Here is a 57,273-nt window from a genome sequence, read left to right as displayed (position 1 = left end):
TGATGGCTGCGCTGAACCTTGGCTTGCTCGATGTCGTGCTCGGCATCTTCGGCAAGGATTCGACGCTGACCGGCCGCACCTATCTCTGGGAACAGGGCTGGGCCGCCGCGCAGCAGCGTCCGGTGCTCGGTTATGGCTATGCCGCCTACTGGATCCAGGGTTTTGCCGATCCGGAACGGCTCTGGGCCGAGTTCTACATCTCCACCCGCACCGGCTTCCATTTCCACAACACCTATATCGAGACGCTGGTCGAGCTCGGCTTCATCGGCGTGACGATGCTGGCGCTGATCATCCTGCGCTCCTTCTGGGGCCATGTTTCGAAGGTGGTGTTCGGTGACTGGAGCGCCGATTCGGTGGTGCTCGCCGGCGCGGTCGGCATGATGCTGATCCGCTCCTTCTTCGAGGTCGAGATCCTCGGCCCCTATTTCATGGCCTCGTTCATCGTCTATTACGGCCTGTTCAAGCTGCGCCCGGTGCCGCTCGCCAGGGCAAGGCGGGCCTATGTTCCGGTGCCGGACGAGAACACCGCCAACGGCCGCATGCCGGCGCGCGTCTGACTTGCTTATCTCAGGCGACGGCGCGCTTGCGCAGCATCAGCCGCTGCAGGAAGCGGCGCAACGGCTCGTCATAGACGCGCGTGGCGATGTCGGCGATGACGATGACCGAAACCGCCATGACGATGCCGAACCAGGGATGATGCGCGAACGGGTCGATCGCTGCGGCCTTGCCCGCCCCGGCGATGATCATCAGCAGCGGCGTGTGGATGATGTAGATCGGGTAGGAAATCCGCCCCAGCCAGCCATAGAGGCCTGACAGGCGCGGCGCCGTCGGCGCAATAGTGCCGACCACCACCAGCGCCGGGAAAACAAAGACGACGCAGGCGAGATCGTAGGCGACGCGCGCGCCGCCGACCGGCGCGATGGCAAAGACAACGAGCGTCAGTGCGATCGCGGCCTCTATCCACCAGCCGCGCCGCAGAAAGCCGAGCCCGCTTTGATAGCGTGTCATGGACCGGCAAAGCAGCACGCCCAGGAAGAACGAGAAACAGACGCGTGGCAGGCCGCTGATGATAGTCGATCCGGTCATGCCGAAGTCGAGGGTGCCGGCAATGATAGAGACGACCACCAGCAACACCAGACTGACGGCGATGAGCGTGCTCAGCACGCGTTTCGTCAGCAGGAAGAAGACGGCGACATAGGCTATGTTGACGATCAGCTCGAAGAACAGCGACCACGACGCGGGGTTGAGCGGAAAGATCGTGTGATAGGCATCGCTGACCAGCGGGATGAAGAACATGCCGGTCGTCAGCATGGTGCCGATCTCGGAGATCGGCATGTATTCCGCCGGAATCAGCCGGTTCTTGACGACGAGATAGAAGAAACCGAGCAGCGTGCCGGCGAGGTAGAGCGGGTAGAGGCGTATCAGGCGGATCGCCACGAAGGTGCCGACGCCCATGCCGTTTTCGATCTTGCGGTCATAGGCATGCGCGATGACGAAGCCGCTGAGCAGGAAGAACAGGTCGACGGCCAAATAGCTCGACGGCAGCACCTTGCCGGCGGCCAGGAACGGCGAGAAGTGGTAGAGCATGACGCTGATCGCCGCGACGCCGCGGATGGCATCGAGATTGAGGTAGACGTGGCGCGGTGCGGCGGGCTGCATGGAATGCCTTCAAGCGGTCGAAAAACGGAAGTTCCCGCCCGCACCCTGGCGCGAACGAGCCGAACTGGTTCCTCCCGCCTCCATCGCGCGGGCCTCGCCGAGCGAGCCCGAGCGCTAGAGCAATTCCGGGAAAAGTGGGAAACGGTTTTCCGTCCGGAATTGCTCCAAACAAACAGGTTACTGGCTGGCCGTCGGCGCCAGCTTCACCTTGATGACGTCGCCCGGCAGCACCGGCGTATCTTCCTTGGCGTCGATCTCGCTGGTCTTGCCGTCCGTCACGCGCACCAGCGAATAGATGAGCGCCGGCTCTTCATTGTGGTTTGTGATGGCGGCGGTCGTGGCCGGGTCCGATGCCTGGGCCATCAGGCCCTGTTGCATGTTGACCCTGAGTGCGGCTTCGTTGAGGTCTGCTTCGACCTGCTGCCGGTCGGCGGCAAGTCTCGAGTTCAACGTGTTCTGGGCATCGATGGCATCCTGCGTCGCCTTGCTGACCGACTGCTTGGCGGTGAGGATCGCCGTCTCATAGTCCAGGATCTTGCCCTGCAGATCGGTGACCGACTGTTGCGAGGAAAGCAGGCGTGCGTTGGCGACCAAGCCCTTTTGCGCCAGCGGACCGATACTGTCCGCCTGCTGCTGCGCCAGGTCGACCTGCTTTTGCTGGTTGACGATCTTTTTCTGCAGCGCCTCGATTTCGGACTGCAGGACCCCTTTCAGATCGTCAAGCGCCTGCAGCTTCAGCTTCAACGCTTTCTGGTCGGAGATCAGGATCTGCATTTCGTCGGCGACGATTGTCGCCAGGCGCGGGTCGCCCTCGACTTCCTTAGGCGCCTCGAAACTCTCCTTGCCGGCGAGATCGGCATCGATGCGGGCACGCTTGACGATCAACCGCACGCGCTGGTCGTCATAAATGTCGAAATTGCCCTTGGCGGTGATCAGATCCTTGCCGAGCTGGGTGCCGAAATCGGCGTTGCGCCGGATGCCGCCGGCGATGCTGATCGCCTTGAGCACGGTCAGCTCCGGCACATAGGGAAACTGGCCCGACGTCTGGATCTCGCCCGAGATGTAGAACGGCCGGAACTGCACCATTTCCACCGAGGCTTCCGGCTTGTCCGACAAGGCAAGCTTGCGCTGCAGGGCGACGCTGATCGCGGTCGCAACCTCCGACGTGGTCTTGCCGGCGGCCGGCAGTTCGCCGACGAACGGCACCGACAAATTGCCGGCTGGACCGACCGAATATTCGCCGTTTACCGCCGACCAGTCACGGAACGTGCCTTCCACCGTCTGCCACTCGGCGACGCGGATGTTGAGCTTGTCCTGCGAGCCGAGCCGGTACTCGTCGGCCATGGCCGGAACCGCGAGCGACAGAGCGAGGCACGTGGCGACGAGCCGTGCCGGCCGCATCGGGCCGGCAAGGCGAAAATACGCTGATATGTCTGTTTTCAACTGAACGTTTCCGATCCGTTTTGGCCCCATCCGCCCGATAGGCCTGCTGCCGAGTGCCTCCTTCGGAACCTGGCAGAATACTATGGCTGCAATGCGAGACCGGCCCATCGCCGAATAGCTTTGGACCGGATTGGCTTCGGGCCGTACCGGCCGATTGCTGACCAGTTGCGGTCGGTCAGTAGGAACCGCGCGACATCCACACCGCAGGCACGGTCTTGAGGATGATGCGAACGTCTTCGAACAGCGACCAGTTCTCGACATAGTGACGGTCGAACGCGACGCGACTGTCATAGGAGACATCGTTGCGTCCGCTCACCTGCCAGAGCCCGGTCAGGCCCGGCCGCGACTTCAAATAATAGACCGCGGCGCTGCCGTAGATCTCAAGCTCGTCACGCACCACCGGGCGAGGCCCGACAAGGCTCATGTCGCCCTGCAGGATGTTGATGATCTGCGGCAGCTCGTCGAGGCTGAGCTTGCGCAGAACGGCGCCGACGCGGGTGACGCGCGGATCGTTCTTCAGCTTGCGGGTCGCGATCCATTCGGCGTTGGCTTCCGGGTTGGCCGCGAGATAGGCGGCCAGCACACGTTCGCCGTCTTCGACCATGGTGCGGAACTTGAGGCAGGGGAAAATCCGCCCACCGCGTCCGATGCGCTTGTGGCCGTAGAAGATCGAGCCGCCGTCGGAAAGCTTGACCAGAAGGGCCACCATCAGGAACAGCGGGCTCAGCGCCACCAGGCCGACAAGTGAACCGAAAATATCGAAACTGCGCTTCAGCAGCCCGCCGATGGGTGGCGGAAAATCTACGCCGACATGCGAAAATGCCGCATTGGCCGACTTGGCAACGTCCCTCATGCAAAAGCTCCATACGTTGAACGGATGGTTTATGCCACGATACCAAAAAAATGCTGCAGCGCAACACACAATTTCCCATATGGCTGAAATAGTCACGTCAGGAATTGACTAAATAATAAACCCTCCTTGCCCAAATTTTGCCCTTTATGGCGGGTTTGTGACGAATAATTAGCAACCGTAGGAAATGTAATGCCTTTTTTCGGCGGGTTTTGGGCAAATCGTCCTTTGCCGCAGAGGGAACGGCTTTAACTGATTTTCGAATCACTGGCTTTGCTAAATTAATCAAGTAAAATACTAATCAACATTGTAGATTCTACTGTAGTATAAAGCGCATGACGAGTTAGGCCACCACCCCTGCGTGTGCATCGCAGCATGGCGGAGTCCAAGCCGCCGCCAAGCCGAAAATTATTGCTGGTTGCCCTTGCCGTCAGTTTCGCGCCTTAATAGAGTCGCAAATTATTCCTGATAGAGTCTGGATGGGTTGGGAAGGCCGGAAGCAACCGGCCGAAAAAGAGCAGCTAAATAAGCTCGCATGGCGAATGGGGAGATACTCGGGTGGGTAAGTCATCGCTTTTGCATGCTCGGGCCGGTTGACGGGCCGCCGAACATGTCATTACCAAAATTCGTCATTGGAATGGTTTTCGCCCTCGCGATCGTGGTCGCGTGGTCCTATGTCGACGGCGCGACGGTCACCACAACGGTGCTTCGCGTCATCGGCTGCGCTGTCCTCATCCAAATCGGTTATTTCCTGCTGGTGTATGTTATGATCGCCAGGAGCGCGCCGACATCGGCCGACAGGGCTCGCGACGCCGAAAGAAGCCTCGGCGCCGACAAGGCGGTTGAAGGCGAGAAGCTCTCGGCGAGGCGCAGCGTGCATTGAGCAGTCTGAAGCCGCAAGGTCGGCCTCGGATCATCTTGCAGCCGGACTCAGCCTGCTTCGGCCGGCTCGGGTTCCGATTGCTCGCCTGAAAGCATTTTCGACAGGCGGCTGCCGGCCTTCGCTTTCAACCTCTGATATTGCCCCACTTCGACGATTCGTCCGTTTTCGACTGCAACCACCCAGTCGGCGAAGGCGATCATCGATGGCCTGTGCGCAATGGTCAGGATCGTCATCGATCCGCGCAAGCCGTCGATCGACTTGGCGATCAGGGATTGGTTCTGCCAGTCGAGCGCGCTGGTCGCCTCGTCGAGAATGAGCAGCGAAGGTTTGCGCAGCAGCGCGCGCGCCAGCGCGATGCGCTGGCGTTCGCCGCCCGAGAGCCGGACGCCGCGGTCGCCGACCACCGTGTCGAGCCGCAACTCCAGCCGCTCGACGAAGTCGGCGCCATGCGCAGCGCGCAGTGCAGTCCACAGCTCCGCGTCACTGGCTTGCGGCGCGGCAAGGCGCAGATTGGCGGCGATCGTATCGTGCAGCAGGAACACGTCTTGCGGCACATACGCCACCTGGTCGCGCCAGCGCCGGCGATTGGCCGCGCCGATCTCGACGCCATCGGCCAGGATCTTGCCCTCGCTCGGTTCGAGCAGGCCAAGCAGCATGTCGGCAAGCGTGCTCTTGCCCGATCCTGACGGACCGATCAGCGCCGTTACCTTGCCGGCGGGAAGGCCAAAGGTCACATCGCTCACCACCGGCTTGCCGCCGGCCTCATAGGCAAAGGAGACATTGCGGATGTTGAGCCCGACATCGAGCGACAGCTTGGCATCCGATTCGAGGTTTGCCGGCTCGCGTTCGGCATCGAAACGCGCCTGCATGTCGCGCATCGAGGCATAGGCCGGCAGATTGATCAGCACCTGCTGCGCCTGCATCTGCATGTCCATGAAACGCGGCGCGATGCGCATGAACACCAGAAGCAAGACTACGATCTCGGCCAGTGAGAGGTTGAAGCGGACCAGGGCGACATAGATGAACAGGCTCAGACCAATGACGCTGGCGACCTGGAACAGCGCGGTGCCGATGGTGCTGTTGCGCACATAGTTGATGTTGTCGGCCTTCATCTTCTCCAGCGTCGCCCGAAGCTGCGCGTAATAGGTCGCCTCGACATTCAGGCTCTTGGCCACCTTGATGCCGCCGAGGAACTCCGAGACCGTTCGGTACTGCTCCTGGCGATTGCTGGTCAAAACCCGGCCGAAGGCGCTGGCTCGTGCCCGAAACGGCTGCAGTGCCAGGAAGGTGACGATGCCGACGACAATGGCAAACGCCGTCATCACTGTCGAAATGAACAGCGAGACAACGAGATAACCCGCCAGAAGCACGGCGATCTGCACCAGCATCAGCAGCGAGAACGCCGCCGACTGCACGCGGTCGATATCGCCGGTCAGCGCATGGTCGAGATCGGAGCTGCGCATGCGCGCGAATATCCCCCACCGCGCCTTGCCGATGCTCTCGAACAGGTTCATGCGCAGGCGATTGATGAAGTCGAGCAGCAGCCGCGCCATGTAGACGGATTTATAGCGGTTGAACGCTGCCTGCAGCGCGACAAGCCCGACCAGCAGGCAAAGCACCGTGGTCAATTGCAGCGTTCCGTCCGGAGCCAGCCAGCGCACCCAGTCGCGGTCAGGCAACCTGACCGCGAAATTCTGCTCGGGTCGCCCGACCAGATGCAGCAGCGGCACCAGAAGCAGGATCGAGATGCCTTCGGTCAGGCTTCCCAGGATCAGGAACAGCAATGCCGTGAAGGTCCTGCGCCCGCCGATCCGGGCCATGGCGGCGCCGAAGCCGGCGACATCGCGGTAAAACGAAAAGCGCAGGATCTGCGATGCGGACATGTCAGTCACCGCGGCCCTTTGTCGGCCGCCAGATCGTTTTCGATCAGGGCGACGGCTTCGCCGATACGGTCGAGCCCGGTGGGCACTTCGAGGCGACAGACGCCGATCTGGCTGGCCAGGGCGGCGCATTGGCGAAGATGTGTCGTGGCAAAATCGCCGACCAGGGCTGGACGGCCGAAACGCGTCACATAGGAAAACTTGATGATTGCCGGCAGGGCGCCGATGCCTGGCAGCGGCGTGATCGCTGCCTTGTCGCTGCGCTCGAGGATATAGATCCGGGTCGCCGGCACCGCGTCTGCCGCAAATCCGGCGTGCAGGCGGTGCTGCATCTTGTCGATCGCCGCATGCACCTGCGGGCGTATCTCTGCCTGGCGGATGGGAAACGCGGCGGCGGCATCGGCGGCGAGCTTCAACTGCGGAAAACCCGGAACGATCATCGGCCGGTCCCTGAGATCGAGCGCCACGACATCGTCGGTCAGCAATCGATGCCCGGCACGGATCATCGCGCTCGCCGTCGTCGATTTGCCGGCGCCCTTGTCGCCCATGAAGACCGCGCTCTTGCCGCCGACCGCAATGGCGCTGGCGTGCAGGATGAGCAGGCCGCGCTGGTGCAGGAGCAGTGCCATGACCGGACCGAGCAGCGGAAACGCCAGCAGCGCGTCGTCGACATCAGGCGCCGGCTCCACCTCGATGCGGCAGGCATCGGTAATCAGGAAGGCGCCGACCGTCTGCCATGCCAGATATTGCTGCCGCGCCTCGAAGCGGAAAGCAGTTCCGGTCTCGGGCGAGGGTTTTGGCAAGTCGATCGGGCCGACTGCAATCACCACATCGACCGCCGCCGGCGCGCTCGGCTCCAGCTCGGGCAATTCGACCTGCGAACCGATCGTCAGGCCATAAGCCCTGTAGAAGCGTTGCGCGCGAGCCTTGGGATGGCCGGCATCGCGGATCGCATCGGCGGTGAGTGGCATGTTGGCCAGTGTCATGCTTGGCTCCCGCGCTGTTGCACCTGCCTTAGCCACAGCGACAACGCGATCGAACGCCAGACATACTGGACATCGGGCAGGGTGGCTTCGTCCGGTTGCCGCGAGATGCGGCCATAGGCGGCTGTCACTTCGGGCAAATTGACATAGGGCGCGATCAGCGCCGCATCCGCTACCAGCACCTTGTCGAGGAGATCACGGTGATTGCCGAGCATGCCTTTGACCAGGTTCGAGGTGAAATCGATCTTGTCGCGCCGCCACTGCACCGCCGGCGGCAGGATACCTTCCATGGCGCGGCGCAGCACCGAGCGGCCAAAGCCCTGGTTCAGCTTTTCCGCGCCGGGCAGCGCCAGGCAGAACTCGACCAGCGGCTTGTCCCAGAAGGGGTAGCGCGGCTCGACGCCGAAATTGGCGGCGGCCTTGTCGAGAACCTCGAAGGCGTGCGGCACCATGCCGTTCGACAGCAGCCAGCGATGGGTCAAGGTCTCGCTGGCGCTGACCGCGGGCGGCATATAGCCGGCCCTGCGGAACCGTTCGACGAGGTCGGTACGCATCGCCAGGTCCGGATTGATCAGGGCGCGCCAGCTCGTCGCCGGCCGCCCAGTGGGATGGCGCCGCAATTTGCCAAGCACGCGGTTCGCGAACCGCTTGATTCTCGCGATGCGCCAGGCCGGCCCGTAAAGGGTAAGGAACTGGTAGTAGAGGCCGAGCATGCCATCGCCATAGGTGTTGGAGGCGCTGCGCAGCTCGCGCCACAGCTCCATCCATTTGCCGGCGTCGGCGAGTTCGTGCAGATGGCCGTGGCCTTGCGAAACCACCTCGTCGCCGCCATGGCCGTCCAGCAGCACCTTCATGCCCTTGGCGCCGGCCGTCCTGTAGATGTCGCGGGTCAGCGACAGGCCGGGGGCCAGGAACGTTTCTTCCTGCTCTTCCAGAATGCGTTCGAATTCCGCGAAGGGCGCGTAGTTGCCGACGGAAATCAAAGTGCCGTCGACCTTCTCCTGTCCAAGCACTGCCTCGATGAAAGGCCGCTCGTCCATCGGCGAACCCCTTTCGAACACCAGCGAGAAGGTCGGCAGCCTCGGCTTGCGCTGCGCGGCATTCTGAAGGCCCGCCACGCAGGCGATCGAGGAGGAATCGAGGCCTCCGCTCAGCATCGCCCCGACCGCCCGCGTGCCGCGCATGCGGTTGCGGACCGATTGCGAAAACAAATGCCGGAATTCCTCGGCCGTATCCGATCGCATCGGCCTTGGCGAGGGTTCGATCTGCCAGTAGCGGCGCAACACCACCTGGTTCCCGGTCACGGTCAGACTGTGGCGCGCGGGCAGACGGAAGATATCGGCATAGGCAGTCGATTGCGGATCGTCGGGCAGCCCGGCGAGGAAGCCGGAAATCTGGTGTTCGCTGATGCGCATGTCGACGCCGCCGACATCGAGGATCGGCCCGATCTCCGAGGCAAAGACGAAACGCCGGTCGCTCGAATGGTAGTAGAAGGGTTTGACGCCGAAATGATCGCGCACGCAAAACAGCTTCTGGCGCTCGGCGTCCCAGATGGCAAAGGCGAAGTCGCCCTGGAGATATTCGGGACAGGCTTCGCCCCAGCGCAGATAGGCGCGCATCACAAGCACGGCGTCGGCAACCGAATTGTCCCGGATGCCGAGCCTGGCCAGCAATTCGTCGCGATTGTCCAGCCGGCAGTCCGCGGTGATTGCGAGCTTGCCGCCGGCCATGGTCAGCGGGCCGGGGCCGGCTTCATCGGTGGTGTTGAGCCAGGCGTGGCCAAGAACGACGCCCTCGTCGATCCACCACGAACTGCCGTCAGGCGCGCGATGCTGCATGCGGGCAAGCATGCGCTGGATGTCGGCCGCGGCGGCCTGCCTGCCTTCCTGCCTCAGCAGAATTCCGGCGACGCCGCTCATCGCTCACTGGCCGTGGTCGACGAGATGGTTAAACCTGCCAAGCGAGCCGCCGAGCACGATGTGGTCGCCGCTGACCAGCCAGGCATGCGCCTTCAACTCGGTGCCGGTGTCGCGCTCGATGCCGATGCGGATTTTTGAGGCGTTGCCCTGGCGGGCAAGCAAATACTGGCCGGAAAGCGCTTGGGTCAGACAGCTTGCGCCAGGCACCAGGCGGGCAGCCGCAGCCACGCCCCAGGCGACACGCCTGAGATCGCCGATGTCGGCTGGTTCGCGCGCGTCGAGCCGGGTCACCACGCGGCGCACTTTGTTGTAGGAAAGCAGCGTCAGCCCCAGCCGCACCGCCACGACCACCGCAAGGCAGTGGGCGAGAAAGAGCATCTCCGGCCCGCTCAGTGAGAAAGCTCTAGACAAGTTCCTCATCATGGAGCCTCGCAAGCCCGGCGTCCGCCAAGCCCTTCAACAATCCATCGACATCGGCCTTGCAGCGTTCCGGATCGACATTGTAGCGATCCAGCACGGCGCTGCGGATTTCGGAAATCGGCCGCGGCTCCTGGATCAGCTCCCAGATATAGGCGCCGACGCTGTTCAGGCTGTAATAGATGTTGGACCTCATATCGAGCAGCGCCAGGCCGTTGCCGAATTCGCAGGCCACGGCATCCTTGCTCGCGCTCATCCGATCATGGTCCGTGGGGTTCCAGTCCATTCCTAAACCTCGCTCACAACACCAACGCTTCGGCAATTCCGGACAAAGACGCGAGAGCCGGGGTTTGACCCCCGACTCTCCTTAGTGCGCTCTGTTTGCAGAGTCCGGACTTTGTCACCCCAACGAGAGAAGACTCAGGAGAAGGTGAGTTCGCCGACCGGCGTATGTGCCGGAAACGAGGCGTCGAGTGCCGTAGTACCGCTACCGCCTTGCGTGATGGTCTCGATCGAGCCGTGGACCGTCAGGCTAGGGGTTTCGTACTCATGCTTTTCAACATTCTGTTCCAATTTACTCTCCACTTGTGGACTGGAAGCGGCCTGTCGATTGCCGGCAGCGAGCTATTGCTGCACCGCAATAGCTGCATGGCAGCATTTATGAGTCAAGCCTGATTTACCCGCCGTTAATCAATTCTCGGTTGCGGTAGCCTTCAATGGTGATCAAAACCGCTTGCATTTTCACAGCCTAGGTGATTTCAGCGGAGTGACCGTGGTTCTTAGTTACGTAGCTGATTTTATTATATTAAATTTTCTAGTCGAACGCTCGTCATTTGGGCGCTAGCGCGTGTTCCCACAAGATTGTTGCTGACGTGTCGGGCATAGGCTCCGATCAGGCGACGCCTTGCATCGTTGTACGACTGTGTCGTTAGACGCAGAGGTTGCAGGAAAATTGTCTCCAAGGAAAAAACTGGACGCGGCGCATGAATTTGGCGATGCTTTGCTTCGCACTTGCAATATAACGCGCCTGGCGAATTTTTTGCGGAGATGCTGCAGCAGATGGCCTTGCAGGAAGGGACCTTCGAAAGGTTGCGCGCCGCTGGCTGCGCCGACGAAGTGGCCTATGTGCAGGCGTGCCTGCGGCTGTTCTTCGCCTCCGGGGCGAGCCCCAGCACCGCGCCTGCACCGGCCATCTCCGTTGCCGATGTTTGCGACATCGCCAGGCTCAACAAGGTCGCCACCTTCATGCTGAAGGCGCTGTCGCGCCCACCGGCGGGCGAGACGCCGCCGGGATTGCTCGAGTGGCTCGACACTTATCGCCGGCGCACGATTGCGATGAACTCGTCCGGCATCATGGATTCGATGGCCATCGACAAGGCGCTGCGCGGCAGCGGCATCGATTTCGTATTCCTGAAGGGGCCCCTCCAGCAGCAACTGCTCTATGGCGACCATTTCATGAAGCCGTCCGGAGATGTCGACATATTGGTGTCGCCGGCCGGCTTCTTTAGAGCTCGCGATGCGTTGCGCTCGATCGGCTACGAGGTCGCCGGCAAGTCCCGCTCCGTCTGGTGGGTGCGCTTTCTGGGCGAGCAGCACATGGTTCGCAGCCAAGGTCGGAAATTGTCCACCGTCGATCTCCATTACCGGCTCCAGCAGCCGGGATCGCCCAGCCCGCGCGATACGGAAGGGTTCCTGCGCCGCAAGCGCGCGCTTGCGATCGCCGGCTCCAGCGTGCCGTTCATCTCGGCCTCCGACACTTTGCTTCTGTCCTGCATCAGTGTCGCAAAGGCGCTGTTCAACCGCGAGCCATGCGCGGGCTATGTCTGCGATATCCGGGCCGCTGCCAGTCGGCTGAGCGAGGCCGAGCAGCAGACTGTGCTCGACTACGCGGCCGAGCAGGGGCTGGCCGACACCCTGCTGCTGGGCCTGCGCGCCGCCGATGTGCTGCTTGGTGGCGCCGGCACGCTGCTGTCGGATCGGGCCACCAGGATCCTGTCACGCATCGGCAATGAAGACCTGTTCCACATGGTCATCGCGCCGTGGCTGTCGTCGCTCAGATGGCCGCAACGGCGCACCGTTTTGTGGGAATTGTGCGGCCGCGAACCTGTCCGCTACCTGACCGAGGCCGGCTGGGCCGCGTCAGCCGACCTCAGCCGGCGGATTTTCGAGCGGGAAAGCCGGTGACGATGAGGGTCGTCATGCAGCAGGCAGAAAACGTTCCGTCCCGATCCGCTGGGGATGGATCATGGGAGGATGGATCGGGGTCCGGCGCCGCGCGCCGGGAGGGCGAGGGGCCTCGCGACACTTTACGCAATCGAAAGGCCATCCTATGTCCATGACAGAATCCCGGGTCTGCGTGATCATCGCGGCGCGCAACGCGGCCCGGACCATTCCCGCAGCCATCGCCTCGGCGCTGCGCGAGCCGGAGGTGGCGGAAGTCGTCGTCGTCGACGACGCCTCCACCGATGACACCGCAAAGGTGGCCAGCGCTGCCGATGATGGCAGCGGCCGGCTTTCGGTCATCCGGCTCGACGCCAATCGCGGCCCGTCCTTCGCCCGCAATACCGCCATTGCCGGGTCGAAATCACCTTTCATCAGCATTCTCGACGCCGACGATTTCTTCCTTCAGGGACGGTTTCGCCAGCTGTTTGCCAGCGCCGACTGGGATTTCGCCGCCGACAACATCATGCTGATCCGTGACGATACGGCGACCGATGTCTCGAAGATCGTCGCCCCGTCCTTTTCGGCGGACCCGGAATTCCTCGACTTCGAGCGATTCATCGAGGGCAACATCTCCAGACGGCGTGTCCAGCGCGGCGAACTCGGCTTTCTCAAGCCGGTGATATCAAGAGCTTTCCTCGACAGGCATGGGCTGCGTTACGACGAGAACCTGCGTCTCGGCGAAGATTACGAACTCTACGCTCGCGCCTTTGCCCTTGGCGCACGCTTCAAGGTCATCCGTTCCTGCGGCTATGGCGCGATCGTGCGCGCCGATTCGTTGAGCGGGCGCCACAAGACACAGGATCTGAAGCGCCTCGCCGATGCGGATCTGGCACTGCTCGAGATCGACAGCCTGCCGGAAGGCTCCAAGGCCCTGCTGCGCAAGCACGAGCGGCATGTGCGTGACAAATACCGGCTGCGCAATTTTCTCGATGTGAAGGCCGAGCGCGGCATGGCGTCTGCCGCCGCCTACGCGCTGGCCAGCCAGTCGAACTTCATTCCCATCGTTGTCGGCGTGGCCGCCGACAAGCTCGATGCGTTGTTTCGCCACGCCGGTCTGCCCCCGCGGCAGCAGCCGGTGCCGCCCTTGCGCTTCCTCATGGCCGCTACCAGCACGGCGGCGCAAAAGTAGGCTCCGCCAAGTCCGGGACGGCGGCCGCAAGGCTGAAAAAATTGCCTTTCTGAAACTCGGAGGTTGCCTACACGCCCCGACGATGGCACTGTATGTTGCGGTGCAGCAATTTTGGAAGGCCAACCGGATGGCTTCAATTTTCGGCTTCAGGTCCAGGGACCCAGCGCGCGACAAGCAGACCGATCTGGCGCGTTTCGACCGTCTGGCAAAGCTGTTGGATCAGATCACGGCCGAGATTGCGGCCGAGAAGACCGGGTTGGAGGCCCGCTACCGGTCGAAGTCCACCAACGCGGCCTTCCTGGTCGAGTCGATGGAGAACGGCTCGGCGTCGGCAAGCAAGCTGTCGGAAGTCGGCGAGCTGACGAAGTCCATCCTGAACTGCGAACAGCGCATCGCCGAGCTGGTGCGTCAGACGAGCCGGATGAAGGAACTGCGTCATTCACTCGACGCGATCGTCGGCGAGGATGGCCAGGGTTCTGATTCGCACGGGGAATATGTCAAACCCGCAGGTCGCTTCGGCTGAACACGGTCACACGAGACACAGAAGAGAAAGTTCGGGGACGGAGGATCGGGATCGGCCCGTTAGCAATGTGGGCCAATCGGTGACTTTGGGTTGGGGCGGAACAGCACAAAGGTGAATTGATATGCACGCAGATCCGAAGACGACGCCCATGGCGGCAATCGATGCCATGATTTCGACGCGGCCAAATCGGCCAATGCGTCTTGTAAACCCAACGCGTCTTCTATCCGTTGGTGCGCTTCTGTTGGCGGCAGCCGCAGCTCTGCTCGGCGCCGCCCACCCCTCCCGCGCCCAGGACGCCTCCCCGGAGATGCAAAGCGCACCGTCCTTCGTCGACGATTTCAAGAGTTTCGATCGTTCGCGCTGGTATGTCTCCGACGGTTGGTCGAACGGCAATCACCAGAACTGCACCTGGTCGAAAAGCCTGGTAAAAGTTTCCGACAACATGCTGACGCTCGGCTTCGAAAAGCGCAAACTGAAGGACCGCGAGTTCGCCTGCGCCGAGATCCAGACCAAGCAGCGCTTCGGCTATGGGACCTATGAAGCACGCATGAAGACCGACACCGGATCCGGTCTCAACGCCGCTTTCTTCACCTATATCGGCCCTGCCGACAAACAGCCCTGGTATGAGATCGACTTCGAGGTGCTGACCAAGGATACATCCAAGGTGCAGGTCAACAGCTACATCGCCGGCAAGCCCAAGAACGAGAAGCTGGCCGAGGTCGAAGGCGGCGCCGACAAGGGCTTCAACGACTATGCCTTCATCTGGGAAAAGGACCGGCTGCGCTGGTACGTCAACGGCAAGCTGGTCCAGGAAGTGACCAATCCCGAGCAATTGCCGACCCACTCGCAGAAGATATTCTTCAGCCTCTGGGGCAGCGACACGCTGAAAAACTGGATGGGCGCCTTTTCCGACCCCGGCCGCCAGGTGACGATGCAGGTGCAGCGCGTCGCCTTCACCGCGCTCGGCCAGCCGTGCCAGTTTCCGGAATCGCTGGCATGCAGTGTAAGCAGCATAAAGTAGATCTGAACCGGCCCGGCTATATAAGGCCAAAGGGCGTGAACAGGAATTAACCCGAATGAATTTGACGGTCTTTGGAATTGGCTATGTCGGTCTCGTGCAGGCCGCGGTGCTGGCGGAGGTCGGGCACCAGGTGGTGTGCGTCGATGTCGATGAAAAGAAGGTCGAGCGGCTCAACCAGGGCCTGGTGCCGATTTTCGAACCGGGACTGGAGGCCCTGGTCAAGGAGAACCACGCCGCCGGCCGCATCAAGTTCACCACCGATGCCGCCGCCGGCGTCAAGCATGGCGAGATCCAGATGATTGCGGTCGGCACGCCACCCGGCGAAGATGGTTCGGCCGACCTCAAATATGTGCTGGCGGTGGCCGAGACCATCGGCCGCGAGATGGACGGTCCCAAGATCGTCGTCGGCAAGTCGACCGTGCCGGTCGGCACCTGCGAAAAGGTGAAGGCCAAAATCGCCGCGACGCTGAAGGCGCGCGGGCGCCAGGACCTGGCTTTCGACGTCGCTTCCAATCCTGAGTTCCTCAAGGAGGGTTCCGCCGTCGCCGACTGCATGAAGCCTGACCGCATCATCGTCGGCACCAACAGCGAGGACACCGAGGCGGTGATGCGCGAGCTCTACGCGCCGTTCAACCGCAACCACGAGAAGATGATCGTGATGGACGTGCGCAGCGCCGAATTCACGAAATACGCCGCCAACTGCATGCTGGCGACCAAGATCTCCTTCATGAACGAGATGGCCAATCTGGCCGAGCAACTCGGCGCCGACATCGAGGAGGTGCGCAAGGGCATCGGCTCGGATCCACGCATCGGCTATCACTTCATCTATCCCGGCCTCGGCTATGGCGGTTCGTGCTTTCCCAAGGATGTCCGCGCGCTGATCAAGACCGCCGAAGGCGTCAAGTTCGACGCCAAGCTGCTGCGCGCCGTGGAGGAGCGCAACAATGCCCAGAAGTCGGTGCTGTTCGACAAGGTGCACCGTTATTTCAAGGGCAGTCTCAAGGGCAAGACCTTCGCGCTCTGGGGCCTCGCCTTCAAGCCCAACACCGACGACATGCGCGAGGCGCCGGCGCGCGTCCTGATGGAGGCGCTGTGGCAGGCCGGCGCCAATGTGCAGGCCTACGACCCCGAGGCGATGCAGGAATGCCAGGCCATCTACGGCCTGCGCGACGACCTTTTGTTGTGCGGCACCAAGGAGGCGGCGTTGCGCGGCGCCGACGCGTTGCTGATCGCCACCGAGTGGAAGAGTTTCCGCGCCCCGTCCTTCGACGCGGTGAAGGATGCCCTGACCACGCCGGTCATCTTCGATGGCCGCAACCTCTATGATCCCAAGGTCATCGCCCGTCACGGCATCGAGTATTTCTCGATCGGCAGGATGGCGGCGTGAAGGCAGGGCGGCACAACGCGGAGCCAGGTTCATGAAAGTTCTGTTTGCAGGCGGCACCGGCTACACGCCGCAATTCAGCGGGGGCGTCCAGTCGAGCACCCACCACCTGGTCGAGCAATTGCGCGAAAACGGTCACGAGGCATCCGTTCTGGCAGCGCTGTTCGGCGACGGCATGTTCGGCTTCAGGGCGCGCGCCAAGATGAAGCTCCTTCGTCAGCGCGCGGTCATCGACAATTTCCCGGGCTATCCGGTTGTACGGGCGTGGTTTCCCTGGGAAGCGGCCGGCTTCGCCGTCAAAAAGTTGAGGCCGGATGTCGCGGTCGTGCAGTGCCACAATTCGGTGCCGATCGGCAGAGAGTTGCAGAGGCTTGGCGTGCCGCTGACCGTCTATCTGAGGAATGTCGAATTCGACGAATTGGCCGGCGATCTGCGTGAGCTCCATTCGGCGGTCTATATCGCCAACTCCGAGTTCACCGCGCGCGCCTATAAGGCAAAATTCGATATCGATTCGACGGTTATTCCGCCGACCATCAATCCCGCGTTCTACAGCACACCGACGACCGGTGAATTTGTCACGCTCATCAATCCATATGAGGAAAAAGGCTTCGATCTTGCGGTGCGCATTGCCGCCGCCTGTCCCGAGATCCCGTTCCTGTTCGTCGAAAGCTGGAAGCTCGACGACGATCATCGAGCCCGGATCGAAGCAACAATCTCTCCCCTTCAGAACGTCAAGCTGGAAAGCCGCACCAGCGACATGAAGACGGTCTACGGCCGCACGAAAATCCTGCTTGCGCCCAGCAAATGGGAAGAAGCCTGGGGCCGGGTGGCCTCGGAAGCGCATTGTAGTGGCATTCCCGTGGTCGGCTCGCGGCGCGGCGGTCTGCCGGAAGCGATCGGCGCCGGCGGCGTGGTACTGGACTACGACGCCCCGCTCGCCGACTGGGTCGCAACGATCAGGCGGCTGTGGAGCGATGAGGCCGAGTACAAGCGGCTGTCAGCGACAGCACGTCAGTTTTCGGAGCGGCGGCAAATGAACCCCGACAGCCAGTTCGCAACGTTCATGGGCGTTCTCGACCGCGCAAGACGTGTCGGTTTGGAGCGCGCAGCCTAAACGCGTCGTGTTGCAGTTCAGCTGAGACGCTGCACGACCGTGGTCGCGCAAAGTTCCCGTTAGCCAGGTCCAGGCGTCGTGCGCCCGTCCGGATCACTTTTAATTGCTGCAGTGCAATATCTTGTGGCACTGCAGCAATCAACGTGTATTCTGCCTGTCTACATTAGGGCTTGTGCGATATGGACCGCTTGGTCCGAGCAAGCCCCAACCTTATGGGCGGGTCATGCGCGTGGGCTTTGTCGTCGGCGAATTCCCTCTGCTTTCGGAAACCTTCGTCGTGGACCAGATGGCTGGGCTGCTGGCGCGGGGCTTTCAGGTCGAAGTGGTCTGCGAAAAGATGCAAGGTGACCACCGAATTGACCGGCAAAGCGAGCCGATGGCGACGCTGCTCGCCAGAACCCGACATTGGTGGCGATGGGCCGCTGTAATCAGCAAATTTGTACAGCGTCTGCCGCCGCGTCTGCGATACAAGGCCTCGACCGTTCTCGACATCGCCTTTGCACGCCGCCTGAACCGCTGCGACGTGATTGTCGCCCACTTCGGACAGAACGGCGAGAGAGCAGCCGCACTGAAGAAATGGAAGGTGCTCAAACCACCGATCATAACCATCTTTCACGGCGCGGACGTGGCGATCCCGGCGCGGCAGGCAGTGCTCGCGACACAATATGCCGGGCTGACCAAGCATGGGACCCTGAACCTGCCCGTCAACGATTACTTCCGCACGATGCTGCTGGAAGCCGGCCTGTCCCAGGCGAGCACGACGGTCCACCATATGGGAATTGACACCCGCGAAATCGGCTATCGCTGGGAATCGTGGGAAGGCACCCAACTGGTCGTGACGACGGTTTGCCGCCTGGTCGAAAAGAAAGGCGTCGAGTTCGCCTTGCGAGCCCTGGCCTCCCTCAAGGCCTCCCAGCCGCAGCTAGACTGGCGTTACGACATTGTTGGCGACGGTCCTCTGCGGATGAATCTGGAGAGGCTGGCCGTAGAGCTGGGCTTGGCTGGTCGCGTAACATTCCTCGGCAGCCTCCCTCACGCAGAGGTGAAAAGACGGCTTCGCATGGCGCATCTCTTTTTGCTGCCAAGTATCACTGCCAGCGACGGGGATATGGAAGGCATTCCGGTCGCGCTCATGGAGGCCATGGCCGCCGGATTGATTGCGGTCAGCACGTATCATTCGGGAATCCCGGAGCTCATCAAGGATGGGGAGACGGGGTTGCTTACGCCCGAGCGAGATATTTCAGCGCTTGCCGGCAAGCTTGCCTGGGCCGGGGAGCACCCGACCGAATGCGAGCGTATCGCGCTTGCCGCACGCCGCAAAGTCGAGGACGACTTCAACGCAGATGTTCTGAATGAACGTTTTGCGCAGATCGTTACCCAACTGGCCACATCGAGCCCTGCGCATGAACCTGCCGGTCATGTCGGGGTTTCCGAGGGCCTGGCGGATCCTTCATCTGCCGGCTGACACTGCTGCTCTGCGTTTGATCGGCAGACACGCCAAGCCGAGGGAAATCTTGCTACAGTGCACCAAAAATGTTGCAGTGCAGCAAGACCTATACTAACGTCCCTGCGGGTGGGCCAACAGCGGTAGAGTTCCATGCTGCATGTCTTGTGCCTCCGGCACCCTGTTTTCGGCCCGGCTTTTGTCAAGGGCACACCGGCTCTCCGCACGAGCGCATCCTGCCGATGAAGATTTGCTTCGTAGTCGACAAGTTCCCCTCATTGTCCGAAACCTTTGTTCTCGACCAGATAGCCGGATGCCTGGAGCGCGGCATGGAAGTCGGCGTCGTCTGCAACGAGACGTCCTTCGGCAGGGACAGCAACATCGATGATCCGCGCTGGCAGGCGCTGCCAGGAAAGGTCATATGCTGGTGGGGTGGCCTGGGTCGCTATCGCCCGCTGCTCAGGAAGTGGTCCGGCAGGTTCTGGGACAAGCTCTCGACCGCCATCGACATTGCTCATGCCCGAAAACTGCAGGGCGCCGACGTCATCGTTGCCCATTTCGGCAACAACGGCATGCGCGTGGCCCGCGCCATCAAGCGCGGGAGGATTTCCGCTCCCCTGGTGACGATATTTCACGGCCGTGATGTCGGCGAACCGCTGCATGACAATACGCTCGCGCGCTACAAGATTGTGTTCGAAAAGGGCGTTCTTCAACTGCCGGTGAATGCGTTTTTCCGCGATGCCTTGATTGAGGTCGGTGCATCGCCGGAGCAGGTTGTGGTTCACCATATGGGGGTGCGGCCGAGTGACATCGACTATCGGTGGCGTTCATGGGAGCAGGCTACGCTCTCTTTCATCTCGGTCTGCCGCCTGACTGAAAAGAAGGGCATCGAATATGCGCTTCGCGCGCTTGCTGGCCTGCCGCGGCGAGACTGGATCTACTCGGTGATCGGCGGCGGAGAACTTCTCGAGCAGCTGAAGGGGATCGCCGCAGAGCTCGGCATTGCCGACAGGGTGAATTTTCTTGGGCCCCGGCCGCACAGCGAAGTCAAACAGCGTCTGCGCGATGCGCATGTATTCCTGCTGCCCAGCGTCGGCGCCCGCGATGGCGATCTGGAAGGCATTCCGGTTTCGCTGATGGAAGCGATGGCCGCCGGCCTGACGGTGGTCAGCACATATCATTCCGGGATCCCTGAACTGATCGACGATCACAAGACGGGTTTTCTCGTGGCTGAGCGGGACGTTGCGGCGCTGACCGGAAAGCTTGCCTGGATCGCCGAGAATCCGAAGCCGTGTGAAGAGATCGCTCTCGCGGCGCGCAAGAAGATCGAGGCCGAGTTCAACTCCGATCTGCTGAACCAACATTTCGTGGAAATCGCCATGCGGCTTGGCGAAACGAGGTCGCTTGCATGAACGCCAATCCGCCCCCCCAGTTCGGTCGTGTCGCCCTGCGCGGCGGGCTGGTAACCATCGGCGCCCAGGGCTTCAAGATGGCGATCCAGTTTCTCTCCGTCATCGTGCTGGCCCGTCTGCTCGTCCCCGAGGATTTCGGTCTGGTGGCTTCCGTCGGGCCGATCGTCGCCTTCGTCGGGCTGCTTCAGAATCTGGGCCTGCAGCAGGCTGTGGTTCAGCGCAAGGACATCAGCAACCAGCAGCTCAACCAGGTGTTCTGGATCAGCGCGCTCGTCGGGCTGGGTAGTGCCGTGGTAGTGGCCGGCCTGGCGCCTGCCATCGCCGCGTTCTATGGCGATCAACGTATGTCCGGCATCACCCTTGGCTCTGCCCTGCCGCTGCTTCTCGGCAGTCTGGCCGCAGTGCCGCTGGCGTTGATGAACCGGCACCTGCAGTTCGGCCAGCTCGCACTGAACGACGTGATAAGCGCCGCCGCCGGACTTCTGGCCGCCGCGATCGCGGCCTATGCGGGGTTGGGCTACTGGTCGCTGGTCATCGGCCCGGCGGTTTCGGCAGCTATCGCCCTGGCTGCCGCCTGGCTGGTGGCGCGTTGGACGCCTTTGCGGCCGGACCTGAAGGTCGATGCCGATATATTGTCGTTCGGCGCCAACCTGACCGGCTTCAACCTCGCCAACTTCTTCTCGCGCAATCTCGACAACATTCTCATCGGAAAATATTCCGGTGCGATCGAACTCGGCTATTACGACCGCGCCTACAAGCTCCTGTTGTTCCCGCTGCAGAACATCAACCAGCCGCTGACACGGGTCATGGTGCCGCTGCTCAGCCGCATTCACGATGACAAGGCCCGCTTTCGCGATATCTATGTGCGCACCAACTGGATGCTGGCGGCCGTTACCATGCCGGGCATCGCGGCGCTGACGCTGACCTCTAATCAGATCGTCGGACTTCTCTTCGGCGCGGGCTGGGCACCGGTCGCACCGATCTTTGCCTGGCTGGGCATCGCCAGCCTGGTCCAGTCCGTTTCAAGCACGACGGGATGGATATTCATCTGTCAGGGCAAGACGAAGACCATGTTCCATTGGGGCATCTATTCGTCGCTGACGACCGTCGCTGCCTTCGTCGTCGGCCTGCACTGGGGCGCCGTCGGCGTTGCCGCGGCCTATGCCATCAGCGGTTACGTGCTGCGCGTTCCCGTGCTGGCGCTACTGGTCCATCGCGTCGGTCCGGTGACCGCCGCCGACTTCCTGCTCATGCAGGGGCTTTTCATCGCCTCGTCCCTGCTTGCCTGGTTCCTGTACCTGTGGTTGCCGGCGTCTCTAACGGGCCAGTCAGACCTGCTCGCGGTCTTTTTGGCGCTTGCCCTCAACTACGGCATCGGTCTCGTTTTCATGCTTGCCGTCCCGCAGTCGCGACGCGCCTTGTTCACCACCCTGTCCAACGCCGCGCGCAATATCCGCTGAGCGGCCGGCGATCAGCGGCGCCAGCAGGTTTGTGGCCGACATTGCCGAAGCATGTTCTTCGAGCACGGCCTGAAGGCTTGTCTTGCGATAGCGGTCGAGATTTCCCGCAAACCGGCCGAGCTTTTCGCGCGCCTCTTCGGGCGTCACGGTGTCGATGTCGAGCAGCACATCGTCGACACCGATTCGCTTGGCCACTTCCTTGGTTTTGAACTCGTAGGCGATCGGCAGCACCGGCGTGCCGACGCAAAGCGACATGATCATCATATGCATGCGCGTCGCGACGACGAAGTCGAAGCCCTTCACCAGCCCCATCAACTGGTCCGGCGTGTGGAACGAAGCGTCCACTGTCACGTGGCTGGCGATCTCAGGATCGAGCTCGGCAACGATGGCCTGTGCGGTCTTGGAATCGTCATGGGCATATTCCGGCACGCCCTGACACGTGGAGACGAAGGTCACCTCCTTGCCAAGGTCCCTGACAAGAATTGTGGCGATCTCGCGGATCGAATCCAGATAGCGGCGCATGCCGCCCTCACCGTCGCTGACGTAGTTCCAGTGGCGGACCGAAATAGCGACGCGGCCCGTCGACGCCGGCGGCTGGCTGGAAGCGAGACGCTTGCCGATCCTGTCGGTATCGGCCAAGGCGAATACGGCATCGGCCACCACGTGGCACTTTCCGAGATCCTTCACCAAGTCCCGGATATGGGTCCGCGACCGTTCGTCGCGCAACAGGATGAGCGGACTGCGGTCAAAGATCGGGCCGAGCTCCTGGCGGTTGTAACTTTTGTCGAACGGACCGAGGGATTGCGTGAAGAAGACCGGATCTTTGCCAAATACGGCATCGAGCCTGAACTGATTGAGGCGTCGTTCGAGATTGTAGTTCTCGACGAGATAGGTTCCCCCTGTGGTGACCACCATGTCCGCGTCGGCGTAGATATCGAGACCGCGCCGGTCGCGATGGCTGAAAAAATTGCCTAGCGCGCTGCTGCCAAACCAGCGCAGGGCCTGGAGAACGAGCCGATTGTAGATCGGCTTGAACCGGTCCCTCAGCCCGCTGCCATTCTTGTATCGGAACAGGGATTCCGACAGCAGCTTATGAAATTCGAGGTCGGGATAATCCGTCTTCGGATAGAGTCGTTCCGCAACCTCGGGCTGGCTGTCGAAGACGGCAAACCGCACGTCGCCTTGCACGATCGTCCTGAGAATGTGGCGGATCGCCAGCAGAATCGCCGCATCCCCGGTATTCAGGCAGACTGTGTTTTCAACGACGATCTTCATGGATACCTCATTTCGTCAGCAGATTCCGCGGCGGGGCCTGCGGTGCCTAGGACGGGCATGGTGACCGAAAATACCCACGCCAGGACGATCCCGATGCGGCTCGCGTCACAATTCATCGCTGCATCGGGCTGGGTGACCAGTCAGAGCGGCGCTCAAGCCCGACGGAGGGTAACGCATCAATTTTGCAGTGCAACAAAAAACGTGCACTTATGCTACGGCGCACCAAAAATGTTGCGATGCAGCAAAAGCTGGGTTAGCATTCCCGTGGGTGGGCCAACAGCGGTCGAGTTTTCATGCTGCATGTCTTGTACCTTGTGCACGATGTTTCCGACCCGGCGGTGCGCCGGCGGATCATAATGCTCAAGGCAGGCGGCGCGCGGGTCACGTTGGCCGGCTTCCGTCGGACCACAAATGCTGTTCCCGACGTCGAGGGGCTGCAGCCGGTCGACCTCGGCGCGACGCGTGACGGCCGATTCGGCCAGCGTCTGGCGGCGGTCGCCAAGGCGGCGCTGTCGATAGGCTCGAAGCTTGCGGCGATGCCGAAGCCCGACCTCATCATCGCGCGCAATCTGGAAATGCTGGCGCTGGCCAGGCGCGCCAAGGCCGCCTTTCGCGGCGGCGTGCCGATCGTCTACGAATGCCTCGACATTCATCGCCTGGTGCTGCGCAATGACATGCTGGGCAAAGCGCTGCGCACAGCGGAGCGTTATCTCGCCCGCGACGTGAAGCTTCTGGTGACGAGCTCACCGGCCTTCATCGCCAATTATTTCAAGCCGTTCGGGCAGGTCGCCGCACCGGTGGAACTGGTCGAAAACAAATACTTCGAAACCGCGCCGATCGCCTTGGATGACAGGTCAACGGCCGAAAACCCTGCAGCACCCCCGTGGCGCATCGGCTGGTTCGGCGCGCTGCGCTGCCGCCGCTCGCTGGAGCTGCTGGCCGACTTCACGCGCCGTCAGGGCGGGCGCTTCGAGGTCGTCCTCCGGGGCCGTCCGGCACTCTCGGAATTCCCGGATTTCCACGCTTTTGTCGAGGCCGAACCCTATCTCTCCTTTCGTGGCCCCTACCGCAACCCGGAAGACATGGCCGCGATCTACGGCGAAGTGCATTTTTCCTGGGCGATCGATTTCTTCGAGGAAGGGCAGAATTCGGAATGGCTGCTGCCCAACCGCCTCTATGAGGGCTGCCGCTTCGGCGCCGTACCGATCTCGATGGGCAATACCGAGACCGGGCGCTTTCTCAACCAGCAGGACGTTGGCGTCCTGCTTTCCGATGCCACGCCCGAAATCCTGGAAACCGCGCTCGGCCGCATGGACCAGGAGCACTTCGGCAAGGCCAAGGCGCGTGTGCTGGCCCGCAACCCACGAACCTGGAGTTACGACCGCAGCGACTGCCGCGCCTTTGTCGACAGGCTGCGCGGCCTTGCGGTTGCCCCTGGTTCGTTCGCCACCGAGGCACTGGCCTGAAGGATGACCAATAACAAAAGTGCAGTTCATGGAAAGGCGCCGATGACGCAAACCGAAGCGCTGCCGCCAAGCCTGATCGTCATTCCGTGCCTGAATGAGGCAGCCCATATCGGCGCGTTGCTCGAGCAGCTCAGGCCGGCAGCGCTAAGGCTCGGCGCCCGCATCGTCGTTGCCGATGGCGGCAGCACCGATGGTACTTTGGCCATTGCCGAAGCGGTTGCGGCCAAGGACCCTCAGGTCGTCCTCCTGAACAACCCAAAACGTATCCAGAGCGCGGCGATCAATCTCGCCGTCGCCAGCCTCGGTGACGGCGCCGAATACCTGATCCGCATCGATGCCCATGGCGGCTATCCCGCCGATTATTGCGACCGGCTGGTCGAGGAGGCGCTCGCCACTTCAGCCGATTCGGTCGTCGTCTCGATGCTGACCAGCGGCAGCGGCGCGGTGCAGAAAGCGGTCGCGGCGGCGCAGAATTCCAAGCTCGGCACCGGCGGCTCCAAGCACCGGCACCTTTCCGCCGGCGAATGGGTGGACCATGGCCATCACGCGCTGATCCGGATCTCGGCCTTCACCGCGGTCGGCGGCTATGACGAGACCTTCAGCCACAATGAGGATGCCGAACTCGACTACCGCCTGCGCCGGGCAGGCTACCGCATCTGGATGAGCGGCAAGACGCAGATGGTCTACTATCCGCGTTCGTCGCTGAAGGGCCTGTATTTCCAATATCTCGGCTATGGCCGCGGCCGCGCCAAGAATGTGCTCAAGCACCGCATGATCCCGAAAGTTCGGCAGATGATCCCGCTGCTGGTGGCGCCGGTCGTCCTTCTCGCGGTATTTTCCTTTATCCACTGGCTGGCGGCGGTGCCGCTGCTGGTCTGGGCTTCGGTCTGTCTGGGCTACGGCGCTGTGACCGCCATCAGCCAGCGCAATCCCAACAATGTGCTGGCGGGCATTTCGGCGATGGTCATGCATTTCGGCTGGTCGCTCGGGTTTTGGCTGCAACTGCTCGGCTCGCGATCGCAGCGCGGGGTGGCATGATGGTCGCCGACAGCCGCCGAATCGACATCTGCGTCTGCACGTTCCTGCGGCCGGAACTGGCCGACACGCTGCGGTCGCTCGCTGCCATGGATATGCCTGCCGGTTTCGGCATCGGCGTCATCGTCGCCGACAATGACGACGAGCCGACCGCCGAGCCGCTGGTGACCGCGCTGGCGAGCGAATTGAAGCTCGTGGCCCGCTACCGGCACGCCCCGGCGCGCAACATCTCGGTTGCCCGCAACGCCTGTCTTGATGCCAGCACGGCCGATTTTGTCGCCTTCATCGACGACGATGAAACCGCTTCCCGGCAATGGCTGGCCGAACTGATTGCTATCGCGGAGACAAGCGGCGCCGAGGCCGTGCTCGGTCCGGTGCGGGCGCTCTACCGCTCGGATGCGCCGGACTGGATGCGCAAGGGCGATTTCCATTCGACCTTGCCGGTCTGGGTGCAGGGCGAAATCCGCACCGGCTACACCTGCAACGTCCTTTTGAGGATGAGCGCCGACAGCTTGCGCGACCGTCGTTTCAGCCTGGCGCGCGGCCAGAGCGGCGGCGAGGACACCGAATTCTTCGACCGCATGGTCAAGGCAGGCGGTCGCATCGCCTTTGCGCCGGAGGCGTGGGTCGAGGAAGTCGTGCCGCGTTCGCGAGCCGCTTTCGACTGGCTGCGCCGCCGCCGCTTCCGCTTCGGCCAGACGCACGGCCACCTCATCGGCCATGACGCAGGCGTGATACAGCGTGCGAAGGCTGTCGGCCTTGCCTCGGCCAAGGCCGCCTATTGCTTCGGCATGGCGGCGTTGACTGCGATTAGCCCGGTCCGCCGCAACCGCAGCGTGCTGCGCGGCATCATGCATGTCGGCGTCGTCAGCGGCCTGGTCGGTATCAGCGAAATTCGCCAATACGGACTGTCTTCCCCGCAGCAAGGAGGCAAGCGTGCAGCCTGACGTCTCCTTTGTCATCGCAGCCCACAATGCCGCGGCCACGCTCGACCGGGCGATCGCAAGCGCCATGGCCCAGCGCGATGTCAGCGTCGAAATCATCGTCGCCGATGACCAGTCGCGCGACAACACGCTCGACGTCGCAAGAGCCTATCCAAAAGATGTCGTCAAAGTGGTTGCGCTGCCGGCAAATCGTGGCCCTGGCGGCGCCAGGAATGCCGGCCTCGACCTCGCCACAGGCCGCTGGGTCGCGGTGCTCGATTCCGACGATGCCGTCCTGCCCGGGCGGCTCGCCGCCATGATCGCGCGAGCCGAAAGTGCGGGCGCTGTAATCGCCGTCGACAACCTCCAGGTGGTGCGCGAGGACGGCATTGCCGAAGCGACGATGTTTCCCGCCAAATATCTGGAGGGCCTGCGTGAAATCACGCTCGCCGACTACATCGCTGGCAACATCGTTTTCGAATCCACGTTCAACCTTGGCTATCTCAAGCCGATCTTCCAGCGCCGTTTCCTGATCGAAAACGGGCTTCGCTATGATGAAAGTCTGAGCATAGGCGAGGATTACATCCTGCTCGCCAACGCGCTGGCCAAGAGCGGAAAATGCGTCGTCGAGCCGACGACCGGCTATATCTACCACATCCGCACGGGCTCGATCTCGCGCGTGCTCGAGCTTCACCATATCGAGGCGATGCGCAAGGCCGACGCGGTCTTCGCCGAGACCAATTCCATGGACGCTGCTGCTGCGGCCGCCTTCGCCAAACGCGCCCGCAGCCTGCGCAAGGCGGCATCGTTCCTGTCGCTGGTCCAGCACATCAAGGCGCGTTCGCCGTTGAAAGCGATACGCACCGCGCTAAGTGATCCGGCGGCTGTCAGGCACATGTCGATGCCGATCGCCGTCCGCCTCAAAAGGGTGGCGGCGCAGTTTGCCGTCGGCGCGGAGAGGTAAGGAGGGCGAGTACATGAAGACGTTTGTTCGTGGCCTGCAACAGGCTTGAAATCGATCTGCTCAGAAGGAATTTGCGATGAAGAAAATCAGGAAGGCAGTCATCCCTGTGGCGGGGCTTGGAACACGGTTCCTGCCGGCAACCAAGTCGATTCCGAAGGAGATGCTGCCCGTGGTCGACCGGCCGGTCGTCCAATATGCGGTGGACGAGGCCTTCGAAGCCGGCATCGAGCACATCGTGTTCGTCACCGGCCGCAACAAGGCTGTCATCGAGGACTACTTCGACCTGCACCCCGAACTGATTGGAACGCTCGAACAAACCGGCAAGAAGACCCAGCTGGAGGCGCTCGAAAGCATGCTGCCCGTGGCCGGCGCCACCAGCTTCATCCGCCAGCAGTCGCCACATGGTCTCGGCCATGCGGTGTGGTGCGCACGCGAAGTCATCGGCGACGAACCCTTCGCCCTGCTGCTCCCCGATATGGTGTCGTTCGGTCGCCGAGGTTGCCTGGCTGAAACAGTCGATCTCTATCAGCAGACCGGCGGCAATGTGATCGCCGTCGAGCGCTGTGATCCCAGCGAGACCAGCAAATACGGCATCGTCGGGCGCGGCGCCGAGACAGGCAGCGGCTTCGAGGTGACGGCCATGGTCGAAAAGCCGGCGCCGGCCAATGCGCCGTCGAACTATTACATCAACGGCCGCTACATCCTGCAGCCCGAGATCTTCTCGCTGCTGGGCAACCAGCAGCGCGGCGCCGGCAACGAAATCCAGCTTACCGATGCCATGGTGCGGCTGGCGAAAAGCCAGTCTTTCTTTGCCCAGCCTTTCAATGGCCGCATGTTCGACTGCGGCTCCAAGGAAGGCTTCATAGAGGCGACCATCGCCTTCGCGCTGGCGCGCGACGACATGAAGGGACCTGTGCTGGAAATGCTGCAGGCGTTCGTGCGGTCGCATGAGCGTCAGGAAGTGGCCGCATAATGCCCATCTTTCGAGGGCATATGCGTTTGGACGATGGCGCGGCTCATGCCTGCACGCCTGGCCGCTCAGGCCCGGCGCCGGATGGCATGAAGCTTGCGTTGCATATCTTGCCCCCGATCTCCGCAGCTTCGGACGAGGTGGGACCTGACCCGTCTCGCTCCGGCGCCTGTAACCTAGAATTGGATCGAAGATGAATTATGCCAGCTTTCCTCTCGACAAGAGGATGCCATTGCCCAACCCCGATCAGGAAAAGGGTGAAGACTTCATCGACGTCGAGCGCCTGCTTGGCATGGCGGCGCGTCAGGTCAAGGTGGTGGCGGTCTGCGCCATCATCGGCCTGTTCCTGGGGTTGCTCTATCTGCAGACCACGCCCAAGCAATACATGTCGGTCGCCAGCGTGCTGATCGACGAAGGCCTGAACAAGGTCATCGACGACATCTCGGCTGCATCCGTCACCATGCAGACCGACGCCGCCCTGCTCAGCCAGATCGAAATCATCACCTCGGCGCGGCTGGCCTCGGTGGTGGTCGACAAGCTGAAACTCGACCAGAACGCAGAGTTCATGAACCCGCCGCAATCGGCGCTGGTCAAGGGCATCGGCTTCGTGCGCGGCGTGATCGGCTATTTCCGCTCAAGTTCCGCCGAGCAGATTCCCGGCATGGAAAACGTCGATGAGGCGACACGCCAGGCCATGATGCAGACGGCGCGCCACGACTATGCCGTGCTGAAGCTGCAGAGCGAGGTGCTGGCGCAGCGCAACGGCCGCTCCTATGTGCTCGCCATCGGTTACCAGTCGACCAATCCGGCGCTCGCCACCGCCATCACCAAGGCCTATGCCGACGCCTATCTCGCCGACCAGCTCAACGCCAGTTTCGACGCCACCGAACGCGCTGCGGTCTGGCTGCAGGGCCGGCTGACCGAGCTTCGTCAGAACTCACAGGCGGCCGCTATGGCGGTCGAGAAATTCAGGGCCGAGCATGGTCTGGCCGCCAACAGCGACGGCCAGCTGATCAGCGACAAGCAGATTGCCGATCTCACCGCGCAACTGATCGTCGCGCAGGCCGATACGGCGCGCGCCAGCGCCCGCTATCAGCAATACAAGACCATCGTCGAAAGCGGCTCGGACAATGCCTTCAACGATTCCGCCATCTCAAGCGATCAGCCGGCAAGCTCCGTCATTGCAACGCTCAAGACCCGCTATCTCGCAGTGGCCAAGCGGCTGCAGGACGTGACGGCCAATTTCGGCGCCGACCATCCGCAGGCGGTGGCGCTGGCCAAGGAAAAGGCCGACCTGTCGACCCAGATTTTCGGCGAGTTGAAGCAACTGACCGAAAGCTATCGCAATGAATATGAAGTCGCGCTTTCACGCGAGACCTCACTGAGGCAGAAGATCGCCGACGCGGCCGGCAAGAGCTCCATCGACAACCAGAGCCAGGTCAAACTGCGCGAACTCGACCAGCAGGCGCAGGCGCTGACCACGCTCTACCAGACCTTCCTTAGCCGCTACGAGGAGGCCTCGCAGCAGCAATCCTTCCCGGTCGGCAAGGTCCGCATCATCTCGGATGCCTCAACGCCGCTTTCCGCCTCAAGCCCGCGCACCTCCAGGGTGCTGGCGCTGTCGCTGGTGCTTGGCGTGCTGCTTGGCGCCGGCTTTGGTGGCCTGAATGAGTTCAACGAGCGCTTCTTCAGGACCGGCGAGGACATTCGCGATCGCGTCGGCCTCAAATTCCTCGGCTATTTGCCGATGATCGGCGGCAGGCTCGGCAAGGACGCCGACGGCGGTGCGGCGGATGCCAAAGGCGCCAACACATTGTCGGCGGCCGAGAAACGGGCGCGCATGCGGGTCAGCGTCGATGCGCCGGCATCGATGTTCTCCGAAACGCTGCGCAACGCCAAGATCGCCTTCGACGTCGTTATGGAAGGGCAGGGCAGCCGGGTCATAGGCGTGGTCTCGATCCTGCCAGGCGAAGGCAAATCGACGGTCGCCGCCAATCTCGCCGGATTGCTGGCCGCCAACGGCTCGAAGACGCTTTTGATCGATGCAGATCTGCGCAATCCTGGCCTCAGCCGCAACCTCGGCATGGAGGCCGAGCAGGGATTGATGGAAGCCGTGGTCAACGGCCAGACCTGGCAGTCGGTCGGCAAGGTCGACCGCCAGACCAAGCTGGCGATCATCCCGGCCGTGCTGCGTGGCCAGTTCTCGCATACCAGCGAGCTGCTGTCGTCGGCCGGCATGCGGCGCTTCATCGACAACGCCAAGGAGACGTTCGAGTACATCATCGTCGACCTGCCGCCGCTCGGCCCCGTGGTCGACGCCAAGGCGTTTGCGCCGCTGGTCGACGGCTTCGTGCTGGTTGCCGAATGGGGCCGCACGCCGCGCGCCATGGTGCGCTCGCTGCTGGAGCAGGAACCCTACGTCGCAAGCAAGGTCGTCGGCGCCGTGCTCAACAAGGTCGATCTGAAGAAGCTGCCGAAATACGGCTCGCTCGGCGGCTCGGAAAAGTTCTTCGACCGCTATTCGACCTACTATCTGGAGAAATCGGACGTGCGGGCCAAGACCGCCGCCTGAACGGAGCGCGATCCTGAAAAGGAGCGTGATCCGGAAAAGCGGATCCGGTTTTCGGAAAGGATCACGCTCAAACGAAGAAGCACGGCAGGTCAGGAAAAGATCAGCTTGCCGAATTTACCCGCGATCCTGAGCGCTGTCAGCCGGCCGCTTTGAAAGGCGCCGGTGTCGATGCCGAGCCTTCGCCCGTCAAGCTTGGGGATATCGACCGGCGTGTGCCCATGCACCACAAAGCGGTCGAGCAGATGGGCGGCGTTGAAGAACTCGTCGCGGATGTTGAGCAGGTCCTGCTCATCCTGTGCGGCCAGGTCGATGCCCGGCCTGATGCCGGCATGGACGAAAACGAATTTATCCGAACAGAGCAGCACCGGCAGGCTGCGCAGGAAGTCGATATGGCTGGCCGGAATGACCTCCTTCACGCGCCGGTCGACCGCGTCGCTCGAGGCATAGAGGCTGGCAAGCCGCGCCGGATCGACCCCATAGGAAAACAGCGTCTCGAGGCCGCCGACCGCCAGCCAGCGGTCCCGCGACAGATAGCCGTCGAGATAGTTCAGCATCGCCACTTCGTGGTTTCCCGCCAGGCAGACGCGCAGGAACCCTGTTGGCGGCAGCGCCAAGAGGTGGTCGAGCACGCGCGCCGATTGCGGCCCGCGATCGATATAGTCGCCGAGCATGACGATAATCTTGCGGCCGCGAAATTGCAGCGCGTCGAGCTGGATCTTCTGCTCCAGCGACAGCAATTCCTTGTAGCAGCCATGCACGTCGCCGATCGCGTAGACGACGGTGTCGTCCATATCCATTTCCAGGCGCTCGAGCGGCGCCGGCCGGGGAGGTCTGGACCGCTGAAACAACGCCACTGGGGCCGTCAGACCCCGATGCCGCGGGCTTTGAGCGCCGCGGTGATCTCGTCAAGAATGGCGGGATCGTCGATGGTCGCCGGCATCGTCCATTCTTCCTTGTCGGCGATCTTCTGCATGGTGCCGCGCAGGATCTTGCCGGAGCGCGTCTTGGGCAGGCGCTTGATCGTCACCACGGTCTTGAAGGCGGCGACCGGGCCGATCCGTTCGCGCACCAGCCCCACGACCTCGGCTTCGATGGCATCGATATCGCGGGCGACGCCGGCGTTAAGCACGACGAAGCCGAGCGGTATCTGGCCCTTCATCTGATCGGCGATGCCGATGACGGCGCATTCGGCGACATCGGGATGCGCTGAAAGCACCTCCTCCATGGCCCCGGTCGACAGCCGGTGTCCGGCGACATTGATGATGTCGTCTGTGCGCGCCATGACATAGAGGTAGCCGTCCTCGTCGATCATGCCGGCATCGGCCGTCTTGTAGAAGCCGGGAAATTCCTCGAGATAGGCTCGCCGGAAACGCTCGTCGGCATTCCACAGCGTCGGCAGGCAGCCGGCCGGCAGCGGCAGTTTCACCACCACATTGCCAAGCGTGCCGCGCGGCACTTCATGGCCGGCATCGTCGAGCACGCGAATGTCGTAGCCCGGCATCGGCACGCCGGGCGAGCCGTATTTCACCGGCAGCAGGCCGAGGCCTGCCGGGTTGATGGTCATCGGCGAGCCGGTCTCGGTCTGCCACCAATGATCGACCACCGGCACGTTGAGTTTCTGCTCCGCCCATTTGATGGTTTCCGGGTCGGCGCGTTCGCCGGCCAGGAACAGAGTGCGGAATTTCGACAGATCGTATTTCGGCACGAATTCGCCCTTGGGGTCCTGCCCCTTGATGGCGCGGAAGGCCGTCGGCGCGGTGAACAGCGCGACCACGCCGTGTTCTGCGATCACCCGCCAATAGGTGCCGGCGTCGGGTGTGCCGATCGGCTTGCCCTCGAACAGCACGCTTGTCGCACCATGCAGCAGCGGTCCGTAAACGATGTAGGAATGGCCGACCACCCAGCCGACATCGGAGGCCGCCCAGAATACTTCGCCCGGTCTGACGCCGAACTCGTTTTCCATCGTCCATTTGAGCGCGACCATGTGGCCGCCATTGTCGCGCACGATGCCCTTAGGCTGGCCGGTCGTGCCGGAGGTGTAGATGATGTAGAGCGGGTCGGTGGCGAGCACCGGAACGCAATCGACGTTGGCGCCCGCGGCGCGCTCGCGGGCAACGGCGTCGGCAAAATCGATATCGTAATGCTCCCTCAGATCGCAGCGCAGCTGGTCGCGCTGCAGGATCAGGCAGGCGTCCGGCTTGTGGCGGGACATTTCGATCGCCTTGTCGAGCAGCGGCTTGTAGGCCACGACACGTCCAGGCTCCAGGCCGCAGGACGCGGAGATGACCAGCTTCGGCTTGGCGTCGTCGATGCGGGTGGCGAGCTCGTGCGAGGCAAAGCCGCCGAACACCACCGAATGCACCGCGCCGATGCGGGCACAGGCAAGCATCGCGACCGCCGCTTCGGCCACCATCGGCATGTAGATGATGACGCGGTCGCCTTTGTGAATGCCGCGGTTCTTGAGCACCGAAGTCAGCGCTACCACTTCGCGCTTCAATTCGGCATAGGTGAATTTCTTGACCGTGCCGGTGATCGCGCTGTCGTAGATAAGTGCGATCTGGTCGGCGCGGCCGCTTGCGACATGGCGATCGAGAGCGTTGAAGCAGGTGTTGCAGCTGGCGCCGTTGAACCAGCGCCCGTAAACGCCCGCCTTGGCATCGAAGACGCTGGTCCACGGCGAATACCAGTCGATCGCCTCGGCGGCAGCGGCCCAGAATTGTTCCGGGTCGCGTTTCCAGCCGTCATAGACCTCGTGGTAGCGTGACGCCATTCATCCCTCCTCGGGAAAACTCTCTATCTTGCATTAGCCTATGCGGGTTTTCCCGGCCACGTCTTTCCCCAAATGCCATGTCTTTCCCGAAATTTGAGGCTTGGCCGATCTCGCCTTGGCCATAAATTGCAGGCACCATGGCCGGGTTTGAAATCGGGGCAGGGCGCGCAATGACGGTACGATACGGGGTTGGATCTGCCGTTGGAGCAGCGCTGCTGTTGACGATCGTTTCCGCCGCCCAGGCCGGCGATGCCGCCGCGCGGCGCATCATCGGCTTTTCCCCCGACGGCAAATATTTCGCCTTCGAGCAATATGGCGAGCTCGACGCTGCCGTTTCCGGCTGGTCGCAGATCGACATCATCGACACAAGCACAGACGAGTTCGTCGGCGGCAAGCCGATCCTTGTCCTCGACGAATCGGAAGAGGCGACCACGACGGTGGAGCAGGCACGGGCGCAGGCCGCAAAGCAGGCCGCGCCAATCCTGGCCAAATACGGCATCGCCGAGCGCGGCACGCGCACGGCCTCCGACAGGTTCACCTTCCCGGATGACACGGTCGAGTACAACGACATTTCCCGCCTCGAGCAGGCCGCGCAGAAATGGCTGTCGCCGTTCTATGGCGAAACACAGATTTCGACCATCCAGCTCGATGAGATTTTGGCCGACAGCAAGACGGACTGCTCGGCAAGCTTTGATGACGCCAAGCCAAGCGACCAGGCTCTTCCGAGCGACAAGACACTTCAGGGCGAAAAGAAACTTCAAGGCGCCAAAACGGGCAAGGCGCGCGGCTTCCGCCTGTCGCTGCAGGGGCAGGACGGCAAGCCGTTCAAGGTGCTGCACGAGGACAAGGCCGTGCCGGGCTCGCGCAACTGCCCGACTTCCTACAGCCTGTCGGAATCCTACGAATACACCCCGCCCGGCAGGCCGGCGGTAGTGGCGGTGCTGGTGCAGCGCTTCAGCCAGGGCTTCGAAGGACGCGACCGCCGCTTCATCGCCGTAACCGGCCAGGCACGCTAAGCCGCGGCCCGTCTTGTGGCAGGCAGAAAAAGCTCATGCGCCCGGAGAAAGCAGGGCGTTCGTGTCGGATATCAGGTCTTAAAGCGGCAAGGCCGCCAGCATCAGCCCGACGCCACCCGCGATCAATATGGCGGCTGCCAATGCTTTTCGATGACGTTCGAACGCGGTCGGAGCCCGCTCCCAGTTGTAACGCATACCCAATGCTCTCCCAAAACCCCGCGACTCCATAGCTTACTTTAGGTAAGAAAAGCAAGACCTTGACCCTGCGAGATAGCTGGCTTGACCGTTTGCGGTGGTGATTCCCAGCTGCAATCACCGACTATTTCTGGGGTGCTTCCCTGTTCTCAGGCTCTGAATGATGTGGAAGTTACCACAATCTGAAATTGGATGTCTCCATTAGGCTTCGGTTGCCTGTGTCGTGAGGATGGTGGCGTTGCCGGATTGCCACAGAACGGTCAGGCCGGCCTGTTCTCCCTCTCGTCCGCGCAATGGACAGACCCGCATCGCCGCGCTATCTGCTCTCCAGGAAAATGGTGGAGGGGCTCCATGGCCCAAATCGGTTCTGAAATGGTTCTGCGGCTGGCGGACGACGCCTCGGTCCAACATGTCGGCGATGGCGCCGTCGTGCTCTTGGCGCGCAGCGGCCAGCTTTACACCTGCAACGGCACCACCGAAGCCTTTCTCGACAAGGTGGACGGCGCCCGCAGCCTTGACCAGATCGTCGTCCTGTTGTCTGACGAGTTCGAGGTCGACAAGGGCACGCTCGACCAGGACATGGCGGCGCTGGCCGCCGAACTGGTGAGCGAAGGCATTCTCGCCGACCCGGCTCCCTGATGGTGGACGGCGTTCTCCTGCGCGCTTTGTTTCGTGTCCATTTATGGGCAAGCGCGCGGCTGATGCCGACCCTGATCGGCCGCCGCAGCTTCGAATCGGTGCTGAAATGGGCGCCGCTCAGCGCACCCACCCCTTATCGCGGCCTGTCGTCAGCCTACATCGTCGCTGCCGTCAACCGGACCGTCCGGCACCCCTGGCTGATGCGCGACCGCAGATGCCTGCGCGAGGGCCTGCTCGCCCACCGCTTCCTGCGCTTTGCCGGCTTCGATCCGGATCTGCGCTTCGGCGTCGATCCGAAGTCGATGCAGGCGCCGCGTATGTCTGCCCATTGCTGGGTCTGTCTCGATGGCCGCCCGGTGGTCTCGGACAGCCTCCCCGGCATGGTGCAGATCTATCGTCATCACGCCGATGCCGGAAAGGCGCACGCTGCTTGACCGGTCCGGCGACCACCTTCTGCTACGATCTCCAGGGCCAGGTCATCAGCATATCGGCCTCGCGGGCCGATCTCTGGCCGAGCTTCGACCTCTTACTCGGCACGTTGCGCGTGAGCGGGCCGGTCGAGCCCGATTTCCGCGTCGACATCGTCGAGACGCGAGAGTTACAGGAGTCGCCTGCCGGAAAACTCGCTTTCGACGGCGAGGTACCGGAGGACGGCCATTGCCGGCTGATCGACGGTGGCGGCACCGTTCACCTGGTCTTTCCCGGCCTGCAGACCGTCTCGATCAATGCCGATGGAGGCTGGGCCGAGATACGAGTCCATCCCGATGCCAAGGTCAAATGGACGATGCTGATGATGGTGCTGGATGCAGCACTTGATGCCGGCGACCAGCACATGCTGCACACCGCCGGCCTGACATTGCCTGGCCAAGAGGCGCTGGTGCTGATCCATGCGCCGAGCGGCACCGGCAAGTCGACGACGTCGCTGGCGCTGGCGTCGCAAGGCTTCGGCCTGTGCTCGGATGACGCCATGATCCTCAAGGTTTTGGCCGGTGGCGGCATCACGGCCTGGGGCTTGCCGCGCAAGGTGAAGGTCCACCGCCACACGGCGGCAATGCTGCCCTTCGTGGCGCCTTGCCTTGGCGACAAATGGGACGCCAATGGCGAGCAGGCCGTCTCGCTGGAACGTCTCGCCGAGATCATCCGCATCGAGGAGACTGTCGGCAGACCGGTTGCGGCACTGGTTCATCTCGCCCGCTCGGCGGACGCGCAAACCCGGCTCGTCCTCATGACCAGGACAGACGCCATGGTGGCGCTTGCCACCGACAATGTCAGGACCGGCATGACCGGCCTTTTGCCGGCGCAGAGGCGCCGCATGGCAACCATCGCAACGCTGGTCAAAGCCGTCCCGACCTTTACCCTGGAAGTTGGCGCGAACCCGGCCGAGGCGGCCCCGCTGATCCGCTCGGCGCTGGCGGCGCGGGACTAAAGCACACTTCAGGCAGAATGCGGCTTTGGCCTGGCGAGGCGCTGGATCCAGCGGAAGGCGTCGCGGCGCAGGCGCGAATGCATCTTGTCCCTGGAATTGACGCCGAGCAGCGTATCGCCGGTGATCAGCCATTTGGCCAAAAATATCGAGAGGTCGGGCTTGATGCGGTCGGCCAGTTCGATCGCGCGCGGTGCATCAAACAGCCGCCCCGTCACATTGAGAACCGTCGCCAGTTCGAGCTCGATGCCGCTGATGCGCGCCGCCTCGAAAAGCCGGTCTTCATCCGCGGGCGACCGCAGCGCGCGCACGCCCTGCAGCACATCGACGCAAAGCTGCAGCCGGTGGAACTTGTGCCCGCCGGCGGCGTGGACAATGGCGATGGTCAGCAGCGCGGCCGGCGTGTCGGCCTCGCTGCCGTCGATGATCTGCAATTCGCGAAAGCCCAGCGACAGCCGCCGCCGCATGCCGGAATCATGCACCAGGTTGCCGTGCAGTTCGATCAGCAGGCTGGTATTCTCCTTCTCCAGCCACTTGAACTCCTGCAGATCCTGCGACTGCGCCTCGCCGCTCCAGAGCTCGAAGCCGCATCCGGCAATCACCGTGTTGGCTTCAATGATGCTGGCCGGCTCGACCAGAATGTCGATGTCGGTGAACGGCCGGTCAGCGGCGTGGCGGTAAAGTTTGCGTGCGAAGACCGGACCCTTGACGATGCGGGCCGGAACATTTTTCGCCGCCAATGCCTTCATGATGCGGTCGCCATGATATTGCAGCAGCATCGATTGGCCGGTCGCCAGCGTCGAGCGATCACGCAGTTCCGACAGCTTTTGCCGCAAGGCTGCGTCCGCAGGCAGTTGGGCGTCGCCGATCTCGCTGAGCTTGCGCAGCATGATCGGCAGCACGCCGTGGAACTCGGCATTGGCGAGCAGTGCCAGCAAGCTTTCGGCAGCAACGTCACGGCCAATGGCAACCGTCGCCTCCGGGTCGGCGAAGGTCAGCAGCAGTTTTTCATCGGCAGGCGCAAGAGATGGCAGCATCAAACCCGGATTGCGTTCGCCCACATCAGCAATTCCCGTCCGGAATTGCGTCAAACAACCAACTCAGAGGAGCGTATGTTGCAGAAAAGCATGCATGAAGCCAGCGTGTGGTGGCAGAACCAGCTCATGAATTGACTTTCCACGGTTTCGGTCCATTCTTTTGCACTGGACTGAAAAGGGTGTTTGGAATGGCCAAGAAAAAGTATGAAGCGCCCGTGCTGCGCAAGGCAGGAAAGTTGTCCAGCGTGGTGGCCGGGCCGTCGCTGCCGATACCGCGATAAGACTTCTACGGCTTCGGTTTGGATGAAGCCGGAGCGGTCGGCCGCAAGGCAAGCCGCGCTGCAGGCGGGCAATCTGTCGGCGTGACTGCGGGTAACGGTCCGTCCGGTTCCGCAGGCTAAGGCAAGTTCATAAGCCGCCTGTTCGGGATATGGGCAAGGCCCCTCCGTTACAGTCCCCAGCGCAGCGCGGCTGTGTGCACCGGCGCGTCCCACATTGACGTTGCCTCGTCATCCAGCATGGTCAGCGTGATCGAGCAGCCGGCCATGTCGAGCGATGTCACGTAGGACCCGACCAGCGAGCGGGTCACCGTCACGCCCTGTTTTTCGAAGATGTTTCGGGCGCTGTTGTACATCAGATAGAGCTCCATCAGCGGCGTGCCGCCAAAGCCGTTGATGAACAACAGTGCCGGGCCTTTCGCCCTGTCGCCGAGATCGCCCAGGATCGCGGCGCAAATCTCTTCGGCGACCGCATCGGCGCTTTTCAACGTGTCGCGACGCCGGCCGGGCTCGCCATGAATGCCGACGCCGAATTCCATCTCGCCATCACCAATCTCGAAGGTCGGCCTGCCGGCCGCCGGCACCGTGCAACTGGTCAGCGCCACGCCCATCGAACGCGTCGCGCTGTTGATGCGACCGCCGAGCGCCTTGAGATCCGCCAGCGTCATGCCTTGCTCGGCGGCGGCGCCGACGATCTTCTCCACCACCAGCGTGCCGGCGACGCCGCGCCGGCCGGTCGTAAAGGACGAATTCTCGACGGCGACGTCATCATTGATCACCACCTGCAGGACGCCGTCGGCCATTTCGCCGGCCATGTCGAAATTCATCACGTCGCCTTCATAGTTCTTGACGATGAACAGGCAGCCGGCGCCGGTATCGACGGCGGCGGCCGCCGCCAGTATCTGGTCCGGCGTTGGCGAGGTGAAGACCTGGCCGGGGCAGGCGGCGTCCAGCATGCCGTGACCGACAAAGCCGGCATGCAACGGCTCGTGGCCGGAACCGCCGCCCGAGATCAGCGCCACCTTCCCCGGCTTCATCACCTTGCGGCGAATGAATTTGTGCTCCTCGCCCAGCACCAGGATGTCGGCATGAGCTGCAACGAAGCCGTTGAGGCTTTCGGTCAGCACCGTGTCGACGGAATTCATAAACTTCTTCATGTGTCCTCCCGACACAACACGATCAGCCGCCACTCCTGCCGGTGATGCTGGTGATCTTCTGGATGAATTCGTTGATCGCCTTGTCGAGCGCTGCATTCTGCTTGTCGTCGCCGAAATCGGGCACGATCAGCGAGACATGCCGGGTCTTGCGCATGCCTGCCGCAACCGACATCTTGCCGGGATGCGCCAGATGATAGGCAGCCAGAAACTGATCGCGCTCGGCCGGACTGAAATGGCAGACCGAAAAAATAGCCGGCAGATGTTTTGACGGGATCGGGGTCGAATAGGCCGCGCTGGAAATCTGGGTGACGAAGCTGCGGTGCTTGCCAAGCGCGTCGGCAAGGCGTTGTCGCATACCCGACGGTCGCTGGTCGATGACCTGCGACAGGATCGTCTTGTAGGCGCGGATCGCCTCTTCGGAGCCGGCTTCTGGTGTCTTGTCGGCCATCTCAGTCATCCTAGACCGATGCATCCGAGATGGCCGCCTTGGCCATGGCGAGTTGGGCGGGAGCCACCGAGAGATCCCGCAGGCCGGCCTCGAGCAGTGCCGGGATCGATGCCGGATCGCCGCCGGCATCGCCGCACAGGCTGACTGGGATTTTCGCGCGCAGGCCAAAAGCGGCAACCGAGCCGATCAGCCGCAACACGGCGGGATGGCGGACAGAATTAAGATGCGCCACGGCTGCGTTATCGCGGGCAGCCGCCATTACATATTGGGTCAGATCGTTCGAACCGATCGAGAAGAAGGCGACATCGGCGAACGCCTCCGGCGCGATCGCCACCGAAGGCACCTCGACCATGATGCCGAGCGGCGGCATTTTTTGCGCGATGCCGCGCGCGGCAAGCCCGGCCTGCTCCTCCACGAACAGAGCGGCGGCGCGTTGGTATTCCTCCGCGACGGCGATCATCGGAAACATCACCTTCAGATTGCCGTGCACCGCCGCGCGCAGCAGCGCCCGGATCTGTACGCGAAACACCTTCGGCCTTGCCAGCGACAGCCTGATGCCACGCAGCCCGAGGAACGGGTTGCTCTCCTCGACGGTGAAGCCCGGCACCGGCTTGTCGCCGCCGGCGTCGACGGTACGGATGGTCACCGGCTTGTCGCCTGCCCATTCCAGCACCTTGCGATAGGCCTGGTATTGCGTCTCCTCGTCCGGCGGCGCCTTGCCGAACAGGAATTCGGTGCGCATCAGCCCGACCCCGTCGCAGGTCGAAATGTCGATGCCGTCGACCTCGGACGGATCGGCGATGTTGACCTGCACGCGCACTGTCGTCCCGGCCCGGGTTACCGCCGGTTTCGCGAGATAGACTCCGGCCTTGTCTCGATGTGCCACAAACGAGGACGAGGACCGGTGGAACGCTTCGATCTCGGTCGTGGTCGGCGAAAGCACGATACCGCCATGCTCCGCATCGAGCAGAGCCAGACCGACGGGATTAGCCGGCGAAGCGCCAAGCCCCACCACCATCGGCACGCCGCGCGAGCGCGCCAGCATGGCGACGTGGCTGGCGGCGCTGCCGGCCCTCAGCGCGATGCCGCCGCCGGTGCTCCAGTCGGTCTCGAGAAAGCGCGTCGGCGCGATGTCCTCGCCATAGAGAATGGCGCCCGCTGGTGGAGCGCTCTCCTGCTCCTCGGTAAGGGCGCGCAGCACGCGGTCGCGGATATCGCTGATATCGGCGGCGCGAGCCCGGAAATAGTCCTGGTCTGACGTTTCGTAGCCGGAGATCTCGGCGTCCAGCGCCCGTCGCCAGGCCATGTCAGCCGGCATGCCGGACGCGATCGCGGCAAAAGCCGGGCCGGTCAGTGCCTCGTCCCCAAGCATGGCGAGCTGGAATTCGAGAATGCCGGCGGCCTCGTCATCGGCGGTTTCGATCAGGGTCGCGAGCCGGTCCGTCGCGCTGGCGATAGCTGCTTCCAATGCGGCCTTCTCGTCCGCGGCGCTCGCCTTGCCCGTGTAGTGCGCGGTGCCGTTGTCGAGGTTGAACAACGGCCCCTCGGCATAGCCGGCCGAGGCCGAAATGCCTTGCAGCCTAAGCGGTTCGGGCATGGCCCGCATCCTCGTCGAAACCGCGTCGCACCAGCTCGGCCAGCGCTCTCACGGCATCATCGGCGCCGTCGCCTGTGGCCCGGATGTGCAGCATGGTGCCTTTCGGCGCCCTGGCCGCCATCACCTTGACGATGCTCTTGGCGTCGAACCATGGGCCGTTGGCGGCAAGCGCAATCTCCACCTCGGCGGCAAAGCTCTTGGCAAGCTTGGTCAACTTCACCGAAGGGCGCGCGTGCAGACCTACCTCGTGGGTGATCAGGACGGTGGCCTCGGCAAATGCGGACATCAGGTCAAAATTCCCGTTCGCTCACGACGGCGACAATTCATGCGCCGTCGCCACCACTTCCTTCAGCGAGGCCCCGCCGGACGCCTCCGTCGCAGCCATCACCGCGCCTTCGACGATCGGCGCGTTGCAGACGACGATCTTCTGCGCCCGCGGCTCGCCGATCATTTCCACCGCCATTTCCGAATTGGTCTCGGCGCCGCCGAGATCGACCAGTATGGCGACGCCCGCCTCCGACCACGCCTTGTCGATGGCGCCCATGATCGCTTCGACGCTGGTGCCGAGCCCGCCATGGCCGTTTCCGCCGCACCATGCAAGCGGCACTTCGTCGCCCACCATCTGCCGCACCATGTCGGCCGTGCCTTCGGCAACCAGCGGCGAATGCGAGACGATGACGATGCCGACATTGCTCATGCTTGGCCCTCGACGGTTTCGGCGACGGTCCGCACCAGCAGCGCCACAGAGCGTCCGCCGGCATCCATATGACCGATTGAGCGGTCGCCGAGGAATGAGGCGCGACCGCGTGTTGCCTTCATCGGCACGGTCGCTTCGGCAGCCGCGTCGGCGATATCAGCGATTTCCGAGCCTGTCTTTCCATTCGCGAGCGCGTCATGCACCGGATACAGCACATCGAGCATCGTCTTCTGGCCGACCTGCGATTTGCCTCTGGCGGCCACCGCCTCGATTGCCTTGCCGAAAGCAGCCGTCAGCTTGGGGCGATCCGGCTCTCCTGAAATCTCCTTGCCCAGCGCCAGGAACAATGTGCCGAACAGCGGCCCGGACGCGCCGCCGACCGTCATCACCAGCTTGGTGCCGATCGCCTTCAGCGCCTCGGGCAGCGGCTTTGCAGCGAACGCCCCGGCATCGGCGCGCACAGCCTCGAAGCCGCGCTTCATGTTCAGCCCATGGTCACCGTCGCCGATCGCCTGGTCGAGCGCGGTCAACTCTTCCGAGTGAGCGGCGATTGTGTCCGCGGCGGCGGTGATCAGCCTGGCAAGGTCGAACGCTGCCATGTCCAGATTCCCGGTTTCGATCCTGCCGGCAGTATCGCAAGAGTTGTCATTCGACAATCGAAGCATGCCGTCAGGCCGCTGCATGCAGCGCGGCGGCGGCCGCGAACACTTCGGCCACGGCATGGGCGCCAGGGTCGACTACGCCTTGCAATTTGGCGCCGACATAGGCGGAGCGTCCGGCCTTCGCCTTCTCCATGGCAGCGGTCGCCTCGGCGCCGTGCCGTGCCGCTGTAGCCGCGGCATCCAGCCCCTTGGCATCGAGCGCCTTCAGCGCCGGCTCCAAGGCATCGACCATGGTGCGGTCGCCGACCCTGGCGCCACCGTAAAAAGTAATGCGGTCAAGCCCGGCAAGCAGCGCCTTGGACAGGGTTGCTCCGCCGTTCGAAGCCTGAGCCGCCGCCGTGAAGAAGATCGACAGCAAGACGCCTGAGGAGCCGCCCATTGCGACGCCCAGACTATCGCCTATAGCCGCAAGTGTGGCGGCAGGGTCGGCCAGCGGCAGCGCATCGAGCCGTTCCAGCACGCTGCGCGCGCCGGTCGCAACCGTCGAACCGGTATCGCCGTCGCCCGCCTTGGCGTCGAGCCCGTTCAGTGTCTCTTCGAGCGCGATCAGCCGTTCGCAGACCGTGACGATCAAACGCCTGGTACCGGGATCCTGACTGGCCTTTTGGGCTGCGCTGTTTCCAGCCGCTTTCGCCATAGGCACGATAGCCGGCGCGACGACGGTTTTGGCCGGCATCCAGGCATGTGGGCCGACAGGCGCCAGCAAGCCTGCCTCGCGCGCCGCATCGAGCTTGATCAGCGACAGCGAAAAGCCGTTCATGTTGAGCGCCGTCATCAGCGGTCCGGGGCCGATCGCAAGTTTGACGGTTTTGGCCAGCGGCGAGGCCAGCACGGCATTGGCGACCAGCGACATTTCAAGCGGCGGCACCGAGCCGAGATTGTTGATGATCAACGCGTGGCTGGCGTTCGGGTCGAGCCGCGCGGCCAGCCGCTCCGCCATGATCGCCACAAGTCTGTCGGCGCTCTGCACGGCGATGCGCTCGACGCCCGGCTCGCCATGGATGCCGAGGCCGAGTTCGCCGTCATTTTCGCCGAACCGCTCTTCATGTGGCTGGCCGGGGATCGAGCAGGACGACAGCGACATGCCGAGCGAGATGATGTCCTTCGCCGCCGCGCGAGCCGCTGTCGCGATCGCTGTCAGACCGCTTCCCGTCTCCGACAAATGGCCTGATATCTTGTGCACGAACAAGGTGCCGGCGACGCCGCGCGGCTGGTTGATATCGGGCAAGGCAATGTCGTCGGCGACGATCGCCATCTCGACGCAAAACCCCTCGGCGCGCGCCTTCTCGGCCGCGAGGCCGAAATTGAGGCGGTCGCCGGTGTAGTTCTTGACGATCAGCAGGCAGCCAGCCGGGCCGGTCACCGCGCGAATGGCCGCCAGGACCGCCTCGACGCTGGGCGAGGCAAATATCTCGCCCGAGACCGCCGCCGTCAGCATGCCCTTGCCGACAAACCCGGCATGCGACGGCTCGTGCCCGGCACCGCCGCCGGAGACGACGGCAACCTTTGCCTTGTCCCAGTCGGCGCGCAGCACGACCTTGATCTCGGGATAGCCGTCGAGGCGGGCGAGATCGCCGGAACCGATAGTCCGCAACAGCCCGTCCAGCGCCTCGGTGACGATCGTTTCCCTGCGGTTGAAAAAGTGCTTCATCGAATTCGTCCTGTATTCGTCAATCAGAAGCCGGTGCCGTGCCCTTGGCGAGACACCGAAAACCTCACATCAGTCTTTGTCCGTCGGCGCCGAAATAAAGTGGCGAGCGGTAGCGGATCACCACTTTGTCGCCCTCGGCCAGATCCGTATCGGGGTCGGTGAGCGTCACCAGTTTCTTCGGGCCGACCGTAACATGCAGATGGTTCTGGTCCCCGAGATGTTCGACCCAGTCGACGACGCCGTCGGCATGGCCGCTTGCGGTCTTCTCGATCGACAGATGCTCGGTGCGCGCGCCGATGGTCTTGGTTCCGGTCGGCGCCCCACCATCAGGCAGCAGCCCGGCCGGCAGCAGGTTGATCGCCGGCTGGCCGAGGCGGGCCGCGACATGAAGGTTGGCCGGCTCCGAATAGATTGTGCGCGGCGTGCCGATCTGCACCAGCACGCCGTCATTGAGGATGCCGATGCGATCGGCCATGGTCATCGCCTCGATCTGGTCGTGCGTGACATAGAGCATGGTGGCGCCGAGTTCGGCCTGGATGCGCTTGAGTTCGAGCCTGAGATCGGCGCGCAATTTGGCATCCAGCGACGACAGCGGTTCGTCCATCAGATAGATCGACGGTTTGCGCACCAACGCTCGGCCGATGGCGACGCGCTGCATCTCGCCGCCCGACAGCTTGGTCGAGCGGTTGGCGAGCTTGTGGTGGATGCGCACCATCTTTGCCACCTCTTCGACGCGGCGGCGAATCTGGTCCTCCGGTACTTTCCGCGCCGGCGAGCGCAGCGGGAAGGCGAGGTTGTCGTAGACTGACAGATGCGGGTAGAGCGAATATTGCTGGAAGACGAAAGCGGTGTCGCGCTCGGCCGGCGACAGCGTCGTCGCATCGTGGCCGCCAATATCGATCCTGCCGCCATCCGGCCGCTCCAGTCCGGCGATCAATCTCAGCGTCGTCGTCTTGCCGGCGCCGGTCGGGCCGAGCAGCACGACGAATTCGCCATCGGCGATGTTGAGGTCGAGGCCATTGACGGCGACATGATCGCCGAAGCTTTTGGTCACGCCCTTGATGTGCACGTCAGCCATGCTGCGCTCTCCCTTGAGAGGCGGTATCGTGGATCGCGGTGCGCACCGCCCGACCCGAGCCCTTGTCGAACAGCGACAGCCGCGCGCTGTTCAACGTCAGCCCGACATGATCGCCGGCAGCGAGCCGGATTTCGGCCGGCACCCGCGCCTTGATGATGCCGTCCGCCGTCTCCACCGCCACGATCTGCGTCGTGCCGAGATATTCGGTGCCGTAGATGGCGCCGCGCAGTTTCGACGCATCGTCGAAACGGATGTGCTCGGGACGGATGCCGAGCGCCATGTCGGCGGGCGCAATTTCCTCGCGCACTTCCGGCACCGCCACCTTGGCGCCCTGGACGACGATTTCCTTCGCCCCCTTCGCCAGCCCGCCACCGAAGCCCAGGAAATTCATCGGCGGCGAGCCGATGAAGTCGGCGACGAACATGGTTGCCGGGCGGTCGTAGATTTCGCGCGGGCTGCCGAACTGTTCGATGACGCCATGGTTCATGACGGCGATCTTGTCGGCCATCGACATCGCTTCCATCTGGTCGTGCGTGACATAGACGGTGGTGGCGTGGATGCGGTTGTGCAGCTCGCGCAGCTCATGCACCATCAGATCGCGGAATTCGGTGTCGAGCGTGCCGAGCGGCTCGTCCATCAGAAAACACTTTGGCCGTCGCACGATGGCGCGGCCGAGCGCGACCCGCTGGCGGTCGCCGCCGGCAAGCCCTGAGACCGATTTGTTGAGCAGGTGGTCGATGCGCAGCAGCTTCGCCGTTTCCTCGACACGGCTTCGAATCTCGGCCGACGGCATGCCTTGCGCGAGAAGCGGGAAGCCGATGTTCTTGCGCACATTCATATGCGGATAGAGCGCGAAAAGCTGGAAGACGAAGGCGATGTCGCGTTCGCGCGCCCGGCGCATGGTGACATCCTCGCCGCCGAGCAGGATCTGGCCGCCCGTCGGCAGTTCCAGCCCGGCGATCATGCGCAGCGTCGTCGTCTTGCCGCAGCCCGACGGGCCAAGCATGACGAAGAACTCGCCATCCTCGACGATGAAGCTGGAATCCTGCACGGCGACGAAATCGCCGAAGGCCTTTCTCAAATGTTGGACGCGGATTTCGGCCATGATTATTCCGGGAATTTCGAGACGATGATGAACATCACTGTGCCGGCGAGCATGGTGATGAAGGAGTAGGTGTAGAGCGCGAGCGCGAAAGGCTGGAACAGCATCAGGAAGCCGACGGCGATGAGCGCCGTCGCAATGTTTTCCATGAGGCCGCGCCGGGCCCAGCGAGGCCAGGATGACTTTTTGGAGATGGCTGGGCGCGTCATGCGTAGCTGCCTTCCTTCTGCCCGGCAACGGGGCGAGACGGTTGCCAGGTGGTTCCCCCACTCCGTCGCTGCTTCGCAGCGTCACCTCTCCCCCCTCCGGAGGGAGAGGAAGGCAGCCTGCCTGAATGAAGTGCGCGTCCTTCCTCTACCCCGTCGATGGGGGGAGAGGTGTCGAGCGAAGCTCGACGGAGTGGGGGTCGACCTGGCACACCACTCATTTGCGAACCGCGCCGAAAGTGATGCCGCGCAGCAACTGCTTGCGTAGCAGGATGGTGAAGACCAGGATCGGCACCAGGAAGATCGTCGTGCCCGCCGCCACCGCCGGCCAGTCCTGGCCGCCTTCGCCGATGATAGTCGGGATGAAGGGCGGTGCGGTTTGCGCCGTGCCGGAGGTGAGCAGTGCCGCGAAGGCATATTCGTTCCAGGCGAAGATCAGGCAGAAGATGGCGGTCGCGGCGATGCCGGTGGTGGCTTGCGGCAGCACGGTGCGCCAGAAGGCCTGCAGCCTGGTGTAGCCGTCGATCATCGCCGCTTCCTCATACTCGCGCGGGATCTCGTCGATGAAGCCTTTCAGCAGCCACACCGCCAGCGACACGTTTACCGCCGTGTAGAGCAGGATCATGCCCAGCGCGGTGTCGGACAGGCCGAGCTCGCGGTACATCAGGTAGATGGGAATCGCGACCGCGATCGGCGGCATGAAGCGCGTCGACAGGATGAAGAACAGAAGGTCATCGGCCAGCGGCACCTTGAAGCGCGAGAAACCATAGGCAGACAGCGTGCCGAGGAAGACCGCGCAGAAGGTCGAGCCGAAGGCGATTATCAGCGAATTGACGAAGCGCGGCAGGAAATTGGACGGGCCGGCAATCACCATGTTGCGCTTGCGCGAGGTCTCGTCGCAGAAACCGGTCGCGGGTCCGAGCGAGTTGATGTACTCGGGCGTTTGCCTGGTGCGCGTCGTGAACAGGTTGCAATAGCCCTCGATGCTCGGCTGGAACAGAATCTTGGGCGGATAGGCGATCGAATCCGGCGGCGTCTTGAAGCTGGTGGCGAAGATCCACAGCAGCGGCACGATCGAGATCAGCGCGTAGAGCACGATGATCGTGCCGGCGATCCGCTTCGAATTGGCCGAGGGGGCGACGACGGAGTGGGCGGTGGTCAGGCTCATCTCTGCTTCACCTTGTTCAGCGCCTTGACGTAGATGTTGGCCAGCCCAAACACCGCGACGAACAGGATGATGGCGAAGGCCGAGGAATATCCGGTGCGCCAGCTCTCGAACGCTTGCCGTTTCAGCGTGATGGAAGCGACCTCGGTGGTCGAGCCCGGCCCGCCACCGGTCAGCAGGTTGACCATGTCGAACATCTTGAAGTTCTCGATGCCGCGAAACAGCACCGCCAGCATGATAAAGGGCAGCGCCATCGGCAGCGTGATCGACCAGAACTGCCGCCAGTTGGATGCGCGGTCGACCTCGGCCGCCTCATAGATGTATTCGGGGATCGAGCGCAGGCCGGCGAGACAGATCAGCATGACATAGGGCGTCCACATCCAGGTGTCGACGATGATGATCGACCACGGCGCCAGCGACACGTTGGACAGCATCTGGATGTCGGTCGGTGGTATCCGGGTGACGAACGAGATGGCGTAGGCGAACAGGCCGATCTGCGGCTCGTAGAGGAAACGCCAGAAATTGCCGACCACCGCCGGCGACAGCATCATCGGCACCAGGATGATGGTCGTCCAGAAGGCGTGGCCGCGAAACTTCCTGTCGATCAGCCATGCCAGCGTGAAACCGATCAGCGTCTGCAGCAAGATCGTCCAGAACACGAAATGCGCCGTCGTCTGCATGGCGATCCAGATGTCCTGGTCGCCGAGGATGCGCTGGTAGTTGGCGAAGCCGAGGTTTTTCACCACCTCGTTCGGGCGGTTCGCGCGGAAGTTGGTGAAGGACAGGTAGATCGCCCAGAACAGCGGGAAGATGTTGATGGCCAAGAGCAACAGGATCGTCGGCGAGATGAACAGCCAGGCGAGGCCCTTGTCGCTGATGCCCCGGACCTTGCGGGCCAACGGCTCCGGGGTCGCCCGGGCAACGTTCTCCGCAGTCCGATTGAGCATGGTGAGTCCTGCTTCGGTCACGTCAAGTCTCGACACTGGAATTTATCTGAACTGCGTCCCGTGCCAAGGGCGGCACGGGACCAAGAGCATGAAGCCGAAAAGTGTGAAGCGGTTTTCGGACGACATCATGCTCTCTCTCTTTTTAGCCCGAGGCGGATGATTTCTGGTCGATTCGGCCTGAAAATCATCCGCCTCTGGGGTCAGGCTCGGGAGGAGCCGTTGGTCCGGTTACATCTTGCCGTCGTCCTGGAACACTTGCGTCCAGTCCTTGACCAGGCCGTCAAGCGCGTCCTTGGCCGAACCCTGGCCGGCAACGACATAGTCGTGGAAGCGCTTCTGCGACGCCTGCAGCAGCGGTGCGTAGCTCGGCTCGGCCCAGAAGTCCTTCACGATCGCCATCGAGTCGAGGAAGGTCTGCGCATAAGGCTGGCTGGACGGGAAGGCCGGGTCCTTGACCACCGCGTTCAGGCAGGAATAGCCGCCGAGCGACCACCATTTGGCCTGCACATCCTTGTCGGCGAACCACTTGATGTATTTCAGCGCCGATTCCTGCTTGTCTGAATAGGACACCACCGAAATGCCCTGGCCGCCAAGCTGCGCAAACTGGGCGCCACCGGGACCCTTCGGATTGACGAAGTAGCCGATCTTGTCGCCGCCGACATTCTCGTCCTTCTGCAGGCCGGGCCAGGTGAAGGCGAAGTTCATGTGCATGGCCACTTGACCGGATTTGAAGGCGTCGACGCCTTCGCCCATATAGCTGTTCGAGGCACCCGGAGGCGTGCAGCAATCGTAGAGCGACTTGTAGAACTCCAGGCCTTTGACCGCGTCTGGCGAATTGACGAAGCCTTCCATCTCGTAGGGCTTCTTGGGGTTTTCATACTGGAAGCCGTAGCTGTAGAGCACGTCCATGGCGCCCATGGTGATGCCTTCCGAGCCACGCTCGGTGTAGATCGAAGCGCCATAGACGGTCTTGCCGTCGATCTCGCGCTTCTGGAAGAACTCGGCGACCTGCTTCAGTTGGTCGAAGGTGGTCGGCGGGCCGAGATCCCAGCCATATTTTTCCTTGAATTCCTTTTGCAGCTCCGGCTTGGAGAACCAATCCTTGCGGTAGGTCCAGCCGACGACGTCGCCCATGGCCGGCAGCGCCCAGTAATTCGGCGTGTTCTTCGGCCATTCGGAATAGCCGACGACTGTTGCCGGCACGAAGTCGTCCATGCTGATCTTCTCCTTGTCGAAGAAGTCGTTCAGCTTGACGTAGTGGCCGTTCTCGGCCGAGCCGCCGATCCACTGGCTGTCGCCGATGATCAGGTCGCACAGTTTGCCGTGCGAGTTGAGCTCGTTGAGGAAGCGGTCGGCATAGTTGGTCCACGGCACGAATTCGAATTTCATGCCGATGCCGGTTTCCTTGGTAAAATCCTTGGACAGTTCGACCAGCGCGTTTGCCGGATCCCAGGCGGCCCAGCAAAGCGTCAGGTCTTCAGCGTGCGCAACGTTCGAGACGGCTGTCGACGCGGTAATCGCCGAGGTCAGTCCCAACGCCAGTTTCAAGCTCGATTTCATGCCTTCCTCCCATTTGCGAAACGCGCCCGGATGGCCGTTTCAAGAACCCCTCAACCCTCGCTCCTCCGAGGGGCTAAACACGGCGCGCTATGCGTCGCCAGGGCGGCGCGGTGCGTCGCAGATGTTTAGTAATTTGTTTAGTGATGCAATTTTTACTAAACAAGGCAAGCGAATTCGTCGCTGCGCCGCAACATGGCGAAACGGCGATTGAAATCGTTGGGAAATGATTGCCGGACGGCTCGCCCGGAAGTTGCTTAGCCGGGGTCGCCTATAATTTTCGTCTGCGGCGTCACCGGCCGAACAGGGGGCGCGGGCGGCAGCAGCGCGCGGATGTCGGCGAAGGGAAATGTCGGCTCGAATCGGAAGGCCTCGGCCAGGGAGCCGGGAACGCTGTTGCATTGCCCGGCGCGAAACTCATTCTGGACGCGCGCTCTGTCGACATATTGCTCCGGCCACTGCGACTGGTGCGCTCGGATCGCCTGCGTCTTGATATCGCCGTAGGCGGAAATGTCGACGTAATGCGTCGGCGCAAAGCCGGTGCCGCCCATCGTGTCGGCATGCAGCACGGGGACGCCGAACGAGGCCGCGATGCGCACGCCGTCCGACAAAGCACGATGGTCGGCGTGATAGTCGTTGGGGGCATGCGTGATAACCAGATCCGCCGCGGTCTCGCGTATCAGCGCTTTCAGCGAAGCGATCAGTGCCGCATCAGCCACCAGTTCGCCGTCGGGAAAGTCGAGAAAGCGAAGGGTTGCGCCGAGCAGCGCCGCAGCGGCCGCCGCCTCGTCGCGGCGGACACGAGCCAGAACGCTCGGGTCGCCCATGCCGCCCCTGGCGCCATCCGTGGCCACGGCAAAAGTCAGTTCTGCGCCTTGCGTGGCATAGGCAGCCAGCGTACCGAACATGAATATCTCGATGTCGTCGGGATGCGCGCCGAGCGCCAATACCTTCACTGCACTCTCCCCGGAAATGGAAAAACGTGACGAACGGAATCCTGCTCGCCCTCATCGCCTATGCAAGCTATTCGTGCAGCGATGCCGTTATCAAGAGCCTTGGCGGACAGTTCACCGTCTTCGAGATCGGCTTCTTCATCACGCTGTTTGCCGGCTGCTTCCTGTTTTTCAGCCGCCCAGTCGATGAGCGCTGGCGCGACTTCTGGCGCACCGGGCGGCCATGGGCGGTGCAGGCCCGCGCCTGGGCCGGCATCGCCTCGGGCGTGCTCAGCGTCTACGCCTTCACCACCATTCCGCTGGCCGAGACCTATGCACTGATCTTCCTGGCGCCGCTTTGCGTTACCATTCTCTCGACCGTCATCCTGAAAGAAAAGGTCGGTCCATGGCGCTGGCTGGCGGTGGTTGCCGGCTTTGCAGGCGTCATGCTGGTGGTGCGGCCAGGTTTTCGCGAGTTGCATCTCGGACACCTTGCCGCGTTCACGGTGGCCTTCCTTGCCGCGGCCAGCGTCATCCTGATGCGGTCGCTCGCCCAGCAGGAAAAGCGCACCACCATGCTCGGCGTGCTCATCGGTTACGGGCTGCTGTTCAACGGGGCCGGCACCATCGCCACATCGTTCACCCTCCCCAACGCCATGCAACTGCTGTGGCTGGTGCTGGGCGGCGCCTTTACCGCCGGCGGCCAATTGCTGCAGCTGCTGGCCGCCAAATACGCACCGGCCAACCGCATCGCGCCGACGCATTATTCGCAGATCGTCTGGGCGGTGATCCTCGGTGCGTTGTTCTTCCAGGAGTATCCGGACTGGATATCGCTGGTCGGCTTGGCCGTCGTTGGCGCGTCCGGCCTGCTCACCATGGTGCGCGAGGAGGTGCGGCTGGGCACGGTGCGCTGGAACCCGTTTGCGCGCACGAGGCTTTGATCCGGTTGCATGGCCATAGTGACCGCTGATATGCGGACGCAATGACGACGAGATCCTTGCCGGAGCTTCCGGTATCCGCCGTGCTGCCGGCCCTGAGCGAGGCGCTCGGCTCCGGCAACAGCGCCGTCCTGGTGGCGCCGCCCGGCGCCGGCAAGACGACGCTGGTGCCGCTGGCGCTGCTCGATGCGCCCTGGCTGGTCGCCGGCAAGATCGTCCTGCTCGAACCGCGCCGGCTCGCCGCCCGCGCCGCCGCCCGCCGCATGGCCGAATTGCTTGATGAAGAGCCCGGCGCCACTGTCGGCTATGCCATGCGCATGGAAAACCGCACATCGGCCCGGACAAAAATCCTGGTCGTCACCGAAGGCGTCCTGGCGCGCATGATCCTAGACGATCCCGAGCTGCCCGGCGTCTCGGCGGTGATTTTCGACGAATTCCACGAGCGCTCGCTCGACGGCGATTTCGGCCTGGCGCTGGCGCTCGACGTGCAGGGCGCGCTGCGGCCGGATTTGCGGCTGCTGGTGATGTCGGCAACGCTCGATGGCGCGCGCGTCGCGAAACTCCTGTCCGGCGCCACGGTGATCGAAAGCCAAGGCCGCGCCTTTCCCGTCGACATCCGTTACGACGAACGGCCGGCCGGCGTTCCCGTCGAAGACACCATGGCCAAGGCTATCCGCTCCACCCTTGCCGAGGAGAGCGGCAGCGTGCTCGCCTTCCTGCCCGGCCAGCGCGAGATCGAGCGCACCGCCGAGCGGCTGCAGGGCCGCCTCGGCGCCGACACCGACATCGTGCCGCTCTACGGCCAGCTCGACAACAGGGCGCAGGATGCCGCCATCAAACCGGCGCCGCCCGGCCGCCGCAAGGTGGTGCTGGCGACGTCGATCGCCGAGACCTCGATCACCATCGACGGCGTGCGCGTCGTCATCGATTCCGGCCTGTCGCGGCTGCCACGATACGAACCGGCGAGCGGCCTGACGCGGCTGGAGACGGTGCGTGTCTCCAGGGCGTCGGCCGATCAGCGTGCCGGCCGCGCCGGGCGTACACAGCCAGGCGTCGCCATCCGCCTGTGGCGGGCCGAGCAGACGGCGGCCCTTCCCGCCTTCACCCCACCCGAGATTCTCGAAGCCGACCTGTCCGGCCTACTGCTCGATTGCGCCGCCTTCGGCGTCGCCGATCCCGCAAGCCTGTCCTTCCTCGATCCGCCGCCCATTCCCGCGCTCAACGAGGCGCGGGCGCTGCTCCTGGCGCTGCACGCCATCGATGCGGCCGGCCGGCTGACGGAGGCGGGCGGCGCGATGCGCAAGCTGGCCCTGCCCGTGCGGCTCGCACACATGGTCGCTGAAGCCGCTGGCGGCGGCCACGCGCTCGAGGCTGCGATGCTAGCCGTCCTGCTCACCGAGCGTGGTCTCGGCGGCGACGGCGCCGACCTCGAACGGCGCTTGATGCGCTTCCGCACCGAAAAGTCACCGCGCGCCGTTGCGGCAAGGCAGCTTGCCGGGCGATTGGCGAAGGAGGCGGGCGGCGCCAAGAGCAGCGAAACCGCTTCTGCCGGTCTTCTCCTCATCCACGCCTGGCCGGACCGTGTCGCCAGAGCGCGCGGCGAGCGCGGGCGTTTCGTGCTCGCCAACGGCTCCGGCGCCATGCTCGACGCCGCCGATCCGCTGGCCGGTGAGACCTGGCTGGTCGTCGCCGATCTGCAAGGCAAGGCGCAAAACGCCCGTATAACCGCCGCGGCCGCGGTCCACGAGACCGACATCCGTGCCGCTCTCGCCGACAGGATCGAGACGCGCCGCGAGACAAGCTTCGACCGCGAGCGGCGCGCGGTGCGCGTGCGCGAGACCGCCAGGCTCGGCGCCATCACTTTGTCGGAGCGCATGCTGCCCGCACCAACTGGAACAGACGCCGACCGCGCCATCCTGGATGCCTTGCGCGAGCACGGCCTGTCGCTGCTGGAATGGAGCAAGGACGGCGAGACGCTGCGCCAACGGCTTGGCTGGCTGCATCGCGGCCTAGGCGCGCCTTGGCCCGATGTTTCGGAAGCCGCCCTGCTCGAACGCCTCGACGACTGGCTGCTGCCGTTCCTGTCGGGCAAGGCGTCCTTCGCCGCCATCGACCCCGGCACGCTGTCATCGGGCCTGATGGCGCTGGTGCCGCATGATTTGCAGCGCAAGATCGGCACACTGGCGCCGACCCATTTCGACGCGCCGTCCGGCAGCCATATGCCGATCCGCTATGACGGCGAATGGCCGGTGCTGGCGATCCGCGTGCAGGAACTATTCGGCCTTGACCGCCATCCGGCAATCGCCAACGGCACCGTGCCGCTGACGCTCGAGCTGTTGTCGCCGGCGCACCGGCCAATCCAGACGACGCGCGACCTGCCCGGCTTCTGGCGCGGCTCCTGGGCCGATGTGCGCACCGACATGCGCGGCCGCTATCCCCGCCATGTCTGGCCGGAAAATCCGCTGCTCGCTGCGGCCACCGCCCGCGCCAAACCGCGAGGGACCTAGCGCTCGTCCTTTCCCGGCTATAATCCTTGGCCATGATCAACATCGTGCACGCGCCAGACTTCCAGCAAAGCCAGCGGCTGCGCCTCAACACGCTGATCCGGCTGCGCTGGCTGGCCATCGTGGGCCAGAGCCTGGCGGTGCTGGTGATCGCCTATGGGCTCAAATTCCCGCTGCCAGTCAGCCTCTGCTTCGCGCTGGTCGCCTGCTCGGCCTGGCTCAACCTGGTGCTGACCTTCCGCTATCCGGCAGCGCACCGGCTGACCCCGTTCTCAGCCTTTTTCATCCTGACCTTCGACAGCCTGCAGCTTGCCGGCCTGCTCTATTTGACTGGCGGCCTCACCAACCCGTTCTCGGTGCTGATGACCGTGCCCGTCGTCATCTCGGCGGCCTCGCTGCCGCTGCGGCTGACTGCGGTGCTCGGCGCGCTGGTCATGGCGGCGGCCACGTTGCTGGTCTTCTTCCACCAGCCGCTGCCATGGTATGAGGGCGCGCCTCTGCCCATGCCATTCATCTATGTCGCCGGCATATGGATGGCGGTGTTTTCCTCGATCGCCTTCACTGCCATCTATGCCTTCCGCGTTGCCGAGGAAGCCCGCCTGCTCGCCAATGCGCTTGCCGCCACCGAACTGGTGTTGCAGCGCGAGCAGCATCTGTCGGCTCTGGATGGGCTTGCCGCCGCCGCCGCGCACGAACTCGGCACGCCGCTCGCCACCATCGCCCTTGTCTCCAAGGAGATGGAAAAGGCACTTGGCGACGACCCAAAATACGGTGAGGACGTCAAACTTCTGCGGTCGCAGAGCGAGCGCTGCCGCGAGATCCTGAAGCGGCTGACCAGCCTGTCCTCCGAGGGCGAGGCGCATCTGTCGCGTCTGCCGCTGACCTCGCTGGTCGAGGAGGTGACCGCGCCGCACCGCGATTTCGGCATCTCGATCAAGCTTCGGCCGGGCGAGCGCGTCGGCCCCGAACCGGTGGGACGGCGCAACCCCGGCGTCATCTACGGCCTCGGCAATCTGGTCGAGAACGCCGTCGACTTCGCCCGCAACAGTGTGACGGTGCGATGGAGCTGGGACGAACTCGACGTCACCTTCTCGATCATCGATGACGGGCCGGGCTTTCCCCCCGAAATCATCGATCGCATCGGCGAGCCCTATATGTCGACACGCCAGGGCAACGAGGCTGGCGGTGGCCTGGGTCTCGGGCTGTTCATCGCCAAGACCTTGCTCGAACGCTCCGGCGCCACGCTCGATTTCCGCAATTCGAGCGGACTGGGCGAAGGCGCGATCGTGCAGATATCGTGGCCGCGCACGGTCTTCCTCAACCCGGAATCGGTGGGGATCTCGATGTTCGACACCGCGTAAAAGCCTTGGCGGAGGCGGCAAAATTGGACAATGGCGTTCAGGAACTATATCTGCGTAAAATTAAGGCAGCAGGATTTTTTGAGATAATGACTGGCGAAGAAGCAATTGGCGCAATGGTCGAAGGCGAGGACACCTCGCTGCTCATCGTTGACGACGACAAGCCGTTCCTGACGCGGCTGGCCCGCGCCATGGAAACCAGGGGTTTCGTGGTCGAGACGGCCGAGAGCGTCGAGGAGGCAGTGGCCAAGGCGCGCGCCCACCCGCCGGCCTATGCGGTGGTCGACATGCGGCTTGGCGACGGCAACGGCCTCGACGTCGTCGCCGCCATCCGCGAGAAGCGCGACGATGCCCGCACCGTCATCCTCACCGGCTACGGCAACATCGCCACCGCGGTGACCGCGGTGAAGCTCGGCGCCATCGACTATCTGTCGAAGCCGGCTGACGCCGACGACGTGTTTGCAGCGCTCACCCGCACCGCCGGCGAGCGCGCCGCCCCCCCGGAAAATCCGATGTCGGCCGACCGCGTGCGCTGGGAACACATCCAGCGCGTCTACGAAATGTGCGACCGCAACGTGTCGGAAACCGCGCGCCGGCTCAACATGCATCGCCGCACGCTGCAGCGCATACTCGCCAAGCGCGCACCACGCTGAGGTTCACGCGCCGGCGGCGCCGGCCGCCAATTGCCGAACCTCAGCGCTGCCCCTCACCTGCCTGCCGGCATCCTCTGCCCGTATAGAGACGGGGGAGAGGGGCGCTCTCATCGCCGGTTTCGCCAATCGCCGGCGTTGCAGGAGACGACGGCGAGGCTGAAGCTGCTGTCCAGTCGATAGATGGGTAACACTTTGAACCGGATACATAGGTGACACTTCTCTCCCCCTATGCGGCGGACAAGCTTCATGTGCCGTGTGTCGATGATGCCGAGCGGGTGGGCATGGAATGAGAGTGTCCATTGTCCGTCTTCGGT

General features: G+C 63.2%; 52 protein-coding genes and 1 pseudogene (1 of these 53 only partly in view). 25 read left to right on the top strand and 28 right to left on the bottom strand.

Annotation, left to right across the window (positions count from 1 at the left end):
* Positions 1-557, top strand: partial view of an O-antigen ligase family protein gene (locus NKI96_RS29210; protein WP_023689977.1) — the final stretch only. It extends 727 nt beyond the left edge of the window; only the last 557 of its 1,284 coding nucleotides appear in the window; its start codon lies off the left edge, out of view; the stop codon is at positions 555-557.
* Between the two features lie 10 nt (positions 558-567).
* Here the strand turns inward: NKI96_RS29210 and NKI96_RS29205 are convergent, their stop codons facing one another.
* The 3 genes from NKI96_RS29205 to NKI96_RS29195 all read right to left on the bottom strand — a co-directional run bounded on the left by NKI96_RS29205 (position 568) and on the right by NKI96_RS29195 (position 3,955).
* The gene (locus NKI96_RS29205) at positions 568-1,659 is read right to left on the bottom strand and encodes an acyltransferase family protein (RefSeq protein WP_352807402.1); all 1,092 of its coding nucleotides are present in this window, start codon (positions 1,657-1,659) and stop codon (positions 568-570) included.
* Positions 1,660-1,836: 177 nt separating this feature from the next.
* The gene (locus NKI96_RS29200) at positions 1,837-3,060 is read right to left on the bottom strand and encodes a polysaccharide biosynthesis/export family protein (RefSeq protein ID WP_352807422.1); all 1,224 of its coding nucleotides are present in this window, start codon (positions 3,058-3,060) and stop codon (positions 1,837-1,839) included.
* A gap of 217 nt (positions 3,061-3,277) precedes the next feature.
* A complete protein-coding gene (locus NKI96_RS29195; protein ID WP_023668816.1) occupies positions 3,278-3,955 on the bottom strand; it encodes a sugar transferase in 678 nt (225 codons plus the stop codon).
* Positions 3,956-4,562: 607 nt separating this feature from the next.
* Between NKI96_RS29195 and NKI96_RS29190 the strand changes: the two genes are divergently transcribed.
* Positions 4,563-4,835 (top strand): exopolysaccharide production repressor protein, encoded by a 273-nt coding sequence (locus tag NKI96_RS29190; RefSeq protein WP_023668815.1) that lies wholly within the window; start codon positions 4,563-4,565, stop codon positions 4,833-4,835.
* 47 nt (positions 4,836-4,882) lie between these two features.
* Here the strand turns inward: NKI96_RS29190 and NKI96_RS29185 are convergent, their stop codons facing one another.
* The 6 genes from NKI96_RS29185 to NKI96_RS29160 form a co-directional block, all read right to left on the bottom strand.
* A complete protein-coding gene (locus tag NKI96_RS29185) occupies positions 4,883-6,718 on the bottom strand; it encodes an ABC transporter ATP-binding protein (RefSeq protein WP_023711265.1) in 1,836 nt (611 codons plus the stop codon).
* 5 nt (positions 6,719-6,723) lie between these two features.
* Positions 6,724-7,701 (bottom strand): phosphoenolpyruvate carboxykinase (ATP), encoded by a 978-nt coding sequence (locus NKI96_RS29180; RefSeq protein ID WP_023689982.1) that lies wholly within the window; start codon positions 7,699-7,701, stop codon positions 6,724-6,726.
* Entirely contained in the window at positions 7,698-9,617 is a 1,920-nt protein-coding gene (locus NKI96_RS29175) for a lasso peptide isopeptide bond-forming cyclase (protein ID WP_023689983.1), read from the bottom strand. The genes NKI96_RS29180 and NKI96_RS29175 overlap by 4 nt, the downstream gene beginning before the upstream one ends.
* 3 nt (positions 9,618-9,620) lie before the next feature.
* The gene (locus NKI96_RS29170) at positions 9,621-9,995 is read right to left on the bottom strand and encodes a lasso peptide biosynthesis B2 protein (protein ID WP_023689984.1); all 375 of its coding nucleotides are present in this window, start codon (positions 9,993-9,995) and stop codon (positions 9,621-9,623) included.
* Positions 9,996-10,020: 25 nt separating this feature from the next.
* Positions 10,021-10,290: a PqqD family protein gene (locus tag NKI96_RS29165; RefSeq protein WP_245259933.1), complete on the bottom strand. Its 270-nt coding sequence runs from the start codon at positions 10,288-10,290 to the stop codon at positions 10,021-10,023.
* Between the two features lie 164 nt (positions 10,291-10,454).
* The gene (locus tag NKI96_RS29160; protein WP_023684233.1) at positions 10,455-10,607 is read right to left on the bottom strand and encodes a lasso RiPP family leader peptide-containing protein; all 153 of its coding nucleotides are present in this window, start codon (positions 10,605-10,607) and stop codon (positions 10,455-10,457) included.
* Positions 10,608-11,093: 486 nt separating this feature from the next.
* On the opposite strand from NKI96_RS29160, the gene NKI96_RS29155 reads away from it, so the two are divergent.
* The 9 genes from NKI96_RS29155 to NKI96_RS29115 all read left to right on the top strand — a co-directional run bounded on the left by NKI96_RS29155 (position 11,094) and on the right by NKI96_RS29115 (position 21,744).
* Complete coding sequence (locus NKI96_RS29155; protein WP_023694205.1) at positions 11,094-12,218, top strand: nucleotidyltransferase family protein; 1,125 nt, start codon at positions 11,094-11,096, stop codon at positions 12,216-12,218.
* Between the two features lie 145 nt (positions 12,219-12,363).
* Positions 12,364-13,386: a glycosyltransferase family 2 protein gene (locus NKI96_RS29150; protein WP_023694204.1), complete on the top strand. Its 1,023-nt coding sequence runs from the start codon at positions 12,364-12,366 to the stop codon at positions 13,384-13,386.
* 127 nt (positions 13,387-13,513) lie between these two features.
* Positions 13,514-13,909, top strand: a complete 396-nt coding sequence (locus tag NKI96_RS29145; protein ID WP_023694203.1) for a cytochrome P450 family protein — start codon at positions 13,514-13,516, stop codon at positions 13,907-13,909.
* A gap of 121 nt (positions 13,910-14,030) precedes the next feature.
* Positions 14,031-14,930, top strand: a complete 900-nt coding sequence (gene exoK, locus NKI96_RS29140; RefSeq protein WP_023694202.1) for an endo-1,3-1,4-beta-glycanase ExoK — start codon at positions 14,031-14,033, stop codon at positions 14,928-14,930.
* Between the two features lie 55 nt (positions 14,931-14,985).
* Positions 14,986-16,317 (top strand): UDP-glucose dehydrogenase family protein, encoded by a 1,332-nt coding sequence (locus tag NKI96_RS29135; protein ID WP_023694201.1) that lies wholly within the window; start codon positions 14,986-14,988, stop codon positions 16,315-16,317.
* A gap of 31 nt (positions 16,318-16,348) precedes the next feature.
* Complete coding sequence (locus NKI96_RS29130) at positions 16,349-17,428, top strand: glycosyltransferase (protein ID WP_023702333.1); 1,080 nt, start codon at positions 16,349-16,351, stop codon at positions 17,426-17,428.
* Between the two features lie 223 nt (positions 17,429-17,651).
* Positions 17,652-18,893, top strand: coding sequence for a glycosyltransferase (locus NKI96_RS29125; RefSeq protein ID WP_023696969.1), 1,242 nt, complete (start codon positions 17,652-17,654; stop codon positions 18,891-18,893).
* A 221-nt stretch (positions 18,894-19,114) separates the two neighbouring features.
* Positions 19,115-20,284 carry a glycosyltransferase gene (locus tag NKI96_RS29120; protein WP_023694198.1) on the top strand — a complete coding sequence of 390 codons (1,170 nt, stop codon included), beginning with the start codon at positions 19,115-19,117 and terminating at the stop codon, positions 20,282-20,284.
* Positions 20,281-21,744 carry a lipopolysaccharide biosynthesis protein gene (locus NKI96_RS29115; protein WP_023684224.1) on the top strand — a complete coding sequence of 488 codons (1,464 nt, stop codon included), beginning with the start codon at positions 20,281-20,283 and terminating at the stop codon, positions 21,742-21,744. Before NKI96_RS29120 ends, NKI96_RS29115 begins: the two co-directional genes overlap by 4 nt.
* Positions 21,745-21,969: 225 nt before the next feature.
* Here NKI96_RS29115 and NKI96_RS29110 read toward each other — a convergent pair.
* A pseudogene (locus NKI96_RS29110) lies at positions 21,970-23,019 on the bottom strand (polysaccharide pyruvyl transferase family protein); the annotation flags it as partial.
* Positions 23,020-23,312: 293 nt separating this feature from the next.
* Between NKI96_RS29110 and NKI96_RS29105 the strand changes: the two are divergent.
* The 6 genes from NKI96_RS29105 to NKI96_RS29080 all read left to right on the top strand — a co-directional run bounded on the left by NKI96_RS29105 (position 23,313) and on the right by NKI96_RS29080 (position 30,949).
* Positions 23,313-24,485, top strand: coding sequence for a glycosyltransferase (locus NKI96_RS29105; protein WP_023694196.1), 1,173 nt, complete (start codon positions 23,313-23,315; stop codon positions 24,483-24,485).
* A gap of 42 nt (positions 24,486-24,527) precedes the next feature.
* On the top strand, positions 24,528-25,523 hold the full coding sequence (locus NKI96_RS29100) for a glycosyltransferase family 2 protein (RefSeq protein ID WP_023694195.1): 996 nt from the start codon (positions 24,528-24,530) through the stop codon (positions 25,521-25,523).
* Complete coding sequence (locus tag NKI96_RS29095; protein WP_352807398.1) at positions 25,520-26,467, top strand: glycosyltransferase family 2 protein; 948 nt, start codon at positions 25,520-25,522, stop codon at positions 26,465-26,467. The genes NKI96_RS29100 and NKI96_RS29095 overlap by 4 nt, the downstream gene beginning before the upstream one ends.
* Entirely contained in the window at positions 26,457-27,407 is a 951-nt protein-coding gene (locus NKI96_RS29090) for a glycosyltransferase family 2 protein (protein WP_023668796.1), read from the top strand. Before NKI96_RS29095 ends, NKI96_RS29090 begins: the two co-directional genes overlap by 11 nt.
* Positions 27,408-27,483: 76 nt before the next feature.
* Positions 27,484-28,380 carry a UTP--glucose-1-phosphate uridylyltransferase GalU gene (galU, locus tag NKI96_RS29085; protein ID WP_023668795.1) on the top strand — a complete coding sequence of 299 codons (897 nt, stop codon included), beginning with the start codon at positions 27,484-27,486 and terminating at the stop codon, positions 28,378-28,380.
* Between the two features lie 190 nt (positions 28,381-28,570).
* Complete coding sequence (locus NKI96_RS29080; protein WP_352807395.1) at positions 28,571-30,949, top strand: polysaccharide biosynthesis tyrosine autokinase; 2,379 nt, start codon at positions 28,571-28,573, stop codon at positions 30,947-30,949.
* A gap of 89 nt (positions 30,950-31,038) precedes the next feature.
* Here the strand turns inward: NKI96_RS29080 and NKI96_RS29075 are convergent, their stop codons facing one another.
* The gene (locus NKI96_RS29075) at positions 31,039-31,740 is read right to left on the bottom strand and encodes a metallophosphoesterase family protein (protein ID WP_352807393.1); all 702 of its coding nucleotides are present in this window, start codon (positions 31,738-31,740) and stop codon (positions 31,039-31,041) included.
* Positions 31,741-31,811: 71 nt separating this feature from the next.
* Positions 31,812-33,719 carry a propionyl-CoA synthetase gene (locus NKI96_RS29070; RefSeq protein WP_352807390.1) on the bottom strand — a complete coding sequence of 636 codons (1,908 nt, stop codon included), beginning with the start codon at positions 33,717-33,719 and terminating at the stop codon, positions 31,812-31,814.
* Positions 33,720-33,937: 218 nt separating this feature from the next.
* Here NKI96_RS29070 and NKI96_RS29065 point away from each other — a divergent pair, with 218 nt between their 5' ends.
* From NKI96_RS29065 to NKI96_RS29050, 4 genes are all read left to right on the top strand, one after another.
* Positions 33,938-34,735: a DUF2259 domain-containing protein gene (locus tag NKI96_RS29065; protein WP_352638366.1), complete on the top strand. Its 798-nt coding sequence runs from the start codon at positions 33,938-33,940 to the stop codon at positions 34,733-34,735.
* A 546-nt stretch (positions 34,736-35,281) separates the two neighbouring features.
* Positions 35,282-35,569: a PqqD family protein gene (locus tag NKI96_RS29060; protein WP_023684213.1), complete on the top strand. Its 288-nt coding sequence runs from the start codon at positions 35,282-35,284 to the stop codon at positions 35,567-35,569.
* Positions 35,569-36,003 (top strand): lasso peptide biosynthesis B2 protein, encoded by a 435-nt coding sequence (locus NKI96_RS29055; RefSeq protein WP_023668789.1) that lies wholly within the window; start codon positions 35,569-35,571, stop codon positions 36,001-36,003. Before NKI96_RS29060 ends, NKI96_RS29055 begins: the two co-directional genes overlap by 1 nt.
* The gene (locus NKI96_RS29050; RefSeq protein WP_352807389.1) at positions 36,000-36,995 is read left to right on the top strand and encodes a serine kinase; all 996 of its coding nucleotides are present in this window, start codon (positions 36,000-36,002) and stop codon (positions 36,993-36,995) included. Before NKI96_RS29055 ends, NKI96_RS29050 begins: the two co-directional genes overlap by 4 nt.
* Positions 36,996-37,003: 8 nt before the next feature.
* On the opposite strand, the gene NKI96_RS29045 is transcribed toward NKI96_RS29050, so the two are convergent.
* The 15 genes from NKI96_RS29045 to NKI96_RS28975 form a co-directional block, all read right to left on the bottom strand.
* On the bottom strand, positions 37,004-38,029 hold the full coding sequence (locus NKI96_RS29045; protein WP_023668787.1) for a nucleotidyltransferase family protein: 1,026 nt from the start codon (positions 38,027-38,029) through the stop codon (positions 37,004-37,006).
* Between the two features lie 448 nt (positions 38,030-38,477).
* The gene (dhaK, locus tag NKI96_RS29040; protein ID WP_352807386.1) at positions 38,478-39,464 is read right to left on the bottom strand and encodes a dihydroxyacetone kinase subunit DhaK; all 987 of its coding nucleotides are present in this window, start codon (positions 39,462-39,464) and stop codon (positions 38,478-38,480) included.
* 22 nt (positions 39,465-39,486) lie between these two features.
* The gene (locus NKI96_RS29035) at positions 39,487-39,912 is read right to left on the bottom strand and encodes a hypothetical protein (protein ID WP_023668784.1); all 426 of its coding nucleotides are present in this window, start codon (positions 39,910-39,912) and stop codon (positions 39,487-39,489) included.
* Between the two features lie 10 nt (positions 39,913-39,922).
* A complete protein-coding gene (ptsP, locus tag NKI96_RS29030; protein WP_352807383.1) occupies positions 39,923-41,509 on the bottom strand; it encodes a phosphoenolpyruvate--protein phosphotransferase in 1,587 nt (528 codons plus the stop codon).
* Positions 41,493-41,795: an HPr family phosphocarrier protein gene (locus tag NKI96_RS29025; protein ID WP_352807380.1), complete on the bottom strand. Its 303-nt coding sequence runs from the start codon at positions 41,793-41,795 to the stop codon at positions 41,493-41,495. The genes ptsP and NKI96_RS29025 overlap by 17 nt, the downstream gene beginning before the upstream one ends.
* A 21-nt stretch (positions 41,796-41,816) precedes the next feature.
* On the bottom strand, positions 41,817-42,206 hold the full coding sequence (dhaM, locus tag NKI96_RS29020) for a dihydroxyacetone kinase phosphoryl donor subunit DhaM (RefSeq protein ID WP_023690004.1): 390 nt from the start codon (positions 42,204-42,206) through the stop codon (positions 41,817-41,819).
* On the bottom strand, positions 42,203-42,805 hold the full coding sequence (gene dhaL / locus NKI96_RS29015) for a dihydroxyacetone kinase subunit DhaL (protein WP_023732533.1): 603 nt from the start codon (positions 42,803-42,805) through the stop codon (positions 42,203-42,205). Before dhaL ends, dhaM begins: the two co-directional genes overlap by 4 nt.
* Before the next feature lie 70 nt (positions 42,806-42,875).
* Positions 42,876-44,519, bottom strand: coding sequence for a dihydroxyacetone kinase subunit DhaK (locus NKI96_RS29010; RefSeq protein WP_352597302.1), 1,644 nt, complete (start codon positions 44,517-44,519; stop codon positions 42,876-42,878).
* Positions 44,520-44,583: 64 nt separating this feature from the next.
* The gene (locus tag NKI96_RS29005) at positions 44,584-45,597 is read right to left on the bottom strand and encodes an ABC transporter ATP-binding protein (protein WP_023816344.1); all 1,014 of its coding nucleotides are present in this window, start codon (positions 45,595-45,597) and stop codon (positions 44,584-44,586) included.
* Positions 45,590-46,702: an ABC transporter ATP-binding protein gene (locus NKI96_RS29000; protein WP_023816343.1), complete on the bottom strand. Its 1,113-nt coding sequence runs from the start codon at positions 46,700-46,702 to the stop codon at positions 45,590-45,592. The genes NKI96_RS29005 and NKI96_RS29000 overlap by 8 nt, the downstream gene beginning before the upstream one ends.
* 2 nt (positions 46,703-46,704) lie before the next feature.
* Positions 46,705-46,908 (bottom strand): hypothetical protein, encoded by a 204-nt coding sequence (locus NKI96_RS28995; protein WP_023694181.1) that lies wholly within the window; start codon positions 46,906-46,908, stop codon positions 46,705-46,707.
* Between the two features lie 214 nt (positions 46,909-47,122).
* Positions 47,123-48,073, bottom strand: a complete 951-nt coding sequence (locus NKI96_RS28990; RefSeq protein WP_023711245.1) for a carbohydrate ABC transporter permease — start codon at positions 48,071-48,073, stop codon at positions 47,123-47,125.
* Positions 48,070-49,017: a carbohydrate ABC transporter permease gene (locus NKI96_RS28985; RefSeq protein ID WP_031198535.1), complete on the bottom strand. Its 948-nt coding sequence runs from the start codon at positions 49,015-49,017 to the stop codon at positions 48,070-48,072. Before NKI96_RS28985 ends, NKI96_RS28990 begins: the two co-directional genes overlap by 4 nt.
* A gap of 228 nt (positions 49,018-49,245) precedes the next feature.
* Entirely contained in the window at positions 49,246-50,577 is a 1,332-nt protein-coding gene (locus tag NKI96_RS28980) for an ABC transporter substrate-binding protein (protein ID WP_023826502.1), read from the bottom strand.
* Positions 50,578-50,831: 254 nt separating this feature from the next.
* Positions 50,832-51,530, bottom strand: coding sequence for a PIG-L deacetylase family protein (locus NKI96_RS28975; protein ID WP_023715560.1), 699 nt, complete (start codon positions 51,528-51,530; stop codon positions 50,832-50,834).
* 26 nt (positions 51,531-51,556) lie between these two features.
* On the opposite strand from NKI96_RS28975, the gene NKI96_RS28970 reads away from it, so the two are divergent.
* From NKI96_RS28970 to NKI96_RS28955, 4 genes are all read left to right on the top strand, one after another.
* Positions 51,557-52,447, top strand: a complete 891-nt coding sequence (locus tag NKI96_RS28970; RefSeq protein WP_023694178.1) for a DMT family transporter — start codon at positions 51,557-51,559, stop codon at positions 52,445-52,447.
* 41 nt (positions 52,448-52,488) lie between these two features.
* Positions 52,489-54,951, top strand: a complete 2,463-nt coding sequence (gene hrpB / locus NKI96_RS28965; RefSeq protein WP_352807375.1) for an ATP-dependent helicase HrpB — start codon at positions 52,489-52,491, stop codon at positions 54,949-54,951.
* Positions 54,952-54,983: 32 nt separating this feature from the next.
* The gene (locus NKI96_RS28960) at positions 54,984-56,309 is read left to right on the top strand and encodes an ActS/PrrB/RegB family redox-sensitive histidine kinase (RefSeq protein ID WP_352518597.1); all 1,326 of its coding nucleotides are present in this window, start codon (positions 54,984-54,986) and stop codon (positions 56,307-56,309) included.
* An 86-nt stretch (positions 56,310-56,395) separates the two neighbouring features.
* Positions 56,396-56,959 (top strand): ActR/PrrA/RegA family redox response regulator transcription factor, encoded by a 564-nt coding sequence (locus NKI96_RS28955; protein WP_023672848.1) that lies wholly within the window; start codon positions 56,396-56,398, stop codon positions 56,957-56,959.
* 107 nt (positions 56,960-57,066) lie between these two features.
* On the opposite strand, the gene NKI96_RS28950 is transcribed toward NKI96_RS28955, so the two are convergent.
* A partial coding sequence (locus NKI96_RS28950; RefSeq protein WP_352807374.1) for a hypothetical protein occupies positions 57,067-57,273 on the bottom strand: 207 nt, incomplete at its 5' end.

Origin of the sequence: Mesorhizobium sp. M0292 (assembly GCF_040321695.1) — a bacterium.
In the GTDB taxonomy this organism is placed as follows: Bacteria; Pseudomonadota; Alphaproteobacteria; order Rhizobiales; family Rhizobiaceae; genus Mesorhizobium.
This window is presented reverse-complemented; position numbering and strand designations above follow the sequence as displayed.

Coding starts and splice junctions, on each gene's coding strand:
- dhaL (WP_023732533.1), bottom strand. CDS start 42,805: ATGGCAGCGTTCGACCTTGCCAGGCTGATCACCGCCGCCGCGGACACA.
- NKI96_RS29200 (WP_352807422.1), bottom strand. CDS start 3,060: ATGCGGCCGGCACGGCTCGTCGCCACGTGCCTCGCTCTGTCGCTCGCG.
- NKI96_RS29045 (WP_023668787.1), bottom strand. CDS start 38,029: ATGCTGCCATCTCTTGCGCCTGCCGATGAAAAACTGCTGCTGACCTTC.
- NKI96_RS29005 (WP_023816344.1), bottom strand. CDS start 45,597: ATGGCTGACGTGCACATCAAGGGCGTGACCAAAAGCTTCGGCGATCAT.
- NKI96_RS29130 (WP_023702333.1), top strand. CDS start 16,349: ATGAAAGTTCTGTTTGCAGGCGGCACCGGCTACACGCCGCAATTCAGC.
- NKI96_RS29170 (WP_023689984.1), bottom strand. CDS start 9,995: ATGCTCTTTCTCGCCCACTGCCTTGCGGTGGTCGTGGCGGTGCGGCTG.
- NKI96_RS28955 (WP_023672848.1), top strand. CDS start 56,396: ATGACTGGCGAAGAAGCAATTGGCGCAATGGTCGAAGGCGAGGACACC.
- NKI96_RS28990 (WP_023711245.1), bottom strand. CDS start 48,073: ATGAGCCTGACCACCGCCCACTCCGTCGTCGCCCCCTCGGCCAATTCG.
- NKI96_RS28980 (WP_023826502.1), bottom strand. CDS start 50,577: ATGAAATCGAGCTTGAAACTGGCGTTGGGACTGACCTCGGCGATTACC.
- NKI96_RS28960 (WP_352518597.1), top strand. CDS start 54,984: ATGATCAACATCGTGCACGCGCCAGACTTCCAGCAAAGCCAGCGGCTG.
- NKI96_RS29165 (WP_245259933.1), bottom strand. CDS start 10,290: ATGAGCGCGAGCAAGGATGCCGTGGCCTGCGAATTCGGCAACGGCCTG.
- NKI96_RS29125 (WP_023696969.1), top strand. CDS start 17,652: ATGCGCGTGGGCTTTGTCGTCGGCGAATTCCCTCTGCTTTCGGAAACC.
- galU (WP_023668795.1), top strand. CDS start 27,484: ATGAAGAAAATCAGGAAGGCAGTCATCCCTGTGGCGGGGCTTGGAACA.
- NKI96_RS29105 (WP_023694196.1), top strand. CDS start 23,313: ATGCTGCATGTCTTGTACCTTGTGCACGATGTTTCCGACCCGGCGGTG.
- NKI96_RS28995 (WP_023694181.1), bottom strand. CDS start 46,908: ATGACGCGCCCAGCCATCTCCAAAAAGTCATCCTGGCCTCGCTGGGCC.
- NKI96_RS29135 (WP_023694201.1), top strand. CDS start 14,986: ATGAATTTGACGGTCTTTGGAATTGGCTATGTCGGTCTCGTGCAGGCC.
- NKI96_RS29180 (WP_023689982.1), bottom strand. CDS start 7,701: ATGACACTGGCCAACATGCCACTCACCGCCGATGCGATCCGCGATGCC.
- NKI96_RS29155 (WP_023694205.1), top strand. CDS start 11,094: ATGGCCTTGCAGGAAGGGACCTTCGAAAGGTTGCGCGCCGCTGGCTGC.
- hrpB (WP_352807375.1), top strand. CDS start 52,489: ATGACGACGAGATCCTTGCCGGAGCTTCCGGTATCCGCCGTGCTGCCG.
- NKI96_RS29080 (WP_352807395.1), top strand. CDS start 28,571: ATGAATTATGCCAGCTTTCCTCTCGACAAGAGGATGCCATTGCCCAAC.
- NKI96_RS29145 (WP_023694203.1), top strand. CDS start 13,514: ATGGCTTCAATTTTCGGCTTCAGGTCCAGGGACCCAGCGCGCGACAAG.
- NKI96_RS29120 (WP_023694198.1), top strand. CDS start 19,115: ATGAAGATTTGCTTCGTAGTCGACAAGTTCCCCTCATTGTCCGAAACC.
- NKI96_RS29010 (WP_352597302.1), bottom strand. CDS start 44,519: ATGAAGCACTTTTTCAACCGCAGGGAAACGATCGTCACCGAGGCGCTG.
- NKI96_RS29185 (WP_023711265.1), bottom strand. CDS start 6,718: ATGTCCGCATCGCAGATCCTGCGCTTTTCGTTTTACCGCGATGTCGCC.
- NKI96_RS29060 (WP_023684213.1), top strand. CDS start 35,282: ATGGCCCAAATCGGTTCTGAAATGGTTCTGCGGCTGGCGGACGACGCC.
- NKI96_RS29100 (WP_023694195.1), top strand. CDS start 24,528: ATGACGCAAACCGAAGCGCTGCCGCCAAGCCTGATCGTCATTCCGTGC.
- exoK (WP_023694202.1), top strand. CDS start 14,031: ATGCACGCAGATCCGAAGACGACGCCCATGGCGGCAATCGATGCCATG.
- dhaK (WP_352807386.1), bottom strand. CDS start 39,464: ATGAAGAAGTTTATGAATTCCGTCGACACGGTGCTGACCGAAAGCCTC.
- NKI96_RS29150 (WP_023694204.1), top strand. CDS start 12,364: ATGTCCATGACAGAATCCCGGGTCTGCGTGATCATCGCGGCGCGCAAC.
- NKI96_RS29055 (WP_023668789.1), top strand. CDS start 35,569: ATGGTGGACGGCGTTCTCCTGCGCGCTTTGTTTCGTGTCCATTTATGG.
- NKI96_RS29190 (WP_023668815.1), top strand. CDS start 4,563: ATGTCATTACCAAAATTCGTCATTGGAATGGTTTTCGCCCTCGCGATC.
- dhaM (WP_023690004.1), bottom strand. CDS start 42,206: ATGAGCAATGTCGGCATCGTCATCGTCTCGCATTCGCCGCTGGTTGCC.
- NKI96_RS29115 (WP_023684224.1), top strand. CDS start 20,281: ATGAACGCCAATCCGCCCCCCCAGTTCGGTCGTGTCGCCCTGCGCGGC.
- ptsP (WP_352807383.1), bottom strand. CDS start 41,509: ATGCCCGAACCGCTTAGGCTGCAAGGCATTTCGGCCTCGGCCGGCTAT.
- NKI96_RS29070 (WP_352807390.1), bottom strand. CDS start 33,719: ATGGCGTCACGCTACCACGAGGTCTATGACGGCTGGAAACGCGACCCG.
- NKI96_RS28985 (WP_031198535.1), bottom strand. CDS start 49,017: ATGCTCAATCGGACTGCGGAGAACGTTGCCCGGGCGACCCCGGAGCCG.
- NKI96_RS29195 (WP_023668816.1), bottom strand. CDS start 3,955: ATGAGGGACGTTGCCAAGTCGGCCAATGCGGCATTTTCGCATGTCGGC.
- NKI96_RS29025 (WP_352807380.1), bottom strand. CDS start 41,795: ATGTCCGCATTTGCCGAGGCCACCGTCCTGATCACCCACGAGGTAGGT.
- NKI96_RS29000 (WP_023816343.1), bottom strand. CDS start 46,702: ATGGCCGAAATCCGCGTCCAACATTTGAGAAAGGCCTTCGGCGATTTC.
- NKI96_RS29035 (WP_023668784.1), bottom strand. CDS start 39,912: ATGGCCGACAAGACACCAGAAGCCGGCTCCGAAGAGGCGATCCGCGCC.
- NKI96_RS29175 (WP_023689983.1), bottom strand. CDS start 9,617: ATGAGCGGCGTCGCCGGAATTCTGCTGAGGCAGGAAGGCAGGCAGGCC.
- NKI96_RS29205 (WP_352807402.1), bottom strand. CDS start 1,659: ATGCAGCCCGCCGCACCGCGCCACGTCTACCTCAATCTCGATGCCATC.
- NKI96_RS29095 (WP_352807398.1), top strand. CDS start 25,520: ATGATGGTCGCCGACAGCCGCCGAATCGACATCTGCGTCTGCACGTTC.
- NKI96_RS29075 (WP_352807393.1), bottom strand. CDS start 31,740: ATGGACGACACCGTCGTCTACGCGATCGGCGACGTGCATGGCTGCTAC.